We start from the raw sequence: 57,473 nt of genomic DNA, 5'->3' as shown, positions 1-57,473 counted from the left end.
ACAAGGACGCCCTGCAGGCCGAAATCAACCCACTGGCCGTCGTCGGGAACGGCGCCGACAAACTGATGGTGTTGGACGCCAAATTCAGCTTCGACGACAACGCTCTCTATCGCCAGAAAGCCATTACCGAAATGCGCGACCTGGTCGAGGAAGATCCGAAAGAAGTCGAAGCCTCCGGCCACGGCCTCAACTACATCGCGCTCGACGGCAACATCGGCTGCATCGTCAACGGCGCCGGCCTCGCCATGGCCTCCCTGGACGCCATTACCCTGCACGGCGGACGCCCGGCCAACTTCCTCGACGTCGGCGGCGGCGCCTCTCCCGAAAAAGTCACCAACGCCTGCCGCATCGTGCTGGAAGATCCCAACGTCAAGTGCATCCTGGTCAACATTTTCGCCGGCATCAACCGCTGCGACTGGATCGCCAAGGGCTTGATCCAGGCCTGCAACAGCCTGCAAATCAAGGTTCCGCTGATCGTGCGACTGGCCGGCACCAACGTCGAAGAAGGCCGCAAGATTTTGGCGGAGTCGGGCCTCTCCTTCATTACCGCCGAAAATCTGGACGACGCCGCCGCCAAAGCGGTCGCAACGGTAAAAGGGTAAGCATCCATGAGCGTATTCGTTAACAAGAACTCCAGGGTCATCTTCCAAGGCTTCACCGGCGAGCACGCCACCTTTCACGCCGAGGACGCGATCAGAATCGGGACCAACGTGGTCGGCGGCGTCACGCCCGGCAAGGGCGGCACCACCCATCTGGGACTGCCGGTGTTCGACACCGTGGCCGAGGCCGTGGCCGCCACCGGCGCCGACGTTTCCGCCGTGTTCGTGCCTCCGCCGTTCAGCGCCGACGCCTTGATGGAAGCCATCGACGCCGGAATCAAAGTGGCGGTGACCATCGCCGACGGCGTTCCGGTACACGACATGATCCGCCTGCAGCGCTTCCGCACGGGCAAGAATACGATCCTCGTCGGCCCCAACACCCCCGGCATCATCACGCCGGGCGAATGCAAAGTCGGCATCATGCCCTCGCACATCTACAAAAAAGGCAACGTCGGCATCGTTTCCCGCTCGGGCACGCTCAACTACGAGGCCACCGAGCAGATGTCGGCCTTAGGGTTAGGCATCAGCACTTCGGTGGGCATCGGCGGCGATCCCATCAACGGTACCGACTTCATGACCGTATTGCGCGCCTTCGAAGCCGACCCCGAAACCGAAATCGTGGTCATGATCGGCGAGATCGGCGGCCCCCAGGAAGTGGCGGCGGCGCGCTGGGCCAAGGAAAACATGAAAAAACCGGTCGTCGGCTTCGTGGCCGGCATCTCGGCTCCGGCGGGGCGCCGCATGGGTCACGCCGGCGCCATCATCTCCAACGAAGACGACACGGCCGGCGCCAAGATGAACGCCATGGAAGCCCTGGGCCTTTACGTCTCCCGAAACCCGGCCCACATCGGCCAAACCGTACTGCGGGCGATGAAGGAAAATGGCATCGCCGTCAAGTAACCGGATTACGGCATAGCGGATCGGCAAGGGATTGCCGGCCCGCGAACCGCACCGATCGGCTTTTTTCAGACGAGTGGAAACCATGCGCGATATCTCGCCCTCGGAACTTCGAAACCACCTCGAGACCGCCAATCCAAAACCTGTGTTGGTCGACGTGCGCGAACCGCAGGAATACGCCTATTGTCACATCGAGGGCAGCGTGCACATGCCCATGAACGAGATTCCCGCCCGGCTTGCCGAACTCGATCCGCAACGGGAAATCGTGGTCATTTGCCATCACGGCATGCGCAGCCGCATGGTGGGCGATTATCTGGACCGCCAAGGGTTCGGCCATATCCTCAACCTGCGTGGCGGCGTCGATGCCTGGGCCCGAGAGGTCGACCCCGGAATGCCGAGGTATTGATCGTGATCGCCGTCATTCAGCGGGTGACGCGAGCGGAGGTGGCCGTGGCGGGCGAAAGCGTCGGCAAGATCGGCCGAGGGATACTCGCCCTGGTCGCGGTCGAACGGGGCGACACCGAAGTTCAAGCGGACCGCTTGGCGGAGCGTATCCTGGGTTACCGGATTTTCGGAGATGCCGAGGACAAAATGAATCTCAACGTCATGGACGTGAACGGCGGCGTCCTGCTGGTCTCCCAGTTCACTTTGGCCGCCGACACAAAAAAGGGGATGCGTCCGAGCTTCACCCCCACCGCCGATCCCGAGACCGGAAAACGGCTGTTCGATTATTTTGCTGAAAAGGTACGGGCCAGGCATTCGCCGGTAGAAACCGGCCGGTTCGGCGCCAACATGCAGATCGAGCTCATCAATGACGGACCTGTGACGTTCATCCTGAACGCGCCGCCGGCCACAACCGAGTAACGGCGGCTTCGTAACTTCGTAGAGCGGGTTAGACGCGCACCACTCACTCCACGCTTGACGCGCGTCGTAATCCACCGAGCCGATCGCGAATCGGCCGGTTACGCTGCGCCAACCCACCAGGCCAGGTCTGCAAAAAGGCCATAGCAATCTCGCCGGAACCGAGCCGATTCAACCCCGGTCCTACTTTCTTTGCGGACTGGTTTTATGACCGTTCGGTCGGACAACAAATCGGTCGCAAACCGGAGAGAAGCCTTCCGGCAAATGGAACAGGTGAAGACGAAGGTAACGAAATAGACTTGGCAAGGAATACAGGAGGTTCATCATGAACGCGATTCAGGAAATGCTCAGAGCGCATCCGCACCCGGCCGTAATGGGGCGTGGCGTGGACATGGGATTGTTGTCTCAAACCGCAAGCGAACTGTTCGATTGCGCGCAAGCGTGTACCGCATGCGCCGACGCCTGCATCGGGGAAGATCAGGTGCAGAATCTCAAGCGATGTATTCGGATGTGCCTGGACTGCTCGGACATCTGCGCGGCAACGGGCCGCCTCGTCTCGCGCGAGACCGAATCCGATTTGAAGATGATGCGCAGCCAGTTGCAAGCCTGCGCGGTGGCCTGCGGCATGTGTGCCGAGGAGTGCGAGCGGCATGCCTCTCACCATGAACATTGCCGCATTTGCGGTGAGTCGTGTCGCCGCTGCGAGCGAGCTTGCAATCAGCTCGCGGGAGCGATTGTGGTATAGCCTCAGGGGGTTCGGATGAGAAACGGGCAGTTCGGCTTCTTCAACCCGCACGAACTGCCCGTTTCTCGAACGTAGGAATTTGTCCTAATTTAGAGCGGCTGGAGCACTCTTTCCGCCAAATGTCCTCCGGTACGAAAACAAGTCTATTCCGGAGCCGGAATCCGCCATTAACTGCCCTCCTGCTCACCGGCTTGGCGGCCGGAACGAGCACACAAGGGCGCCGCCATGAGACACGAAACTCACCACGAGACGCCGGCCGCCCTATCGCCACGAAGTCCATCGGGCGGAACATCACGATCGTACGGCGATGGTGGCGGGTTTTCGCCGCCGCTTTCGGGTATCGCCGATCCTGACCCTCCCCATTCTGCGCTCTCGCCCATGATTCAGGAACGGCTCGGCCTCGAAGAGCGGCCGGCCTTTCCGGGGCCGGCGTATATCCTCTTCGGCCTCTCCACGGCTGTCTATGCCTGGAGCTGGCGCCCCTGATCGGCGTCATGTTGCTCAGCCATTGGATCGCGATGAAACCGGTCATGGCGCCTCGGCCGTCCCTGGTGCGGCTGATACCCGCCGAAGCGGCATCGCCGTACCATTTGGCGGGCTACGGCGCACATCCGAATGCTCCTCATGCGCGCCAACCCACCCGGTCTTCTACGATTCGATCAATACCCGCGCTCCCACGTCCACTCGCTCGAATAAATCGACTACATCCGAACTCGTCATGCGGATGCAGCCGTGGGAGGCCGGGGTTCCGTTAATGCCCGCATCGGGGCTGCCGTGGATATAGATATAGCGCCAGGTGGTATCGACTTGGCCATAGCGGTTGAAGCCGGGTTCGAGGCCGCCGAGCCAGAGGATGCGGGTCAAGATCCAGTCCCGCTCCGGAAACCGGGCGGCAAGCTCCGCATCGAAGATCTCGCCGGTCGGGCGGCGCCCGACGAATACGGTGCCGAACGGCAAGCCCTTTCCGATCTTGGCCCGGATGCGATGCCAGCCGCGCGGGGTACAGCCGCTGCCCGTGCGCTCGCCGGGGCCGTTCCTGGCGGTGGAGACGGGCCAAGTGCGAACCGTTTCGCCGTTCTCGACGAGATCGAGTGCCTGGCGCGGGATACTGACCCGGAGATAGAGCGGCGGTTCGGGATGATCGGTACGCACCGAGCCCTACCCTTTCTCGAACAGCGCGATGGATTCGACGTGCGCCGTCTGCGGGAACATGTCCATGACGCCCGCGCGCATCAGACGATAACCGTGCCGGTGAATCAGGATGCCGGCATCCCGCGCCAGGGTCGACGGATTGCAGGAAACGTAGACGATGCGGCTCGCGGCCCAGCGCGGCACATGGGACAAAATCTCCTCGGCACCGGCACGGGAGGGATCGAGCAATATCTTGTCGTAACGCCGGTCTGCCCAATCCGCACCGTTCAAGGCTTGACTCAGATCGGCGACATGGAACTCGACGTTGTCCAGGCCGTTGGCCTCCGCATTCTGGCGGGCGCGTTCGACCGATACCGGACTGCCTTCGACACCGACAACACTCTGTGCGCGTTTCGCGATCGGCAGAGTGAAATTGCCGATGCCGCAAAACAGATCAAGCACCGCTTCGGCCGGCGCGGGATCGAGCACCTCCATCACCCGGTCCACCATCTTGCGGTTGATGTCGACGTTGACCTGGGTGAACTCGGTGGGCTTGAACCGGAACTCGATGCCCTGGTTCAAAAGCGCATAGCTCAGCATCGGCGGGTTCTCGGGATGAAGCGGGAGGATCGAATCGGGGCCCTGCCGCTGCACATAGATATCGAACCCGAAGCGCACGCCGAGCGCCTTCAGCCGATCCAGATCGTCCGGCGATGCGTCCTCGAGGATACGGAATACCAATGCGGTACGCCCATCGCCGACGGCAACTTCGATCTGCGGCAGCCGATCCTTGATACTGAGCGAACCGATCCATTCGGACAAATCATGAAGCCGCTCGCCCACTTTCGGATGCAGCACGGGGCAGAATTCCAAGTCAGCAATGAAGGGACTGGAGCGCTCGCGAAACCCGACCAGCACCCGCCCTTTCTTCGGCACCCATTTCACGCCGAGACGAGCTTTATGACGATACCCCCAATGAGGACCGGTCAAGGGCGGCCACAGCGGCACCTCGTCGATTTTGCCGATGCGCCGGAACTGATCCACCAAAAGCTTTTGCTTTTCTTCGATTTGCGCCGCATCGGTCAAATGCTGGAAGCTGCAACCGCCGCAGACGCCGAAACTCGGGCAACGGGGCTGAACCCGTCCGGGCGCCGGGGCCACGACCTCTTCGACTTTACCCTCGGCATAATCGCGGCGAACGGACGTGTAGACGAAGGTCACGTCTTCGCCCGGCAGCGCGCCGTCGATGAAGACGGCCTTGCCTTCGACGCGGGCGACGCCGCGCCCGTCGTGAGCGAAGGATTCGATGTGCGCCGGGAAAGCCTCTTGCGGAAGCGGTTTCTTGCGTGCTCGTGCGGCCATGCTCACTCCGGAAATACGCCGGTGGACAGATAGCGGTCGCCGCGGTCGCAGACGATGACGACGATTACCGCGTTCTCGACCTCCTCGGACAGGCGCAAGGCCGCCGACACCGCGCCGCCGGACGAGATGCCGGCGAAGATGCCCTCCTGCGCCGCGAGCCGGCGGGTGGTATCTTCCGCCTCTTCTTGCGTCACGTCCATGATGCGGTCGATGCGGCTGAAATCGCAGATTTTCGGCAAATACTCCTTGGGCCAGCGGCGGATGCCGGGAATCTTGGCTTCGTCCCCGGGCTGCACGCCGATAATCTGCACCGCGGGATTCTTCTCTTTCAAAAACCGGGACGTGCCCATGATGGTGCCGGTGGTTCCCATCGAGCTGACGAAGTGGGTCACCAAGCCTTGGGTGTCGCGCCAGATTTCGGGGCCGGTGCCTTCGTAATGGGCGCGCGGATTATCGGGATTGGAGAACTGATCGAGGATCCGGCCCTCGCCATTTCGCTCCATGTCCCGCGCCAGATCGATGGCCGCCTCCATGCTACCTTCGGCGGGGGTCAGGATGATTTCGGCGCCGAACGCCTTCATCACGGCGCGCCGTTCCACGCTCATGTTTTCCGGCATGATCAGGGTCATCCGGTAGCCCTTGATGGCCGCCGCCATCGCCAGCGCGATTCCGGTATTGCCGCTAGTGGCTTCGATCAGCCTGTCGCCCGGCTTGATCTCGCCGCGCTCCTCGGCGCGCGCGATCATGCCGAGCGCCGGCCGGTCCTTCACCGATCCCGCGGGATTGTCGCCCTCCAGCTTGGCCAGGATGATGTTGCTCGTCTCGCCCGGAAGACGCTGTAATCGGACTAGCGGCGTATTTCCGACAAAGGATTCGATGGTGGGAAAAATCATGGCCGTTCTCGACGAGTTGATATTCCTGAGCGATACGCTCAACTATGGGATAATAAGGCAAGTTCCAAATTTTACCATTTCACGTTTTGTGCCATGCAAAAAGTCGAATTGCTGTCTCCGGCAGGCACCCTCAAGAACATGCGCTACGCCTTCGCCTACGGCGCCGACGCGGTCTACGCCGGCCTGCCGCGCTATAGCCTCCGCGTTCGGAACAACGATTTTCTCGAGAAAAATCTCGCGGCCGGCATCGCGGAAGCCCATAGCCTCGGGAAATTGTTCTATCTGGCGACCAACGTGCTGCCGCACAACGCCAAGATCAAGACCTTCATCAAGGATTTGACGCCGATCGTCGCCATGCAGCCCGACGCCCTGATCATGGCCGATCCCGGACTGATCATGCTGGCCCGCGAAGCCTGGCCGGACATGCCAATCCATCTTTCGGTCCAGGCCAACACGCTGAATTATGCGGCGGTGCGCTTCTGGCAGTCGGTCGGGATCGAGCGGATCATCCTGTCGCGCGAACTTTCCCTGGATGAAATCGGAGATATCCGGCAACAGTGCCCGGACACGGAACTGGAAGTCTTCGTGCACGGCGCCTTGTGCATCGCCTACTCGGGACGCTGCCTGCTGTCCGGCTATTTCAATCACCGCGACCCGAATCAGGGTACCTGCACCAACGCCTGCCGCTGGAAGTACGATCTGGCGCCCGCCGAAGAAAACGCCGAAGGCGATTACGTTCCGGGACAACTTCGCCTGTCGCTGTCCGATCTCAACCAAAATCTCTCCGCCTGCGGCGATCAGCCCCGGCACCCCCTGGCCGACCAGGTCTATTTTCTCGAAGAAGAAACGCGGCCGGGCGAACTGATGCCGGTCATGGAGGACGAGCACGGCACCTATATCCTGAACTCCAAGGATCTCCGCGCCGTGGAGCACGTGCAACGCCTGGTGGAATTGGGCGTCGACAGCCTCAAGATCGAAGGACGCACCAAATCCCATTATTACGTGGCGCGCACCGCCCAGGTTTACCGGCAGGCGATCGACGACGCCCTGGCCGGACGAAAATTCGACCCCGCATTGCTGGGCATCCTGGAAAACCTCGCCCAGCGCGGATACACCGACGGCTTTTACGTGCGCCATCACTCGCAGGATTACCAAAACTACATGCGCGGCCACTCGGAGAGCCATCGCCAGCAGTTCGTGGGAGAAATCGCCGATTTCGACGCGAACTCGGGACTCGCGGCCGTCCTGGTGAAAAACAAGTTCGCCGTGGGCGACCGGCTCGAACTGATTCTGCCGCAAGGCAACCGGGACATCGTGCTGCAGCACATGGAGGACCCGCACGGCAATCCGATGCAGGAAGCGCCGGGCGGCGGCTACAACGTCAGGATACCGGTACCGGTCGGCGATTGCCGCAACGGATTGATCGCGCGGTATCTATAGCCCGGAAAGCGCGGCAATGCGCCGAACCGCGCACTCGCCGCGCCGGGTCGGTTATCATAACGCCTCCCACCATTCACAGCCCGGAGACAGCCCATGACGTTCACCACCCCCGATCTTTGCGATCGATACTCCGGCACTCACCACCTGCAAATCGCCGAACCGATCTTTCGCCCTTTCGGCGGCAACAGCGCGTTCAGCGGCCGCATCACGACCCTCAAGACATTCGAGGACAATGTCCTGCTGCGGACGGTGCTCGAAGAGAAGGTCGAAGACCGGGTTCTCGTCGTCGACGGCGGCGGCTCCCATCGTTGCGCCCTGCTCGGCGACAATCTGGCCAGGCTCGCCTGCGGCAATGGCTGGCAAGGGATCATCGTCTACGGCTGTATCCGCGATTCGGTGGAAGTCAACCGGCTGCCCATCGGCATACGGGCGCTGCACACCCACCCCTTGAAAAGTCATAAAAAAGGCGGCGGCGACCGGGACATTCTGGTCACCTTCGCCGGAATCAATTTCAGAACCGGCTACTACGTCTACGCCGACGAAGACGGCATCGTCGTGGCCGAAGACAAGCTGGCCTGACTATGGGACACCGGCTCACCAAAATCTATACGCGAACCGGAGACAAGGGCACCACGGGGCTCGGCGATGGCACTCGCGTCGACAAAGATGCCCCGCGCATCGAGGCCTATGGCGCGCTGGACGAACTCAACAGCCACATCGGGCTGATCCTGGCCTACGCCACGCCGCCGAAGGTGGCGCAGTGCCTGACCGAAATCCAGCAAATGCTGTTCGACCTCGGCGGAGACCTGTGCATCCCCGGACGCCGCACCATCAACCAGAGCCACATCGACTGGCTGGAACAATGGCTGGATCATTTCAACGCTCAACTGCCCTGGCTGCAGAATTTCATATTGCCTGGCGGAAATCCGCCCGCCGCCCACTGCCATGTGGCGCGCGCCGTATGCCGCCGGGCCGAGCGGGCGCTGGTTTCGCTGGGAAAAACGGAACCACTGGATCCCTTCGCCCTCGCCTATCTCAACCGCCTGTCGGATCTCCTGTTCGTGACCGCGCGCGTGCTGGCCCGGCAAAACGACGGCATGGAAACGCTGTGGCAGTCGCGCCGCCCTGCGCCTCGGCCGCCACGTTGATTCGGCTCAGCTAAAATGTAAGAATCTCCCACCTTCTCAGTCAGAAATCACCCATACACCCATGGAAATCATCCTCGCCAATCCCCGTGGTTTTTGCGCCGGCGTCGACCGCGCCATCGAGATCGTCGACCGAGCCATCGAGGTATTCGGAGCGCCGATTTACGTAAGACACGAAGTCGTCCATAACCGCTATGTCGTCGACGGCCTGCGCGAACGGGGAGCCGTCTTCGTGGAAGAACTGTCGGAAGTGCCGGAAAACTCCACCGTAATTTTCAGCGCGCACGGGGTCTCCAAAGCCATCCAAGCAAAAGCCCAGGAACGCGGTCTTCAGGTATTCGACGCCACCTGCCCCTTGGTCACCAAGGTGCACATCGAAGTACACCAGCACGCGAACGAAGGGCGGGAAATCATATTCATCGGCCATGCCGGCCACCCCGAGGTCGAAGGCACCATGGGACAGTACGTCAACCCGAACGGCGGGATTTATCTGGTGGAGTCCCCGGAAGACGTGGAAACTCTCGAAGTCAAAAATCCGGATAACCTGGCTTATGTCACTCAAACCACCCTCTCCATCGACGACACTCAAGCGGTCGTGGATGCCCTGAAAAAGCGCTTCCCGAACATCATCGGTCCAAGAAAAGACGATATCTGCTACGCGACGCAAAATCGCCAGGATGCGGTAAAAAAGCTCGCCTCTCATTGCGACGTCATTCTGGTGGTCGGCTCCCCGAACAGCTCCAATTCCAACCGGCTCAGAGAAATCGCCGAGAAGCTCGGGCGTTCGGCCTACTTGATCGATAACGCCGATCAGCTTCAGCGGAACTGGATAGAGGGCGCGCAAAAAATCGGCGTGACGGCGGGCGCCTCGGCCCCGGAAATCCTGGTAACCCAGGTAATCGCCAAACTCAAGGAGTGGGGCGGGCAAACGGTAATGGAAAACCAGGGCATCGAAGAAAAAGTAGTCTTTTCCCTGCCGAAAGACCTCCGGCGCACGGCCTGAGCTGCGGCCCGCCGGGATCGCCGGCCAGTGCCCGCCACTTCCCCTCGCCTTCCGATCCGGCCGGGACCGGAAGGCGAAAACGCTTCGTCGCGCCCTGCGAGAAACTGCCCGGCATCCGTTCGGCGGCCCGGTCCGAGTCGCTTGCCGAAACCGGCGGACTCCGAAACCCGGAGTCGGAAGCACATGCTTACGCACCAGCCCCTCCACCGCAAATCGAGCGACGCCCTCGCGCAAACATGGCCCTACCGAACGATTCCGATCGCTCGGTCAGTCGTTTATCTTTATCGATCCGTTCGAATACGCCGCGATTCAATACAGGAAGGCTAGACTTACGTCATCGGAATCCTTCAAACCACGCCAAACCAGGATCAAGCGTCAGACATGCCAAGCGCTGAGGTCAATCATTTCGAGGAACTGAAAGCCACGGGAAAGCTGCCTTCGCCTTTCGGCGTCGCGCTCGAAATCATGCGTCTGACTCAAAAGAAAGATGCCACCGCTCAGGAATTGATCAAGCTCGTACAGATGGACCCGGCGTTGACGGGGCGAGTGATCCAATTCGCCAATTCGGCGCATGTCGGCGCGCGCCGGCCGATCGTGGCCGTCAGCGATGCCGTCGGACTCCTGGGCATGGCTACGATACGCCAGTTCGCGCTCGGCCTTTCGGTGATCCAGGGGAATCTGAGGGGAGCCTGCCGGTCGTTCGATTACCGGGCTTTCTGGTCCGATTCGCTGGTACGGGCCTTGTCCGTTCAGGCCATGACCGAACGGGACCGCGTCTTCGCTCCGGAGGAAGCCTTCACTTGCGCTCTTTTGTCCGAAATCGGGCAACTGGCATTGGCCAGCGTATACCCGGATGAATACGCGCAATGCCTGGCCGCGTGTAATCCCGAGGACGACGATGCGCTGATCGAGTCCGAACGGGAACGATTTTCCATCGACCATCGGCAACTTACGCTCGGACTGCTAAAAGAATGGGGGTTTCCCGCGGTCATGCTGGAGGCGCTGATGCTCAGGCATGCGGCGGCAAGTCCGCCCGCGAACGAAAGCACCAGAGCCGAGCGCTTCGCCGCGCAACTGCGGCTGGCGGCCCTGCTCGGCCGCTGCTGCAACGCGTCCGCGGGCGCCAGAGACACGCTGCTCCCGCAGATCATTGCCGCGGCGCAGACGCTCGGCCTGAACGAGACCGACCTGGACGCGCTTTGGTGTCAAGCCGCCCAGCAATGGCAGGCTTCCAGCCGATTCCTGAGCATTCCCGTCGGCGAAATGTCCCCGTTGAAACCGTCCGACCCGGCAGAAAGCCCGATCGACGCCGCGCCGGAACTCGCCGGCCTCAAAATCCTGCTGTTATCCACCGACTTCCGGCACCCGGCCGACCTTGAAAAGCTGCTGAACTCCGAAGGCCATCGAGTGTTCACGGCGAACCACGCGGACAAAGGCATGGAACTCGCCATCATGGAAAAGCCGCAGCTCATCATCGCCGCATCCGATCGCTGCCCGATGGACGGCATACAATTCTGCAAGGCGCTTCGCGTTTCCGAGATCGGGCGTCAAATCTATCTGATCGTTCTGACCTCCGCAGCGGACAAAGAACTCCTGGTGCAAGCGTTCGACGCCGGAGCCGACGATTTCATCGTGACGCCGGTTCACGATCGGGTATTGATCGCCCGGGTGCGCGGCGGACAGCGCATCGTGCAACTCCAGGAGGAAATGGCCCGCGAGCGGCAGGAAATCGGCCGGTATGCCCGCGAGTTGGCCATCGCCAATCGGAAAATGGAAGCCATGGCCATGACCGACTCGCTGACCCGGGTTCCGAATCGCCGCTACGCATTCGCCCGGCTCACCGAAGAATGGTCCGTCTGGCGCCGCACCGGCAAGCCTCTGGCCATCATGCTCCTGGACTTGGATCATTTTAAGCAGATCAACGATACCTTCGGGCACCAGGCGGGCGATCAGGTACTGGTGCACACCGCCCAAATCATCCGTTCCATGCTGCGCGTCAACGATGTCGTGTGCCGATTGGGCGGGGAGGAGTTCATCGTCATCGCGCCGAATACCGATATGGCCGTCGCCAACACCTTGGGCGAACGATTGCGCAGCCATGTCGAGCGGCATCAGCTTCAGGCGCCGAGGCTGGCCAGACCGTTGACCATAAGCATCGGCATCGCGATTTCGACGGTCCACACGGTCAACGAAAACGACTTGCTTCACCGCGCGGATCAGGCTCTCTACCGGGCGAAACGCGCCGGACGAAACACCGTCCGTTTCTTTTCGCAGCCGCGAGCCGTTTGAGAAACGCCCGGCCGCCGCCGAACCGAGGCCACATGGATCAGGCCGGCGGCCGGTTCATGGCATCCGTTCTCGAACGGGCGCCTCGTCCGGCGCGGGAGAAGCGAACGATTTGATCGGCGCCGGCTCTTACGACGATTTCGTGAACAGCCGGCGGCCGGAACAGGGAATATTCTGCGCCTGGATCTCGCCGGAATAATTCAACAGCGCCTTGAGCGCCGTATGGTTCAAGGGCTTGAAAAGATGATGATCGAACCTCGCTTCGCGCATCCAGCGGGATTCGCCGGCCTGGCCCAACTCGGTGATGGCGATGAGCTTGGGGCACTGGCGGCCGTATTCCTGACGAAGACACCGGGCCAGCGCGTAGCCGTCCATCTCGGACGGACCGATGATCAGGAGCACCACTTGGGGCCGCTGCTCGCGGACGGTCGGCAACACCCGCTGATTCTCATGCACGGCGCACGCCTGATAACCCCATAATTTTAACAGTTCGACCGTGCTCCTGGCCGAGTCGGCATCGGCATCCGCAATCAGTATCGGATAGTACGAGGCTGCGCCTTCGGACACGTGCGGAGGCCCCCATTCGGACGATTCCATGTCGAGCAGCGGCAATCTCACCACGAATTCGCTGCCCGAGCCGATACCGGCGCTGTAGGCATCCACTTCGCCGCCGTGCATCTCGACCAGCCGCTTGACCAGGTTCAAACCGATACCCAAACCGCCTTGCGCCCGGTCGAGGGCTCGCGGCCCCTGGGTGAACAAATCGAAGATGTGCGGAAGATTCAAAGGCGAAATGCCCATTCCATTGTCCTGCACCCGTATCACCGCTTTTCCGTCCTCCATTGCGACCGACAGCCGGATCAGTCCCGCCTCCTCCGTGTATTTCGCGGCATTGTCCAAAAGATTGGAAAATACCTGCGTCAATCGAGCGAAATCGGCGTCGACCCAAAGAGGAACGGACGGCAACTGAAGGTGCAGTTCGTGCCGGTTGGCCTCGATCAGCGGCCGGCTCGCTTCGACGGCTTGCAAAATAGGGGTCGTGAGTTCCAGGGATTCGCGCTGTAGCGTTACCTTGCCGCAAGTGAGGCGCGATATACCGAGGAGATCGTCGACCAGGCGCGTGAGCTGGGTCAACTGGCGATCGATGATGCCCCGCGCCCAGTCCACGTGAAACGGAGTCACGTTCGGCTGCTTCAAGACCTCGACCGCGTTGCGGATGGGCGCCAGCGGGTTGCGCAGTTCATGGGACAGCATGGCGAGAAATTCGTCCTTGCGCCGGTCGGCTTCTTTCAGCGCCTCCTCGATACGCTTGCGCTCTATGGCATAGCGGATGGACCGGATCAGCAGATTGCCCTGGAACTGCCCTTTGATGACGTAATCCTGAGCCCCTTCCTGAATCAGCCGGAAGCCGACGGCCTCGTTGTCCAGACCGGTAAACACGACTATGGGAACGTAACCCGCGAGATCGCGGATTTTCAGCAGGGTCTCGATGCCCTCGCTATCGGGCAAATTGAGATCCAGCAGAATGACATCGAACCGCTGCCGCTCCAAAATGCTTTTGGCTTCGCTGAGCAGCGCCACCCGCTCCAAGTCGAAACGCACCACGCCGACCTGAATCAAGGCTTCTTCGACCAGGAAAGCGTCGCTCGGGCTGTCCTCCACCAGGAGAACATGGTAGTGCTGCTGCATAAGCTGAACTATCGGGGCGGAAGGCTCACCACCGTGAACCAGAAACTCTCGATGGCCTGAACCACTTTGACAAAACTCTCGAAGTGGACCGGCTTGGTGATGTAGCAGTTGGCGTGCAATCCGTACGCGCGCAAAATGTCCTCCTCCGCCCTTGAAACCGTCATCACCACCACCGGAATCATCTTCAGGCCGGCATCGCTCTTGATCTCGAAAAGAACTTCGCGGCCGTCCTTCTTGGGCAAATTCAGATCCAGGAGAATGAGATCCGGCCGTGGCGCACCGGCGTATTTGCCTTCCTGCCGGAGAAACGAGATGGCTTCGACGCCGTCTTCCACGATAAAAAGCTCGGTGAGCAGCTTTGCGGATTCGAGCGCTTCCTGGGTGAGCAGTACGTCGGTGGGGCTATCTTCGACCAGCAGGATATTGACGGGTTTCATCGGGGCGCTCCGGATTCGGTCGGATGAGTGGGAAAAGTGAAGAAAAAGGTGGCGCCCCGGCCGAGTTCGGATTCCACCCAGATGCGCCCGCCGTGCCGCTCCACGACGCGTTTGCATATGGCAAGGCCGATTCCGGTGCCGGGATAGTCGTTCCGCGCGTGCAGTCTTTGGAAAATCCGGAATATGCGCTCGAAATAAAGGGGATCTATGCCGATCCCGTTGTCGCGGGCCGAAAAAACCCATTCGCCGTTTTGCTTCTTCGCGCCGATATGGATCGACGGCGGTCGGTCGCCGCGGAATTTGACGGCATTGCTGATCAGGTTTTGGAACAATTGGAGAAGCTGACCGGAATCCGCAAGGATCGTGGGTAGGTCGTCATGCGTCACCGTGGCTCCGCTCTCGCCGATGGGGACTGCGAGATTGGCCAGGGCGGCGTTCAAGATCTCCCGGCAGTCGGTCGGCTCGAAAGGATGATCCCGGGAGCCGATACGCGAATACGCCAAAAGGTCGTTGATGAGGTTCTGCATGCGCGCCGCGCCTTCCACCGTGTGGGTGATCACTTGATCTGCGCGCGCATCCAGCTTTCCCTGGTATCGCCGCCGAATGATTTCCACGCAGCCCGCCACCGCCCGCAAAGGCTCCTGAAGATCATGGGAAGCGACATAGGCGAATTCCTGCAACTCCGCATTGGAGCGCGCCAATTCCTGCGCCTGCGCGGCGAGTTGCTCCTCCGCCGTCTTGCGCTCGGTCACGTCGAGCATGATGCCGATCATGCGAACCGGGCGACCGTAGCGGCCGTACAAAATCTGGCCGCGATCGTTGACCCAGCGAACGCTGCCGTCGGCGTGCAGCACGCGATATTCCAGGTTGAACGCATCCTGCTTCCGTTGCGCCATGAATCGCTTGATCACCGAATCCACGGCCTCCTTGACGTCGGCCCGGTCATCCGGATGCACCCTGTCGAGCCAGTTTTTGGCGGACGCTTCGCACTCCCCCGGGCGCAGGCCGAGCAGCAGGTAAGAGCCGTCCGACCACATCACTTTGTCCCTCAGGATATCCCAGTCCCAGGTTCCCGCCCTTGCGGCGCTCAAAGCCAGATTCAGACGGGCTTCGCTTTGCCGCAGAACCTCTTCGGCATGCTTGCGCTGGCTGATGTCCGCTATCGCTGCCAACGTATAGAGGTCGCCATCGATCCGCATGGGGCTCAGGGCGATTTCGACGGGAATCTCTTCGCCGTTCTTGCGCAAACAGTAAAGATCCCGCCCCATGCCCATGGGTTTTTGCTCGGGATGCTTGTGATAGCTTTGCCGGTACGCCTCGTGTCCGACTCGAAACCGCTCGGGAATGAAGATGTCGATCGAACGTCCGAGGAGTTCTTCGCGCGAATAGTCGAACAATCGCTCCAGATATGCATTGACCAAAACGATATTGCCGAGCTGATCGACCAGCACCAGCGCGTAAGGCGTATTTTCCGTCATCATGCGGAAAATCGATTCGGTTCTGTTGCCTGCTTCGTCCATGAGGAGAAACGCTGAGAGTGTAAAAAATAGCCGCTTTGTCGACGAATGACGTCTCGATGCGAATACGGGCTATCGGTCTTCAATCACAAGAGGTCTGCTAGGGAATCAAATTTTTATCAAAAGGTCAACAGAATGTTACGGGCAGCAAAACGGTGGGCGGCGGGTGCCGAAGAGAGTCTTGAGTTGCCGGTCCAATCCGGGCGGCGAAGCGCGTTTACCTTCGCGGATCGTTGATGCTGACCGCGGAATGCCGTCGGCCTTCCGGCGGACTAGGGCGTTTTCAATACGGACGTGGGGCGACTTCGGTCGCCCCACGTACGGCAAGCGTTCCACGCGGAATGCCGTCAACGCGAGATGAAAACGCTCTAGTACTCTGTCAGCCCTCAATTGTCGGGTAGAGCTTGCGGAGTTTGATCCGGGCGTCGGCGGTGGTGAACTGCCAGTTCGCTGTCACCTGGACTTGGTTGCGGCGCTGGGTCCAAGCGGCGACGTGCCGGACCAGATCGGCCCGCTCGCCGACCCGCCCCGGGAGGTCGCGGGCCAGGGCGCTCAGTTCAATTTCGGCCATGTCCAGCCAACTGCCGTGCTTCGGCGTGTGGTGAATTTCCAGCCGCTCGGCCAACTGCCGCGCCTCGTCCGGGGGAAAGGCCTCATACAAGCTCGCCGTCGAGTGGGTGTTGAGCTGATCCATCACCAGCACCACCTTCTCGGCGTCCCGGTACCGCCCCTCGACCAGGTCGCGCACGACGTGGGCAAAGTCCTTTCGGGTCCGGCCGTCGGTCACCTGGACTTCGCGCCACCCGGCCAGCGGCTCGAAGACCAGGAACACGCTCGCTACTCCGTGGCGGACATAGACGCTGTCGTAGCGTTCCACCCGGCCCGGCGCCCCCGGCAGCGGTTCCCGCACCTCGCCGATCAGTTGAGTGAAGGTCTCGTCCAAACAGACCACCGGTCGCTCGGCCTGGTACGGCCGTTGATAAACCTCCAGGACATCCTCCATGGCCGCGACAAACTCGGCCGAGGCCTTCGGCGGAATCACCCACATCTTCCGAAGATGCGGCTTGAGTTCGTTTTTTTAAGCACGCGCCGGACCGTCTCATAGGAGACGGCGTCGACATGATCGAGTTCGACCATCCGCTCGGCCAACAGCCGCAAAGTCCAGCGCGGCTTGCCTTCGGGCGGGGCCGAACAGGCCAGGGCGATCAGGTGCGCCTCCTGAGCCCCGTCCAGCGCCCGTGGGTACACGCGCGGGCTCGGCCTCGGCAACAACGCGGCGGCCAAGCCCTCTTCCACGAGCCGTTGCCGCACCCGCTCGATCGTGCGGAGACTCAGATTCAAGGCCGAGGCCACGTCGGTATCGATGCGGCCGGGGCCCCCTGCTGATTCGTCCACTTGAAGCAAAACCCGCGCGTGGGCCAACTTGCGGGCATCCGCCTTACCTTTGCCAATCAGTCCTTCCAACTCGCCCCGCTCCTCGTCTGTCAACGTCACCCGGTACTTCTTGGCCATCCGATCCTCCCGGCCGCTCAGCCTCGCCATGCTCATCTAAAGCATGCTCCATTAGACTCGCCAGAGGACGGGTGATACTGCACTAGAGTGTTTTCAATACGGACGTAGGGGCGATTTCAGTCGCCCCACGACATATGACACCAGCGTTCCGCACGGAATGCCGCTGACGCGAGATGAAAATGCTCTAGCACTACCGTCGGGAGGGAAATCGGACCGAGCCCCCGTTTTGGACGCCATGACTCGCGCCGGCGGGGACGACTCGATCGAAACCGGCAGAGATCGTCTATCGAAATCACTCGTCTTGCCGCGTCGCAGTTCCGTAATTCACCGTCACTTCGGCCGGAAATTCGCCGATCACGGCCTGGTCCGCGGTAAACGTATCGACCGGCTTTCCGTTGACGGCGACCGCCCGAATGGGCCGGTCGGCGGGCGCCTTGAGAACGATCTTGCCGGGCGGCAGGACGAGGTCGCCGGAAAGCGCGAGCCGCAATTCATCGGGTCCTTCCTGGCGCAGCGTGTAGCTCAGGGTTCCGTACCAGGTGGGTAAGCGTCTTACGCCCACGCCGGCGCCGCCCTCCAGCCAGCTTTTCGGAATCCCGGCCGCCAGAACCAGGGCCTGGTCGCTTTCGCGCTCGTAGGCGAAGAAAGCCCGCATCGCGTGCACGAATTCTGCGCCGATCCAGGCATGGGGCATATCGCCGATGAATTTGGGATTTCCGGGATCGCGCCAGACGACTTCCGCCCAATGGTTCCAGCCGGCGGGGCGTTGATCCTCGAGCAGATAGTTCAAAAGCTCCAGCGCCTGATCACGCCGCCCCATCCGGATCAGCGCTTCGACGGTACGCACCTCGTAAGGCGTATACGCGGCCCATTCCAACTGATTGTCGCGCCGCTTTTTGAAGTAGTCGTAGAAATCGTCGAAGGTTTTGTTCAATGCATCCGCCGGAAGATTGGCCTGCTCGCCGCCGACTGCGACGGCCATGGCCGTGGCGGTGGCATCGAAATCGCCCAACTCGGCGGAACCCGGCATGAAGCCGATCTTGTGCTTGGCCATCGTACGCTTGATGGATTGATACAGGTCGCTGCGAAAACCGTCGCGCAGCGCGGCGAAACGTGCGGCACGGTTCTCGTCCGTCACCAGCACGGCCAGTTCGGCGGCATCCTTGAGGCCCCGCAGGGTCCAAAAGCCGTCCCAGTAGGAGTGCACCGGACGGGAGCTGTATCCCTCGTGGCTGATCGATTCCGGCATCATACCGAAGAACATGATTTTGTCGGCCGACTTGTAGTCTTCGCTTTTGCGCTGATTGCGCAAATACTCGATGTATTGCACCGTTTTCACGATCGTCGGCCACATCTCGTATACGAAACCGATATCGCGCGTGTAACGGTAGTATTCGGCGACGGCGTAGATGAATTCGCCGTGGCTGTCGTTCTCGGGCACGCTGTCGGGGCCCCTGTGGTCGACGCAACAGGGAATCTTGCCGTTGGCAAATTGAAACCCGGCGTACCACTCGATGAAATGCCGCACCTCCTCGGTATACCCCATGCCGAGCAAGGCGGTCGACATCAAGGCCGCATCGCGAATCCAGGAGCGCGCGTAAGAACGCGACCCCGGATAAAGCGCGGCGCCGTCCCGGTTGATGAAGATATAAGCCAGATTGCTCCTCGCCGTATCGCGAAGCTTCTGCGCCCCGGCCGGCACGATCAGGTCGGCGCGAACCACCTTGGCCTCCCAGTAGTCGACGGCTTCGCGGAAGCGGGCGCGACCGAAAGCGCGGCCGTTGCCTTCCGTGAGATTCGCGGCCTGCCGGATGCCGTCCGGATTCCGATAGGGTATCGCCAAATAGAACTCGCGCGAGGCGCCGGGAGGCAAATCCAGTCTGTATTCCAGGGCGCCGGATGCATAGCCGAAGGCGTCGCGGGCTTTGGTCCGCTGCGGCACTCGCCCTTCCGCCAGATAGTCGGTGATCGAACCTTGATCGAAGACCGTCGCGCCGAAGTGGTCGGGCGGCGTCAAGGGAATGACCGAGCGGTTCCCGTCGATCCGGATCATGTCCCCGTTCTGCGCGATGTCGTGAATTTGAGCCACGCCGCCCACCATGTTCAAAGCCTGCCACGGCGGATTGACCTGAAACGGGCGGATCGCGAGCAACAGGCTCAACTGCTCGCGCTCGCTGCCGCCGTTCTCCACCCGATAGCGCGCATAAAGCGCCTGCTCCGGCTGGCTGGCGGCGAAAGCCGTGGTCTTCAGCTCGATCGCCCCGGAACGCCACGTCACCGAAGGCACCGGCAGATAGCCGCGCTCGAGTTCCTGTACCGGAGAAACATCGTTCCAGGTCACCAGCTTGCCGCCCATGTACAGGAAAGGCTCGATGGAAAACGCGCCTTTATCCACTTCCAGCGCGCCCTCCTCGTTCAATAATCCTTCCTTGTCGCTGCCGTCGGCGCCGACGACCGTAAAATAACTCTGTTCTCCGTAAAAATATTTCGGATAGGTTCCGCGCGGCGCTTCGCGGGCGATGGTTTCGAAGAAGGCATTCGGCGAGGCGGAGAACTCGAACGGTTCTACGCTCAGCGTACTGATGCCGTAGCCGCGGCCGCGGCTGCTTTTCTGAAGCTCCAGCCGCAGATAGCGGGACTCGGCGTCGGGCATATAAATGTAATCGCGGCGTCCGTTGCCCAGGCTGACCGTATACACCGGCTGCCATTGCTTGCCGTCCTGAGAAATCTGAACCTGGTAAGCCGTGGCGTAATCGTCGCGATCCCATTCGATGATCAGGCCGCCGTATTCGCGACGTTTCAGAAAGTCGACCTGAAGCCACTGGCCTTCGGCCAATGCGCCGCTGCGCCACGAAGTTTCGGGATCGGCGTCCAGCACCGATTCCGGGCCGTGGCCTTCGGCGGCGGTCGAAGCCGTTACTTTGGGCGCGAGGTCGTACGCGGCGACCGGTTCGCGCTTCTCGAAACGGAAATCGTCGATCCAGACCGATCCCTTGCCGCCCGTGCTTGACGTAATCGAGAACTCGATGAATCCCACCTGCTTGAGCGGCGCGTCGGACCGCCCCCAGGCATAATCGAACATGCGCTTTTTCACGCGATACTGTTGCCAGTCGACAGGCAACTCGAAATCGAAGCGCCGACGCCACCAGACGTTGTCGCCGGAGGAATCGATGATCTTGAACTCGACATTGTTGGCCGGCGCTTCCGCCCGAGTGTGAAACGTGAATGCGTAGTTTTCGGGCAGCGGGATGGAGAACTTCTTGCGCACGGTGACATAGCCCGTACCGCCCCGGAAGTCGAAGTCGAGCCGCATTCCCATGCCGGTTCGGCCGGTATCCTGGGCCAGCTCCACATGAGTGCCTTCCGAAGCTATGGCGGTCCAACCGCTCAGAGTCTCGAAATCGTCCAGAACCATCACCCCGGAGTCGGCCGCCCGCGGCGAACCGAACCCCGCCAGCCATGCCAAGCCCCACAAGAGCCTGAGGCATTTTCGTCTATTCATGATGAGGCGTAGACAAACCTTGAAATCATCTCGAAGAGAGGGTAAACCCCGCCTATCGAGCAAGCAAGCATGGAACTCCCCGCCGGAGCCCCGCTCCAAACGGCGCAGCCCTCCCCTCGGATCGAAAAATCGGGTTTAATCCTCAGGCTTTGCCCAACTCGACACACCGCAACCCGATGCACATCGTCCGCCACTGGCTGCCCTCGCCTTTTCTCCGCTATTCCGCTGCTTTTCAGATGATCGGCGGAGCCGCCGCGCTGCTTGCGCCCGAAGGATCGCGTCTGCTGGTCGAGGCTCTCCTGGCGAATCACGTGATCGTGACGGCCGCAAGCCTTTGGCCCACCAGCCCGCTGCTCGGCCCGAATCTCGCCAGGCTTCCGGACGGACGGGCGGAACGCAACGAAATCGCGCTGACGTTCGATGACGGCCCGGACGTCGACACGACGCCGCGGGTGCTCGACTTGCTGGACCTTTACCGGGTCAAAGCCAGCTTCTTCTGTATCGCCGCCCGAGCCGAAAGGCATCCGGACTTGGTTCGCGAGATCGTATCCCGGGGCCATCGCATCGAAAATCACACCTATCGCCACGCCCACACGTTCGCCTTGAACGGTATCGGCGGATTCGAAAAGGAAATCCGCCGTGCACAGAACGTGTTGACCGGCCTGGCCGGCGCTCCGCCACGTTACTTTCGGGCGCCCGTCGGCATGCGCAACCCGTGGCTGCAACCGGTTCTGAGCAGTCTGGATCTGACCCTGGTATCGTGGACGCGTCGGGGCTACGACGCCGTGTTCGGCGATCCCGAAAAGATCGTGCGGCGGCTGTCGAAAAACCTCCGCGGCGGAGACATTCTGCTGCTGCACGACGGTTCTTCCGCGCCGGACCGCAACGGCCGCCCGGCCGTGCTGGAAGCCCTACCGCGGCTGCTGGACGAAGCCGCCCGGCTGCGCCTCGACCCGGTTCCGCTATGACCGATCCGGCGCGATGAATTCGGCGCCCCGCACCGGCGCCGAATCAATGCGTGTAATATTGCCCTGAAAGCGGTTTCTCCGGACAATCGATGATGCAAGGGGGGGATGGATAAAGGCCGTCGGAACGACGATCCGCCGTCAGCGTCCTCCTGAAATTTCTGTCCATTCATAAAATAAAGAGAAAAACCAATGAAGTTCAAACCGACACTCATCGCCCTGGTCGCTGCCGCCTTGGTCTTACTGGCCGGCTGCCGAACCTCGCCGGTATATAACGTCTACGATGCCCCGGTCTTGGTGACGGGCGCCAAGCCTTATACGGCCGATGACGTGGAGAAGGCCATCGTCCGGGCCGGCGCTTCGCTGGGCTGGCAGGTCAGAAAAGTGAAGCCGGGACAACTCGTCGGGACGCTGTTCATCCGCTCCCACATGGCCGAAGTGGACATTACCTATAGCAAGGACAAATACAATATCCGCTACAAAAACAGTAACAATCTGAACTACGACGGCACCAAGATTCACAGCAATTACAACGGCTGGATTCAGAACCTCGACAACGCCATCAAGCGCGAGCTGTTGAGCGTATGAAAAGCGACGTACGAGTCAGCGCCGCGTCCGGTTTCGGACATAAAAACGGCACGATTTACGCTTAACCGTGATTCACCCGTTCGACCGCCTGGTCGAAAACACCGCCCGCCGCTATCGCGCGGCGGGCCGCTTTAGCGAAGGCTTCGTGCGCGGCAAGTTGCGGCACGATCCGGTTTACGCCCATCTGCTTTCCAACCCCGACTGGATTCCCCGAGCTGGATCGGTTCTCGATCTCGGCTGCGGACGGGGCATTCTCATGAGCTTGTTGTCGGAAGCCCGAAAGCTCGCCCTGATTCCAGCGGTCGATAGGCGCCTCAAAGGAATCGAGCTCCGCCCGCAAGATGCCGCTGCGGCGCGCCTGTCTTTGGACGGTGAAGCCGAAATCGCCGTCGCCGACGTGCGCACCGCACCGCTGCCCGACTGCGGCGCGGTCGTATTGCTGGATGTTTTGCTCTATCTCGCGGCGGAGGAACAGGAAGCGTTGCTCCAACGGGTAGCGGACGCGCTGCCTGCCGGCGGCATGCTGATCATGCGGGAAGCGGATGCCGGTTCAGGTCTGCGCTTCCGGGCCACCCGCGCGGCGGAGCGACTGCGCGCGCTGGCGCGGGGCCATTTTCGGCAGCGTTATCACTACCGCGGCGAGACGGAATGGCGAAGCCTGCTCGAAGCTCTGGGGTTTTCCGTGGAAACCGTTCCGATGAGCCAGGGCACGCCGTTCGCCAACGTGCTCTTCGTTGCCCGGCGCAACCCGCCGGCTACGGCAGATTGACCGGCCGCGGCGCTTCCCAGGCGGGCTCGCGCTGCTCGGCGACGACCGTGGTGTAGATGCCGCCGCGGACATTGAAGCGGGCGGTGACGCGCATGAAATTGGGCGCACAGGCTCTGACCAGATCGTCGAGAATCCGGTTGGTCACCGCTTCGTGGAAGGCGCCCTCCTCGCGGAAAGACCAGATATAAAGCTTGAGCGACTTGAGCTCCACGCACAGCTTGTTCGGCACATATTCGATCAGAATGGTGGCGAAATCCGGCTGACCGGTCTTGGGACACAAGCAGGTAAACTCCGGAATCTCGATGCGGATCGTGTAATTGCGGCCCGGTTGCGGATTGTCGAAGGTTTCGAGGTCTTTGCTGGGTGCTGATGGCATAGGCGAACGGTAAAGGATTTTTCAGGAATGCGCGGCGCGCGGAAATCGGCCGAACATAAAACAGGACGTAAACAAGTCCGGAATGACGCCGTGACTTAGTCCGCTATAATAGCGCCCGGTTCCATTACAAACCAGACTAACGGATTTGCCCGCCATCGCGCCCACCACCCCTTTCCCGCTGCCGTTCCACTCGGCGCAACTCGACCTCACCCTCTGATGCGGCTGGACAAGATCAAACTCGCGGGCTTCAAGTCCTTCGTCGATCCCACGCCGATTCCGCTTCCCGGCAATCTGGTGGGCATCGTCGGACCGAACGGCTGCGGCAAATCCAACATCATCGACGCGGTGCGCTGGGTGATGGGCGAAAGCTCGGCCAAGCACCTGCGCGGCGACACCATGGCCGACGTGATCTTCAACGGCTCCAGCACGCGCAAGCCGGTAGGGCTAGCCTCGGTGGAGCTGATCTTCGACAACAGCGAAGGCAAGGCGCCGGGCGAATTCGCCAAATACCGGGAAATCTCCATCAAGCGCCAGGTCACCCGGGACGGACAGTCGACCTACCTCTTGAACGGCGCCCGCTGCCGCCGCAAGGACATCACCGACCTGTTCCTCGGCACCGGGCTCGGCTCCCGCAGTTACGCCATCATCGAACAAGGCACCATTTCCCGGCTGATCGAAGCCAAGCCCGGCGAGCTGCGCGAAATCATCGAGGAAGCCGCGGGCATTTCGAAGTACAAGGAAAGGCGCCACGAAACCGAACTGCGCATGGACCACACCCGGGAAAACCTCGACCGGCTCCAGGATCTGCGCGACGAGGTGGCGAAACAACTGGGCAATCTGCAACGGCAGGCGAAAAAGGCGGAAAAATACACCGCACTCAAGCAGGAGGAGCGGCGCTACAAGGAACAACTGCTCGCCATCCGCTGGCGCAAGTACGACGAACTCCTGCAAGGCCATCAGAAGTCCCTGGCCACCTCCGAACAGTTGTTCAAGCAACTGGTCAGCGAAGGCAACCGCCTGAACGAAACCCTGGAACAGCATCGAGACCGGCACGAAACCCTGCAACACCAACTCGGCGAGCATCAGGGCCGCTATTACGAATTGGGCGCCGAAATCAGCCGGCTCGACCAGTCGATCAAGCACGCGCAAAAGACGCGCGAAACCCTGCGCCAGGAACGAACCCGGCTCCACGACGAAAAAGAACGGGCGCTGCGCGACCTTGAAAACGACCGGCACCAGCTCGAAGCCGTGCAGGAAGAACTCGCGTCCGTCGAAATCGGCCTCGAACAAGCCTTGGCCGCCGAAACCGAGGCGGCCGCACGCCGCGACGAAGCGGACCGGACGCTCAAGAACCTGCGCCAGGCGTTCGAATCGCTGAACGGAGAGATCAACCGCTGCAAAGGCCAGGCGGAAATCCAGAGAGCCCGGCTCAAACAACTGGAACAACAGGAGCGCCAGTTTCAGTCCCGGCGGGAGCGGCTGGAAAGCGAGCGCGACGAACTCGAAGACACGCTGCAAACCGAAGGACTCGAAGCGCTGCAACAGGATCTGGCGGAACTGGAAGCCGAACGCGCGGCGCTGCACGAGCAACTGCAAAGTCTGATCGACCGGATTCAGCAGGAGCGCCGGCGGGCCAAAGCCTGCCAGGACGAACTGAACGCCAACCGCGCCGAAGCGCACGCCATACAGGGCAAGATCAGCTCGCTGGAAACGCTGCAACAACACGCCTTGGGCAAGGACCGCGCGACGGTCAAAAAATGGCTGGCCGATCGCGGCCTCGACCACACCGGCCGCCTGGCCGAACACCTGGACGTCCGCCCCGGCTGGGAGACGGCGGTCGAAAGCGTCCTCGGCAACCATCTGGAAGCTCTTTGCGTCGAAGGCTCGGCCGTTTATTGGCCGCATTTGGACGGGCTGCCCGGCGAGTCGCTGAGCTTTTTCGAGGCCCGCCCGTCGAATGCCCCCGATGCGCCGACCGCGGAAAAACTCATCGGCCAGGTACGCTCGCCCTGGAATCTCGGCCCGCTGCTCGGCTCGGTGTACTGCGCGGAAAATCTCGAGACGGCGAAAACCCTGAGCGAACGTCTGGCGGATCACGAATCGGTGGTGACGCCGGACGGCATCCACCTCGGCCAGGGCTGGCTGGCCGTTCGAAAGCCGGAAGACGGCAAGGCCGGCATGATCAAGCGGGAGCGCGAATTACGGGAACTCAAGACCCGGCGCGACAGCCTGCTGGAAAAAAGCCGGGCGCTGGAGCAAGACCTCGCTCAGGCCGATCAATCGGTGAAGGACGCCGAGCACGAACGGGAGCGTCTGCAATCGACGGAGCGTAGCCTGAACGCCGATCAAACCCGCCTCAAGGCCGAATTGAGCGCCGCCGCGGCGCGTTGCGAACAAGCCGCGAAACGTCTCCGACAGCTCGAATACGAGTTGGACGATCTGGAAGAAAATCAGTCCCAAATCGTCGAGGAGACCGCCGAAGCCAAGACCGTTTTACTGGAGACGGAAGAACGGCTTGCCGAACTGGAGCCGAAAGTGGACGACCACGCCGCCCGGCGGGACGAACTGGAGCATCTCCTGAGCGCGGCCGAGGCGTCCTTGAAAGCGACGCGCGGCCGGGTCCACGAACTCGAAACCCGCCTCGAAACCCTGAAATCCGCCGAAGGCTTGACCCGGAAACATCTGGAACGGGCACAACATCAATACGATCAGTCCCTGGGACGGCTGGAAACCGTCAGCGCGCAGATGAGCGAAGCGGAGACGCCGACCGAGGACGAGCAGGCCCGGCTGGACGAACGGCTGGAACAACGCCTCCAGGCCGAACGGACCCTGTCGGATTTGCGCAAGCGCGCCGGCGATCTGGAAGCCGAAATGCGCCGCATCGACGAAGCCCGCATCCGCAACCAGCACGACCTGGACCACCTCAAACAGCGTCTCGAACAGACCAAACTGGAACTCCAGGCCAACGAGGTGCGCCGGCAGACGGTGCAGGAGCAATTCGAGGAATTGGGTGCGGCGCCGGAAGCCGTTTTAGCCGAATTGCCGGAAGATGCGGATGAAAAGATTTGGCAGAAGCGAGTCGCCGAACTCGGAGAAGACATCATCAGGCTGGGCGCGGTCAACCTGACGGCGATGGAAGAATACCTGGCCCAGGAAGAACGCATGAAGTTTCTGGACCGGCAGCACCAGGATCTGACCGAGTCGCTGGCCACGCTACGGGAAGCCATCGAGAAAATCGACCGGGAGTGCCGAACCCGGTTCAAGGAAACCTTCGACAAGGTGAACGCCGGCCTGCAACGCATGTTCCCCAAGCTGTTCGGCGGAGGCCAGGCGTCCCTGGACCTCACCGAGCGCGACTTGCTGGAAGCCGGCGTCAGCATCATGGCGCGGCCGCCCGGCAAGCGGAACAGTTCGATCCATCTGCTGTCGGGCGGCGAAAAGGCGCTCACCGCGGTGGCGCTGGTGTTCGCCATCTTCGAACTCAATCCGGCGCCGTTCTGCCTGCTCGACGAAGTGGACGCTCCGCTGGACGACGCCAACGTCGGCCGTTTCAGCCAGTTGGTCAAAGAAATGTCCGAAAAGGTACAATTCCTGTTTATTTCGCATAACAAAGCGACGATGGAAATCGCCCAGCATTTGGCCGGCGTTACCATGAAAGAGCCCGGCGTATCCCGCATTGTCGCGGTAGACATCGACGCGGCGGTGGAAATGTCGGCGGTTTGAAATCCCCGTACCGCGCGCGGGACGCTTCGCCCGCACGAGAATGACTTCGCCGCCGCTGGCGGCTTCCTTATTTGTAGGCCGGTGAGAGCCTTTGAGGAAAAAGGATGGATAGAGATACCGTACGTTTAATCCTGCTGGTGATCGGCATCATGGTCGTCGCCGGCATCTATGTCTGGGGACGCTACAAGCAGCAGATCCTGGATTTTCTGCACCGGCGCGGCGAGTTCGACGAGCTGGATTTCGATCCTTCGATAGACAGGGAATCGCCCGATTACGATGAGAACGACGAGTTCGAGAGCGTTCGCGTCCTGCATCGAAACGAGCGGCGTTTTGCCGATGACGAACTCGATCTCGGGGAAGAGACGGAAGATGCGGTCGTGCCGCCGCAGCCGCCGCGAACGGCCCCGAGCGCAGCACCGAAAGCGGCCGCCCTGGGCGCGCCGTTTCTCATACAGCTCAGCGTGGTCGCGGAAGACGAATTCGTCTTTGCCGGCGACGAACTGAAGAACGCTCTCTTGGACCTCGACCTGGTTCATGGCGACATGGGCATCTTTCACCGCTATGACCGTGCATCCCGCAAGCCCCTGTTCAGCGTGGCCAGCCTGGTAAAACCCGGCACCTTTCCCATCGACGACATGACATCGTTCGAGTGCCCCGGCATCGTCCTGTTCTTCCAGCCCGCCACGGTCGACGATCCGTTGCGCGTGTTCGACGATTTGGTCAATACCAGCCATGAACTGGCTGTGCGCCTGAGCGGGATCGAATGGGACGATTCCCGCCGCCCGCTGACCGATGAAAAAATCACCGAAATGCGCAGCCGCCTGGAAGAGGCTTACCAGTAACCGTGAACGCGCCGGAAGAGATTAAACGTCGCGCAGACGAGTTGCGCAAGGAAATCGAATTTCACAATCGGCGCTACTATCAGCTCGATTCGCCGCTGATTTCGGACGCCGAATACGACCGCCTGATGCAGGAACTGCTGGCGATCGAGCGCCAATACCCGGATCTCGTCACGCCCGATTCCCCGACGCAACGGGTCGGCGCGCCGCCGGTCAAGGTGTTCGCCACGGTACGCCACGAAATCCCCATGCTGTCGCTGGACAACGCCTTCAGCGACGAAGATGCCGAGGATTTCCATCGCCGCGTGAGTCAGCGGCTGGGACGCAGCGACGTCGATTATCTGGTGGAGCCCAAGCTCGACGGGCTCGCGGTCAGCCTCGTCTACGAACAGGGCCTCCTAGTTTGCGGCGCAACCCGCGGCGACGGTCAGACCGGCGAGGACATCACGCGCAACGTCCGCACGATCCGCGACATCCCCTTGAGACTCGCGGGCAGCGGCTGGCCGGAACGCCTGGAGGTGCGCGGCGAAGTATTCATGCCGAAAAAGGGTTTTCTCGCCCTGAACGAGCGGGCGCGGCAAAACGGCGACAAGGTCTTCGTCAACCCGAGAAACGCCGCCGCCGGAAGCCTCCGCCAACTCGACCCGAAAATCACCGCCTCGCGCCCACTCTGTTTCTATGCCTACGGCTACGGCATCTTTCCCGGCGACCGGCTGCCGGAGACCCAAAGCATGTTGATGGACCGTTTCAAGTCCTGGGGCATCCCGGTCAATCCGGAACTACACGTGGTCCAGGGCATAGGCGGCTGTCTCGCCTATTACCGGGATCTTCTGGCTCGGCGGCACGACCTCCCCTATGAAATCGACGGCGTGGTTTACAAGGTGGACCGTCTGGCGGACCGGAGCGCATTAGGCTTCGTCGCCCGCGCGCCGCGCTGGGCCGCCGCCCATAAATTCCCGGCGGAGGAAGCCACGACCAAGGTCGTCGCCATCGAGATTCAGGTGGGGCGCACCGGCGCCTTGACACCGGTGGCGCGGCTCGAACCGGTTTTCGTCGGCGGCGTCACCGTGGCCAATGCGACCCTGCACAACGCCGACGAAGTGCACCGGCGGGACATCCGGGCCGGCGACACCGTCGTCGTCAGGCGCGCCGGCGACGTCATCCCGGAAGTGGTGAAAAGCCTGCCGGAACTTCGCCCGGCCGACGCCCCGGTCTTCCGGATGCCGAGCCACTGCCCTGTGTGCGGCGCGGAGGTGGAACTGGAGCCGGGCGAGGCCATCGCCCGTTGCAGCGGCGGCCTCTTTTGCGCCGCGCAGCACAAGGAATCGATCAAGCATTTCGCCTCGCGCCGCGCCATGGACATCGACGGCCTGGGCGACAAGCTGGTCGACCAGATTCTCGAAAACAAGCTGATCGAGACGGTCGCCGATCTCTACAGGCTGACCGTGGAACAACTCGCGGCACTGGAGCGCATGGGGCGAAAATCGGCGGAGAATCTGGTCAACGCGCTGGAAAGGAGCAAGCGGACCACCCTGCCCCGCTTCCTTTATGCCCTGGGCATCCGGGAAGTGGGCGAAGCCACCGCGCACACGCTGGCCGATCACTTCCGCACCCTCGACAACATCATGGCCGCGGACGAGGAGGAATTGCAGAAAGTTCAGGACGTCGGCCCGTCGGTAGCCCATCACATCTATACCTTCTTCCGGCAGCCGCATAACGTCGAGGTTGTCCGGGCGCTGCTCGGCGCCGGGGTGCATTGGGAAGAAATCGCGGAGGCGAAGGCCGAGCAACCGCTCCGGGGGCAGACCTTCGTCATCACCGGCACATTGTCCTCCATGCCCCGCGACGAAGCGAAAGCCAGGCTTCAGGCCCTCGGCGGCAAGGTCACCGGTAGCGTGTCCAAAAGCACCCGCTACGTGATCGCCGGAGCCGATCCGGGCTCGAAGCTGGTCAAGGCCCGGGAGCTCGGCGTCGAGGTGTTGGACGAAACGGAATTTTTGCGGCTGATCGAAAATCGGAGCGGCGGCATTTAGCCCATCCGCGAAGCGCCGGCTTTCGCCCGATCATGCCGGGCATCGCCGGATTAGAATTGAAGGTAAAGCACAAAAAATACGGCGGTCAAAAGGCTGGCATATATCGCCAGTTTCCGCCGGTCCGGCACTGCCGGTTGATATCTATTCAAATTGTCCATCCATGACGCGATCCGTTTGCCAAGAGACTTTGCGGCCAGGCGAAAAACGAACCAGCCGAGCACCAGAAATATGAAAAGGCCGGTCCAGGCAGTCATGATTTGTGCGGTGTGCCGAGACACGTGGAACAGGGAATGGATCAGGTGCTCCAAGCCCAGTTCCAGCACTTCGATGACATAGTGCAATATAGTTCCGATCCAACCCAAAACGACGTCGCCATATAGCCATATAACGACCGAGCCGACCGCAAACAGGACCATTCGTTCATCTAATTTGGCTTTTATCAGGAACAGCAAATTATTCAGCTTCACTGAAGCGCGATCGATCATTTCCGATTGCCCTCTATGAACGGATACTCGTTTTGCTGAGATGATAAAGCATCCCGCGGCCCTCCCAGCGACGGAAGAACCAAAGGATTAGTTAAAAGATCGTTTCTCCGGACAAAACCAGGACGGACTCTGCACTAACCCAATCGCCGCTTTAGTCGCCCCCTTCTCCGGAACGCACGACTTCGGTCGGTTTACAAAACGCCCGATTAATTTGCAGCCATGAAAAAAAGGTCGGCTGAGGAGACCCGCGCCGACCTTGTAAGTCTTCCTTCGCTAGTTCGTTAAGTTTTGGATCTAGCTACTGCCTTGCAGGAGGGGGGACACAACGGCAGTGACATCATCGTATAGTTTCGAGTCGATATATTCAAGCTTTTTTTAAAATATATCCTGAAATCAGGCCTTGCCTTTTGTAGCACGCCGGGCGTCGGTTCTTTCGTTCAAGCCGCCAAGCATTCATTCGTCGGGCGCTGTAGTGCAAATATCCCGTAGACTCGGGGGAGGAAATACCGGTCAAGCGCGCGTGCTTGTCCGAAGGTCGGAGATTCGAAGATGTCGGGACGGGAGCCCGCTTTCATGCGGGCCTGGGCGAGGCGGGCCGGATCGGCTCCGGCCCTCGGAATAAGCGTGCTGCCCCGATCATGCCGGGGCATGAGCCGTCTCAGGCCGTGTTGGCCGGCCTCTCTCCATATTTCTTGGCGGCCTGCTTGCAGAAAGCATCGACAAAAGACTCGGCCACTTCCTTGAAAAAACTGCCGAAGGCCATTCCAAGCAGGGCATTGGCAAATTCGAAATCCAAACGGAACGTCGCCTCGCAACCGCCGGTGGTGCTCGGCTCGAAGCGCCAGTGCCCCCGCAAATGCTTGAACGGCCCTTCAACCAGATTCATTCGGATCTGTTTGCTGTCTTCCATCGCGTTTTCCGTGGTGAAGGAAAACTTGATCTTGCCTTTGGACAACGTAATGGTAGCCCTGAGGGCATCAGACGTTTTCGACAGCAGTCTTACATTGCTGCATAAAGGGAGGTAGCTGGGATAGGCTTGAACATCGTTCACCAGATCGTACATCTCTTTAGCCGTGTAATTGACGCAAACACTCGTACAAACAACCGCCATATCAAAACCTTAAATCATTCTTAATCTGTTCAAACGAACGGCGCCCGGCCGAACGATGAGCGTGGCGTTTCGACCGAACGCGGATACTGCCGGGGAAACCGTTGAAAAACCGCCCTGATCCGCGCCGCGGCATCCTTTGCGCGACAGCGGCAGCGGCGCCTCATTTCGTCAATTTCGAAACGCGCTCCAAGCTTTCGCTCAGACGCTTGATCTCTTCTTCAGCGCGCACCTGGCTGGTTACGTCGTACTGAATGCCCAAATAATAAATCAACTTTCCGTCCCGATCGAAGAGCGGCGTGAGCGCGAGATGATTATAAAAGAGCTCGCCGTTCTTTCGATAATTGCGGAGCGTCACTTCGACCGGTTGAAAATTCGCTATGGCCTGGCGGATCAGGACACGCGCCTCTTGATCTCTGTCGGTTCCTTGCAAGAACCTGCAATTTCGCCCCACCACCTCCGCCTGACCGTATCCCGTAATCTCTTCGAAGGCTTTGTTGACATAAACGATGGGCATATCGTCCAAATCCGGGTCGACCAGCGTTACGCCGTTGACGCACGAATCGAGGATCTGCGACAGCACATGCGGGATCAGTCCCGGATCTTTTTCCACAACGAAGGCCATAGCCGGTTCCTCCTAATGCCTCACATCGATTCTTTCCCTTGAGCACATTGCCGATCGAAAATCAGCCAAGTTCCCTTTGTCATCGCGAATAGCCTTCGATCGCGCCTTTTAAATTCCGCACCGTCTGCTCGGCGCCGTCCTGAACGGCGACGCGAATCAATTTCTCGAACGGGCGCATGAAGAGCTCGAGTTCCGACAGCTCGAACGTAAATGCGACCTCTGTGGATGGCGACGGCGCGCTCTTTTGCTCGAGATCATAGATGCAGCGGTAAGGGCTGGATACTCCGCTGAAGCAAAGCCGCTTGTTCGGCTGGTAGTCGGTCACCCTGAACGTGGATTCGGTCCGGTGTCCATGATCGACCCGAACCTGCCGCGCCAGAGTGCCGAGGCGCAACGGCCCTTCCGACAAAGATTTCAATTCGACGACTTCGGGTGACCACTTCGGGTAATTTTCGAAAAACTCATCGCCGATGAAACGGAACACTTCGCCTACGGGCTTGTTGATCACGGTGGTCGCTTTAGCTTTTACAGGCTGGCTTGAGCCAAACATCATCTTCCGCCTCCTGAATTTCCTGACGTCGTCATCGGCTGCGCCGGTTCTTGGGCACCTCGAAAAACCGACCCCGTTCAGGCTTCGACAGGCTCGGCACGAAGAACCGATCGATCCGATGGGAACCGTTCGCACCGCGCGGGTCGAAATGCACGGTTTTTCGAGGTGCACTCTTATGAATCCGGTCGGTCACAACACATAGGTATCGATACCCGCAAGCAATAAATCGTATTGCGCCTCGACGAGTTCTTTCACAACCGTTGCGGGAAATCCTCCCACCACGTTACGTTCCAAAGCCACCCAACCCACGCAATCCTGCGGTCCCAGGCTGATCACGTAACCCAGATCGCGGTGCAGATAAGGCTCCAGCAATTTAACCAGCCCCGAATGCCTGAGAATGTTGCGCGCGACCAGTTTGCCCTTGCGCACGGCGGACTGGGCGGTCATGGCGTTCGACCCCAACGCCCGGTAGTACGAGCAGTCGCCTGCGGTGAAAATCCGATCCAGGGTCTCGCCGCCCAGGACGACCTGGCCGAAAAAATTGGCGTGCAGCCGAACGCCCGCGCTCTTGCCGACGAAAAGCAAAACCAGATGGGAATCGATCTCGGACAATTCGCCCGTCTCCGCCGCTTCGAGTACGATACGGTCTGCCTCCTGCGCGCGGAAAAAATGCCCGGGCACATGCTCTATGCCCAGATCCGCCATGCGCGCCAGCGCATACCGCCCCAGTCTTGCATCGAACTGCGTCAGTACCTCGTGCCCGGCGTCCACCAGGCGCAGCCGACAGGGAATGCGGCGCTCCCGCACGAAATGGGCGATTTCGAACAAATACTGGATGCCGGTCGCACCGCCCCCGACCGCGGTAATCCACGGAGCGGAAGAACCCGCCGCCGCCAGACGTTCTTGCAAAAGCTCCGGCCCCGATTTTTCGATGAAATCGTCGAGACCGATCGCATGGCTGGATTTTTCGAGATTCTTGAAACCGGCTCCCGCGGCGACCAGCAGATAGTCGAATTCCAATTCGTTCTGCCCGAACTGAACGACCCGGTCGCGCTGCCACTGTTTGAGCGCCGCGTCGTCGAACTTGAGTTCCGCCATGACGTGTCGGAAATCGAATCGCTGCTCCAGCAGCGCGAAAGGCACTTTGAAGTCCGCCAGAGGGCGGCGAAAACTTTCGTGAAGATGGGTGATCTTAAGATGATAAGACCGAGGGTCGACCACAACGATTTCGGCATCGGGACGGTGCTCGCGGATCGTAATCAAGGCCGACAATCCGGCATAACCGCCGCCGACGATGACTATCTTGAGCGCTTCTTTAGCGGGGAAATAAAATGGCAAAAACATGGTTATGCTCTTTTTGCGGCTTCTTGTTCCATGAATTCCCCGTCGCTGACGGACCGACGCTCGGAAGCGCGGTTCCCGGACCGTTTCGTCAGGGAAACTTCCGCTTCTCATAAGACTTGCCGTGCCTATAAAGATTCCCCCTGATCCGTCCCCGCGACGAGACAGTTCAAATGAATCCGGACGCCGAATCCGATCTCCGGACAAGGCAGCGAATTCGTCCTAACATTACCGCCATGTCCCGCAACGACTAAAAGGAACTGCCCCATGACCAACACAGGCATCACACCGTCCGGAGAGGATAAAACCAAGCGGATTCTAGTGGTCGACGACAACACCGACGCCGTCGAGAGCCTGGCCTTGCTGCTGGAGCTCGAAGGCCACGAAATCAAAACCGCGCTCGATGGGCCGAGCGCCCTCCAACTGGCATCCGGTTTTCACCCGCAGGCCGTTCTTCTGGACATCGGTCTTCCGGGCATGGACGGCTACGAAGTAGCCCGCAGGCTGCGGGAGCGCCCGGAGACATGCGATGCGCTGATCATCGCCATCACCGGCTACGGTCAGCAAGAGGATCGGGCGCTCACCAAGGCGGCCGGGTTCGATCACCATTTGGTTAAGCCGGTGGACCCGGAAGAGTTGGGCGCCCTGCTGGCCTAGCCGGAACGATTCTGCGCGATTTCACGCAGCCGCGCGTCGTTTGCCGCAGTTTTGCAGACGGCACGGGAGAGAAACGATCGCGCAATCGCGCGCCGCGCAGGCTCTTCAGCATGTCTGGCTCGATTTCTGCTGGATGCCGGATCCGTTTGAGCAGCGCACAAAAAAGCCCCGGATGTTCGCGAAAACCCACTTTCTCCCGGAGCCCGGCGCCTCCGTTCCTATCCCTTCCGACGCTCATACATACCGATATGAAGAAACCATTCACTCTGCTTTGCCTAATCCTGACACTCTTTTCGGCACCGCTACTCGCCGGGAATCAGACGCAGCCCTTCAGGGCCGGCAGCCTCGACGACATTCTGAAAACCCGACAGGGAAAGCCGTTCATTCTCATGTTCTGGTCCCTGGACTGCGCCAGTTGCCTGAAGGACATGGCGGCCCTCGCGGCGTCGATGAAAAAGCATCCCAAGCTGGATCTGGTGATGGTTTCCACCGACGAAGCCGAATTCGCCGGCGAAGTAAGCGAGTTGCTGGCAAAACACGAGCTGAAACAGGTCGAATCGTGGATTTTCGGCGAACCCGACGCCCAGCGGCTGCGCTACGAGGTAGACCCGTCCTGGTACGGCGAACTGCCCCGCAGTTATTTTTACGATGCCGGTCACAACCGTTTACCCGTCAGCGGCGCGATCACGGCCGAACACATCGACGCCTGGGTCGCCGCCGTCCGTCCCTGACGCCGGCATTGGCCGCCTTATTCCTCGGAAACGGCGCGCCGTGAATTTTTGATCGGTTGCCGCCGTCTAAGTAAACGAGTCGTTTTACGCCGATTGTTCCGGCCCGATAAAAATGCACGAGCGGCCGCGAATCAGCTTCGATCCGAATTTCGACGATCGCGGGTTTCCGGACAATCGGGCGCCCAAAACGCGGCTCGACCGGAAATGCACCGAAAAAGCTTTCCGCCTATGTTTTTGTCGGCGGGTTCCACGTATCATCCCTCACACGACCTGTCCTACATAAAACCATCGCGGATGCTGGAGCCAAACGATGAATATCTCGACCGAAGACCGCAACGGCAAAACCATCCTCAGCCTGAAGGAGGAACGCCTGGACGCGCATAACTCCGGCGAACTGAAGGATTACATCCTCAAGCTTCTGGAAGACGGCCACACTCGGCTGGTCGTCGATTTGTCGGGCGTCCGCTTCATCGACAGCTCGGGCCTGGGCGCTCTGCTGTCCGGCTACAAGAATGCCTCTTTGCGCTCCGGCAGCTTCGTGCTGGCGGGGCTACAGCCGCGCGTGCAGTCCATGTTCGAACTCACTCGCTTGCACCGGGTATTCGACATCTATCCCGATCTTCGGGATGTCCCGGGCGGCGGCTAGCCAGGAGACTTCGATGGACGGCGAAACCGAGATCATCAACGTCGAGATCGTGGTTCCTAACCAAACTCGGTATCTGGGTCTGATCGGCAATATCGCCGAACAGGTCGCCAAAACATTGGATGTCTATACCGGCGACCGCGATGCGCTGGCCTATCACCTCAACCTGGTGCTGACCGAAGCGATGGTCAACGCGATCCAGCACGCGGCGCCGGGCGACGCCAACAAAACCGTGCGAGTCTGCATGTACATCCGCGACAAGGATCTCCGAATCTATGTGTACGACCACGGTCAGGGTTTCGACTTGAATACGGTGCCCGTCCCCAATCTCGACACGCTGAGCGAGCGCGGCCGGGGCATTTTCTTCATGCGCACGTTCATGGATTGGGTCAGCTACCGCAAGGCGGACAACGGCAACGTACTGGAGATGTACAAAAAGCTGACTTAGACTTCGTTCCAGCCGCGAATGACCGTCGGCATCCCGATTCGGCAGGAGAAAAATACGATGCCTTGGGAACGCAGCTTCAGAACCTTTCTCGACCAGACTGCCCGCGAATTTCACCAAACCGCTCCCTCGTTCCCCTACGAGCAGGCGTTTTCCGCCGAATACCGCGCGCTCGTTCCGCCGCAACTGGCGACCCGGGACACGTTCAAGGTAGAGCACGTCGTCCGTACCGGCCGGGAGGCCGTCGATCTGTGGGAACCCGACCGGCAACTCGGCGACGCGCATCACCGGCTCCAGCTTTATGGCTTGCGCGAACGGAATCTGGATGAAATCATCCCGATTCTCCAAGACCTGGACCTGCGGGTGGTCGATCAGGTTCAATTCAGGATCGAGGTCGGAACGCAGCGCGTCTTCATCCGCAGCTTCTCGGTCAAACCCGCCGCAGACGGCCTCGACGACCTGATGCCGGTCAAAGAGCCGCTGCTGGATGCTTTCATGGCGTTGCTGACGGGGCGGGCGGAAAACGATGCCTTGAACGGATTGCTGCTGCGGACCGGCCTTTCCTGGAAGGAAATCGACGTCTTCCGGGCCTACCGGAACTATTACTTCCAGCTCGGCAGCCGCTTCGGCCGTTTCCGCTTTCATCAGGCGCTGCTCAACAATCCCAGGACGGCTCTGCTGCTTTTTCATTATTTCGAGAGCCGTTTCAGGCCGGAGAAACGTTGGCTCGACCTGGCCCGGCGCGAGGACGAGGCCATACTGCCGATACGCATGGAGCTGGGCGCGTCGCTGGATGCGGTGGCCGATTCGAACGAAGATCGCATCCTGCGCGACCTGTTCAACCTGATCGATGCCACGCTGCGGACCAACTTCTACCGGCGGGTGGATCAGCCCGATCATTTCATCGCCTTCAAAATCAGCAGCCTCGGGGTCATCAACATGCCGGCGCCGCGGCCGCTGTTCGAGATTTACGTCCATTCGCCGCTGATGGAAGGCATCCATCTGCGCGGTGCCAGAGTGGCCCGCGGCGGTATCCGCTGGTCGGATCGCCCGGACGATTTCCGCAGCGAAATTCTCGACCTGATGCAGACTCAAATGATCAAGAATACCCTGATCGTTCCGCAAGGTGCCAAGGGCGGATTCGTCATCAAGCAGGCCGCTCGGGACGCGGCCGAGCGCGACCGGCTGGTTCAGGAAGCGTATTCCACGCTGATCCGGGGACTGCTGGATCTGACCGACAACGTGCAAGGCGCCGTCGTGACCGGCCCGTCCGATGTCGTGACCCACGACGACGCCGATCCTTATCTGGTGGTCGCCGCGGACAAGGGCACGGCGCGGCTGTCGGACCGCGCCAACGGCATCGCTGCGGAATACGGATTCTGGCTCGGAGACGCCTTCGCCAGCGGCGGCTCGCACGGCTATCACCATAAAAAGCTCGGCATCACCGCCCGCGGCGCCTGGGAATGCGTGAAGCGGCACTTCCGCGAACTGGGACAGGACATCGACACCCAGCCGTTTACGGTGGTCGGCATCGGCAGCATGGACGGCGACGTGTTCGGCAACGGCATGCTGCTGTCGGACAAAATCCGCCTGCGTGCCGCCTTCAGCGCCTATCACATCTTCCTCGATCCGAATCCCGACCCGGCACTGTCCTATCGGGAACGAAAGCGCCTGTTCGATCTGCCCTATTCCACCTGGAACGATTACGATCGCAGCCTGATCTCGGCCGGCGGCGGCGTATTCCGGCGCGATGCGAAAGACATCGCGCTGGCGCCGGACGTCCGCGACTGGCTCGGGGTACACCACGCCACGGTCGACGGCGAAGAACTGATCCGACTACTGCTGACCGCCCCAGTCGATCTGCTCTGGTTCGGCGGTATCGGAACCTACGTCAAAGCCGGCTCGGAAACCAACGAGGACGTCGGCGACAAAGTCAACGACTCGACCCGCGTCGACGCCAACCGAATCAAAGCGAAAGTGGTAGGCGAAGGCGCCAATCTCGGCTTCACCCAACTCGCCCGCGTCGAATACGCCTTGGGTGGAGGGCGCATCGATACCGATGCGGTCAACAACTCGGGCGGCGTCGATTTATCCGATCACGAGGTCAATCTCAAAATCCTCATGGCCCTGCTGGGCCACAAAGGATTGATCGCCGACCGCGAGGAGCGCGACCGGTGGCTGGCCGAAATGACGGACGATGTTTGCCGTTCGGTGCTGGCCAACAATTATTGGCAAAGCCTCTGCCTGTCTCTGGACCACACACGCTGCCTCCAGGATGAGGAACCGTTTCTCGAAGCCGCCGGCCGGCTGATCAATGCGGGATTGCTCGACCCGGAGATCGAATCGTTTCCGTCCCGCCAGGAAATCGCCGCACGCACCCAACAAACGCTGACGCGCCCGGAACTGGCGGTGCTGATGGCTTACGCCAAACTGGCCTTGAAGCAGGCGCTCTTCGATAACCCCGAGTTTCTGTCCGCATCCTGGACCGGCGATTGCCTGGCCGGCTATTTCCCGGCGACGGTACGGGAGCATTTCGCCGAAGCGCTCGGAGAACATTCGCTCGCCCAGGAGATTACCGCCACCGTCGTCTGCAATACGCTCGTCAACCAAGCCGGGGTGAGTTTTCTGGTATGGATCGACGAACTGGAAGCGCCTTTCCTGAATCAAGTCGTCAGAGCGTATTTTCTGTTCGATCGGGTACTCGGCGGACACGCGCTGCGCCACAAAATCTGCGCCCTGGACGGCCGCATCGCGGCTTCTCGGCAACTGGAGCTTCTGCTGCTTCTGGAGAACCTTCTGAACTCTTTCTGCCGATGGGTGCTGCAACGGGGCAAGCCGCTGTATCCGGATGCCGGGACGATAACCCTGTGGCGCACGGACCTGGCACAGCATCTCGATTATCTGGCGAAAAACCTCGCCGCGGCCGAGCTTGCGGATTACGAACAGCGCATTGCCGACTCGGAAGCCTTGGGTTTCGCCGCGGAAGAAGCGCGCCTCATGGCGCTCATGGAACGGCTGCACGACTTTCCGGCCTTGGCCGATCTAGCCGCCCGCACCGGCGAGCCGCTTTCAAAGATCGCCGAGCTGAATGACGCCGTTGCCGATTATCTGAATCTCGGCCGACTGATTCCCCGGATCGAGGACATCAAACCGCGGGATCGATGGGAACGCCGGGTGCAAATCGGATTGCTGGAACGGCTGAGATCCGGATCGGTCCGCTTCAGCCTCGCCATGCTGCGTGCCGGATTCTATGATCCCGCCGCATTCTTCGACGGACAGGCGTTTAAGCCATACCTGGCAAAGCTGCGCCGATTCGAGCGGGAACTTCGTGAATCGACGGAAGCGTCCCTGATTCCCTTCACCGCCCTGGTTGCGGCATTGGACGCCTTGCGGGAAGCCTGCCACGACCCGAGCGATTGAGCCCGCGCTACGAGAACCTGCACCGACGATCGAAATCAACCGGCTAAACCCCTAGCGGTTGGCCCATTTCCGGAGACCCAGAATCGCGGCCTTCCGACACCCGAAAAGGGCTGCATCGCCGCCCCTTGGCGATTCGACGCCGACACCGGGCGACGCGGCTTCAAAAAGCCGCGATTGGGCCAGGAAATTGAATCGAACTCCACCCCGGCCATCGCGCGCTTCCAACCGGCTCATGAGATGCCGCCATTCGAATTCCAATTCTCCGCAAGTTCCCGCAATACGGCCGTTTGCTTGCGAAAGCGGTGAAGTTGCGGGTGATGAATAGCCACATCTTTCCTTCGAGTATGGCCTAGGCACACAGACCCTCCGGTCGTAAAACGATCAGACCGTATGGACTGTGATATTTCGCAATAGGTGGGATATTCGTTTTGCTGGCAAACTATGCCAAATTTCATAGGCGTTGATTCGAGGTGCATTGGACGGCTTGAGAACCGTCTTGCGAGAGGCGGACCCGCTATGCCCAGAAAAATGAATTTCGAAGCTTCAAAAAAAGAATAAGGACGACATCATGCCCAGCATCTACCAACTCAAACCCCTGTTTCAGCAAAGCCTGAGCGGCACCGTCCGAAAGCTGGCGGCTATCGGTGTCACGGCCAACCAGGTCACGCTATCGGCGGCGGCGCTCTCGGTCGCGCTGGGCGCGGCACTGGCGTGGTCGCCGCAGAACTCGGCATTGTGGCTGAGCTTTCCGGTCTTTTTGTTCGTGCGCATGGCGCTCAATGCCATCGACGGCATGCTGGCGCGGCAGTACGGCCAGCAGAGCGCGCTGGGCGGGCTGCTCAACGAAGCGGGCGATTTGGTTTCCGACGCCGCGCTGTATCTGGCCTTCGCGATCTTGCCAGGCGTCCATGCCTGGCTGGTCGTGGCGGTGGTCTTGCTGGCCTGGCTGACCGAGTTCGTGGGCGTGTGCGGCGTCACGGTCGGCGCCTCGCGCCGCTACGACGGTCCCATGGGCAAGAGCGACCGGGCGTTCGTGTTCGGCACCTGCGGGCTGGTCATCGGCCTGGGCTGGCCTGCCGGATCCTGGCTCAACGTCGTGCTGACAGTCGTCGCCCTGTTGTCGCTGGCTACGGTGTTGAACCGCGCCCGCGCGCTCCTAGGGGAGGTTCAAGCATGAATTTGACGCACCTGCCCGATGTGTTGCTGTATGCGCTGGCCGGCATCTTTCTGCTGCTCGCCGTTGCTTCGGTAATCACTGTCCTGCTCCCGAAACGGTATCCCAACAAGGATTACACCGAGCTGCGGCTGCGTGTGCGTACCTGGTGGCTGATCGTCGCCGTGTTCTGCGTGGTGGTGGTATCCAGTCCGTCGACGGCGGTGGTGGTGCTGGGGCTGGTGAGCTTTCTCGCCTTCAAGGAGTATCTCTCGCTGATCCCGACGCGCCGTGCCGATTATCGCGTTCTGTTCTGGGCCTATCTCGCCATTCCGGTTCAGTATTACTGGGTGCACATGGCTTGGTACGGCATGTTCATCATCTTCATTCCGGTGTACATGTTCTTGTTCCTGCCGCTGCGCATGGTGCTGGCCGGCGATACTCAGGGGTTTCTGCGATCGGCCGGCATCATCAGTTGGGGCTTGATGACCACCGTGTTCTGTCTGTCGCACATGGCCTATCCGCTGGTGCTGCCGCAGCCGGTGGGCGCGCATTACAACGGCGCGACCGTGCTGCTGTTTCTGGTGGTGCTGACGCAACTCAACGATGTCGCTCAGTACCTCTGGGGAAAGAACCTGGGCAGGCGCAGGATCGTCCCGAACGTCAGTCCCAACAAGACCTGGGCGGGTTTTTTGGGAGGCGTTGCGACCACGACGCTGCTGGCCTGGCTGATCGCGCCCTGGCTGACGCCGCTGACGACCGCGGAGTCGTTGCTGGCGGGGCTGTTGATCGGGGTTTGCGGTTTCGTCGGCGACGTGGTCATCTCGGCGCTGAAGCGCGACATCGGCGTCAAGGACAGCGGCAGTTTGCTGCCCGGTCACGGCGGCATCCTCGATCGGCTGGACAGTCTCACCTACACCGCGCCGCTGTTCTTCCATTTCATCCGTTACCTGCACTACTGATCATGCAGCGCCTGCTCCGCCTGTTATTCGTCCTCTTGGTGGCGCGCCCGGTCACCCTGTTCGCGCTCGGCCTCAACATCCGCAATCGGGAACGGCTGCCGGCGCGCGGCCCGGCGATCGTCGCCGCCAACCATAACAGCCATCTGGATACCCTGGTTCTGCTGTCGCTGTTTCCGTTGCGCGATATCCATCGGATACATCCCGCCGCAGCGGCCGACTACTTTCTCAGCAAACCCTGGCTTGCCTGGTTTTCGCGCAATTTCATCGGCATCGTGCCGGTCACCAGAGGCGGCGGGAACCGCCTCCACGACCCTTTGAACGAATGTCACGAAATCCTGGCGCGGGACGGCGTGCTCATCATCTTCCCCGAAGGCACCCGGGGCGATCCGGAAACCATGCAAAAATTGAAATCCGGCATTGCCCATCTCGCCATGCGCTGCCCGCAAGCGACGGTCGTTCCCGTCTTCATGCACGGGTTGGGACGGGCCATGCCCAAGGGCGAGTGCCTGCTGGTGCCGTTTTTCTGCGATGTGTTCGTGGGCGAACCGATGTGCTGGAGCGGCGATCGGCTCGGCTTCATGGAATCATTGGAGTCACGGTTCAAGTCCCTGCAATCCCGGCTGATTCCGGCAAATCGCCTGTACGAAGGCGCCACCAATGCCCCCGAGTCGCATTGGAGAGATCGCCGTCCAGCGCCTCGACCAGAAGAGGGTAGTGATTGTCCATCAGGCAATACGCACGAACCAACCCATTGAAATCCTCTAGGATCTCCGAAAAGACCTGCCGAAAAAGTTCCTGTCCTCATCGTCCAGGAAGATAACCTCGCGCCCGTCTCCACGGGAGGTCACATGATACAACGCACCGGCAAACTCGATTCGTAAGGGTCTGGATATGGCGATAAACTGTCCTGATGGATAGCAAAAAACAAGACCTCGTATCTTGATCCCGTTGCTGATTAAATCGGATCTGCAACGCGGCCGGGAGACATCGCCGAGACTTTAGGCCCTGAACCTGTGGGTCAGATAGGTGCCCCGGCCGGCTTTGTTCTAACACGCTGGACGATATCTTAGGCCACCTTCGGTGAGCCTGCATGACGAGGTAAGCGAGAGCAAAGATGAACAAGAAGGCGCTCGGCATCGACATCTCCAAGAAGAAGTTCGACGTTGCACTCCTCCGCGACGGCAAGCTAAAGCACAAGTCATTCAGCAACGATCAAGCCGGCCATGAGGCCCTCCTCGCCTGGCTTGATGACCATGGTGCCATCGATGTCCATGCTTGCATGGCGGCGACAGGTATCTATGGAGAGCCTGCCGCCGAGTTTTTGTACGCGGCCGGCGTCCGCGTGAGCCTGGTCAATCCGGCGCGCATCAAAGGCTTTGCACAGAGCGAGCTGGTCCGCCCCCATACCGACAAGGCCGACGCCGGACTCATCGCCCGCTTCTGCGCCGCGATGGAACCGGAGGCACGGGTCCCCCAACCCAGGCACGTGCGGGAATTGCGCGATTTGGTGCGGCGTTTAGAATCTTTGGTAGACATGCGGCAACAGGAACGTAATCGCCTTGAAGCGGCTTCGGGCGTGATTGTCGAACAGATCAACGAGCACATCACCTACCTTGAAAAAGCGATCAAGGAGACGAAACGGTTGATCAATAACCACAATCGACAACCATCCCGACATGCGAAAAGACAGACGCCTTCTTGAAACGATTCCTGGGATCGGCGAAGCCACCATCCATGTCATCCTCTCCGAGTTCGCTGACATCAACCGATTCAAGAACGCCAAGGCATTGGCGGCCTATCTTGGCGTCGCCCCAAGGATTAGGGCGTCCGGGAGTTCTCTACGCGGAAGAGGCATGATGTCAAAGATAGGGCGGAGCGCATTGCATAAGTCGTTCTTCATGCCCGCCCTGGTCGCGCTTCGGTACAACCCACCCCTGATTGAAATGCAGCAGCGGCTACTCGCCAGCGGCAAACCGAAGATGGCGCTCGTGGGCGCGGCGATGCGCAAGCTCGTCCATATCGTCTATGGCGTTCTCAAGCATCGCGAACCGTTCAATCCGGCGTTCGCCGCGCAAATCGCTTGACACGGCAAGACGGTATCTGACCCCTTGCTGTGGTACTAATCTTCGTCAGGCTCGAAACCGCCAGCATCGTGCGGCGTCGCTTTGGACTTCCGCTTATTGGTGATTGCCTTCTTGCGCTTGACGGAGAGGTCAGGCGGCGTGCCGTGGATCATCGTCCCGTGGGCCATCACGTACTTGATCGGAATCTTCGGGTTGTTGATGTCCTTCCCGCCGTCCGCGTGCCACTTCTGTTCCCACTTGGTGAAGTAGAACTCAAGGTCAGCCGGTTCGAGCAGATATACCGTTTGCAGGGCGATGTCCCGATAGACGGCGAACACCCAAGGCACCTGCCGATACTTGGCGATGATGACCGGGTTCATGTGGTGGTGGGTCGAAAATCCGTGGGTCAGCTCGATGTTGACCGACTTCAACTCATGCTCGCGCCCGGAGGCGTCCACCGCGTCATTCCCTTCGCGGCCCGGAATGATCTTCAAGCCCAGCAGCAGGAGAACCTGCAACAGCTTGCCAACGTTGTCCTGGAATACGTCATCAATCCCGTGCTTCGTGGCAAGGGCCTGATACTCCTGTACGGCGGGCCAGATTTCAAGTAGGCGTTGGTAATCGTCGTGCGGCGACAGTGTCACTTCTTCGGTTCCTCCAGTAGTGAAGCAGGAGGAACCCCGAGTGCCAATGCCAACCGTTCGATGTTGTCGATGGAGATGTTCCGCTCGCCACGCTCCACCGATCCGACGTAGGTTCGATGGAGGCCCGCGGCATCGGCCAGAGCCTCTTGAGAAAGGCCGAGCCCCTCCCGCGCCTTCCTCAGGTTCAAAGCGAAATGCTTTCTTGTAGCTGAGGGCTTTAACTTCTTGTTCATCCGCGAGATAATGCGCAAATGATGACAATGAATCTACAGACTTTAAGTAGCACTGCATGCTGACGAAATCCAAGACCGCCCCTGCCTACTACACATCCAAGGGGGCCACGTTCATTGGCGACTCCCGGGAACTGCTGGAGGAGCTACCGGACGGAAGCGTGAACCTCGTGATCACCAGCCCCCCGTTCGCCCTGCAACGCCAGAAGGAGTACGGGAACCTTGATCAGCACGAGTACATCGACTGGTTCTTGGAGTTCGGGCGCATCGTTCATCGAAAGCTGCGCGATGACGGCAGCTTCGTGGTGGACTTCGGCGGGGCCTACATGAAGAGCGTCCCGGCGCGGAGCCTCTACAACTTCCGTGTCCTGATCCGCATGGTCGATGAGCTGGGCTTCTTCCTCGCGGAGGACTTCTATTGGTTCAACCCGTCGAAGCTGCCGAGCCCGATTGAGTGGGTGAACAAGCGCAAGCTGCGCGTGAAGGACTCGATCAACACCGTGTGGTGGTTCAGCAAGACCGAGTGGCCGAAGTCAGACATCACAAAGGTTCTGGCCCCCTACAGCGACCGGATGAAGAAGCTGATCGAGGACCCGGACAAGTTCTACACGCCCAAGGTCCGCCCCTCCGGGCACGACATCGGCAAGGGCTTCGCCAAGGACAACGGCGGAGCGATCCCGCCGAACCTGCTACAAATCTCCAACTCCGAGTCCAACGGGCAGTACCTGTCCGGCTGCAAGGCGGTAGGCATCAAGGGACACCCCGCGCGCTTCCCGGCGAAGCTGCCTGAGTTCTTCATTCGGATGCTCACGGAGCCGGGCGACCTCGTGGTGGACATCTTCGGAGGCTCGAACACGACCGGACAGGTAGCAGAGGCGGAGGGACGGCGCTGGATGGCCTTCGAGGCGTTGCCGGAGTACGTCGCTGCATCGTCGTTCCGCTTCCTCGACAAGGGCGTGAGCCCGGAGCTGATGCAGGCCTTGTACGACCGGATCGTGGCGGGCGAGTCCGTGAGCATCGAGAAGTTCCGCAAGCAGGCCGAACTCGCATTGTGATCGGAGCCCGGAAGCCGGAAAGAAGAAAGCCGCCTTATGGGCGGCTTTTTCATCGTCTCACAGTACCTTACCCCGTCGCATCCCATCACTTCGGGGAAGGCGGGTTCACTCTGAGAATCATGCGGAGAGCCCATCTAATGCAGCAAAATTGGCGGAGAGAGAGTCCGCCACCTTAGCGTCTTGCGTCATCGCGTAACGTCGCCAGATTTCCAGCAAGTCCTCGTATATACAAGACTTTCTCCGCGCTGATCGTCTCGGATGGTCTCGACTTATCGCGTAAGATCGCGTAATCTTAGGCGGGTGTATAGGCGGGTGCGAGATTATGCCACGAGTTGCGAAAGAGCTATCAGCGTTGGAGGTGAAACGCCTCTCAGAGCCGGGGATGTACGCCGTTGGGGGTGTGCCTGGGCTCCATCTTCAAGTCCTCCCCGGCGGAGGAAAGACCTGGCTGCTGCGGGTCACTATCGGGGCGACCGCGAGCGGCAAGCAGCGCCGCAGCGAGGTCGGCTTGGGCGGGTATCCGGCGGTAACGCTACAGCAGGCCCGCGACAAGGCGCGCGAGGTCCGGGAGAAGATCGCCCAAGGCATCGACCCGATAGCGGAGCGCAAGGCCGCGCGATCCGCGCTGCTGGCGAGCCGGGCGACTGAGATCACCTTCGAGGAAGCCGCCAAGCAGTACATCGCCGCGAAGTCGCATGAATGGAAGAACCCGAAGCATCACCAGCAGTGGAACAACACGCTGGAAACCTACGCCTTCCCCTTCATCGGCAAGCTACACGTCCGCGACATCGACACGCCGCATCTGAAGGAAGTGCTCGAACCGATCTGGACCGTGAAAACGGAGACCGCCTCCCGCGTGCGTGGGCGCATTGAGGCCATCTTGGATTGGGCGACTGTTCGCAAGTACCGCGACGGCACGAACCCGGCGCGCTGGAAAGGCCACCTTCAAATGATCTTGGCCGCGCCGTCGAAGGTGGCGGAGGAAGATAATCACCCTGCTCTGCCTTTTGCTGAAGCCCCAGCATTCATGACGCACCTCCGCAAGATGGAGGGCACCGGAGCCCGCGCCGTTGAGTTCGGCATACTCACCGCCGCTCGGTCGCAAGAGATTCGCGGAGCCAAGTGGAGTGAAATCGACATGGACGCCAAGCTATGGAAGATTCCGGCGGATCGCATGAAGATGCGCAAGGCTCACGAGGTGCCGCTGTCGGATGATGCGGTGGCCTTGTTGAAGGCCCTGCCGAGGTTCGAGGGCAACGACCTTGTATTCCCCGCATCCCGTGGGGGCGAGCTGTCGGACATGACGCTGATCGCCACCCTCAAACGAATGCACGAAAGCGAGACGAAGGCGGGCCGCAAGGGCTACGTCGATCCGAACCAACTGGACGCTGAGCGGAACCCACGACGCATCACCATGCACGGTTTCCGCTCGACCTTCCGCGACTGGTGCGCCGAACAAACGGAATACCCGCGCGAAGTCGCCGAAATGGCGCTGGCGCACGGCATCGACAACAAGGTTGAAGCCGCCTACCGGCGCGGCAATCTTTTCCAGAAACGTCAGGCACTTATGGCGGATTGGGCCGCGTACTGCCACCCGAAAAAGTAAAGTAAGCCGTTGATCTACAAGAAGAATTTAGGAAAAGAGGCTAGACGAGACGCCCTAAAAGTCTTATAGTCTTTCGCATATCCCGCCGGTTCCCCGGCGCGGACGTACAGAAATGGAGAACGAGTTGAGCCACAGGTGGCTCGACCTTCACCCGTTTCTGGTGCGAGTCATCCGAGGGGAAGCGTTCGAGCTGTTGTTATCGGCTCCGCGCTTCCCCTTCTTGTTTTTGGCGGGCAGCGCGGACGTATCGGGACCGCTGCCATGCAAACACAATCAACAAAATCTCTCCGTCCAGCCCAAGCGGCTGAGTTCTTGGGCATCAGCCACGCGACCCTCTGGCGCTGGCTCAAGGAGCGCCCGGACTTCCCCCGCCCGCGCAAGATCGGCGCACGCACCACCATTTGGATCGTTGCCGAACTTGAACAGTGGCGTGATGCTCAAGCGCATCAGTGAGGAGACGGACCCATGAAACCGAGCCTCATTGCGCAAATAGCTGCGCCCACCGAAGCCCGCCGCGCGTCCTACGTCGCTTGGCTGCTCCGTCTCGACCCTCTCCGCGTGTTCCCCGCCGGGCCTGAGAGCAACGCCGAAGCCGATCAACACCTTGTTGATACGGTGATTGCCCAGCTCGAAGAACTGACCGAGCAGGCCGCGCGCTCCTCCGACCGCTCGCCGCGGGCCGTCTGGTTCCGTCGCACCCTCGATCACTGCAACGAGGTCATGGGCGGCAAGGCCGATCCCGCCGACAACGGCTGGTTCGACAACAAGGCCGGGTATCGCCGCGGAATCCACCTGTTTCAGGAGGTCGCAGAATGATTGACCTCAAGCACGATACCTCCGCCGCCATCGACTTCCTGCGCCGCTTCCACCCCGACACCTTTTGGGTTCTCACGGCGATCATTCCAGACGGCAAGACCGAAACCGTGACCTTCACACCGGAGAAGGCCAACGAGGCCGCGCGCTGGATCGAGGGTCATCAGGGCAAGCGCAACCTGTACTTCCACGTGAACCCGGTTCGCCGCCCGCTGGATGTGAAGGCCAGCAAGGAAGATATTGAACGCCTCGCATGGCTTCACGTGGACATCGACCCGAGGCCCAAGGAGCCGGAGGACCCACGCAGCGCCGAACAATTCTGGAATGACGAACGCACGCGCATCCGCGATCTACTGAGCATCAAACGCCCGCCCGCGATCCCGGAACCGTCATTCATCATCGACAGCGGTGGCGGCTTTCAAGGCTTCTGGGCCTTGGAGCCTTCCGACAAGCTGGAAATTGGCGGCGACGTGGCGAAAGCGCAGGAGTTGGAAGCCTACAACGTCCAGCTTGAGAAGGTCTTTCAGGCCGACCACACGCACAACTGCGACCGGCTGATGAGGCTGCCGGGCACAATCAACGTGCCGACCGAGAAGAAGGCCCGGAAAGGCCGCAAGCCCGCGGTGACACGCCTGATCGACTACAACGGCAACACCTACAGCATCGAGGAGTTCACGCCAGCGGTGCGCGTCCAGACCGTGGGCGATGCGCTCCCGGGCGGTCGGCCAAAAGTAAAGATCACCGGCAACGTCCCGGACGTGGGGGTGGATGAGTTGAGGGCGTGGGCCCAAGGGCACGGAAAGAGCATTTCCGATCATTGCCTTGCACTGATTGCTACTGGGCAGGACCCACTCGACCCGACCAAGTACCCGTCACGATCTGAAGCCTTGTTCAAGGTCTGCTGTGATCTTGTCCGTGCCGAAGTGCCGGATGAAATGATCTATGCCGTCATCACCGGCGGCAATGAGATCGCGGCATCAGTACGCGACAAACCGAACTGGGAAGCCTATGCCCTGCGGCAGATCGAACGCGCCCATGAGGAGGCCATCGACCCTTGGCTGCGCAAGCTGAATGAAAAGCACGCCGTCATCAGTAGCATCGGCGGCAAGTGCCGGATCATTGAAGAGGTGACAGACCGTGGACGCCCTGATGGGCGGACGATCTTGACCAAGCAGTCCTTCGAGGACTTCCGCAACCGCTACCGTCACATCAAGGTGACGGTCGGTTTCGACGACAAAGGAAAGCCAATCGAAAAGGCCGCTGGTGCGTTCTGGATCGACCACCCCCAGCGTCGCCAATACGAGACGATTGCCTTTGCGCCGGGCAAGGAGATTGAGGACGCCTACAACCTATGGCGCGGGTTCGCTGTCGATTCGCTACCGGGCGACAAACACGCATCCTTCCTCGCTCACCTGCGGGACAACGTCTGCTCCGGCAACGCTGAACACTTCGCCTACCTGATTGGATGGATGGCCCGCACAGTGCAGCAGCCCGGGAGCCCGGGCGAATCGGCTGTGGTTCTGCGTGGTCGGCGCGGCACGGGCAAATCGTTTTTCGCCAAGAAGTTCGGGCACTTGTTCGGGCGTCATTTCCTGCAAGTTGCCAACTCGCAGCATCTTGTCGGCAACTTCAACGCTCACCTGCGCGATACGGTCCTGTTGTTCGGCGATGAAGCCTTCTACGCTGGAGACAAGAAGCACGAATCAATCCTGAAAACCCTTGTGACGGAAGAAAACATTGTCATCGAGGGCAAGGGCGTCGATGCCGAGGCCGCGCCGAACTACACGCACCTGATCCTTGCATCGAATGAAGACTGGGTGGTGCCTGCTGGGCTTGACGAGCGCCGCTTCTTTGTCATCGAAATGAGCGACGGTCACAAACAAGATCATGCCTATTTTGCCAAGATACAGGCGGACCTCGACGGCGGTGGATATGAAAACCTGCTGCACTTCCTACGCACCTATGACCTGAGCAACTTCGAGGTACGCAGGGTGCCGAACACCCAGGCACTGGAAGAACAGAAGGGGCACTCGTTGCCGCCGGTTCAACTTTTCTTCCGGGCAAGCCTACGCGACGGCAACCCGCCCGCCGGGACCGAGCCGCATTGGTCGGGTTCAGGGTACTTCGTGACTTCCGATGCGCTGATTGCGGCGATGCGGGATCAAGCCCTCTTGGCCCAAGGGACCCGGGGCGCGGCCAGCGCCAAGGATCAGATTGGCAAGTTCTTTTCTGAGCTGGGTTTCCCGCTCATCCGCGAATCCACTGGACGCCGCCGCTACGGCTACCGCTGGGACGTGTTGGAACTCCGGGCTGCGTGGGATCGCTGGCGGGGCTTTCCCGAGGACTGGCCGCCACTGCCTGAGGATGGCTCGCCGTTCTGAAATGACACGGGGCTTGCCGGGCTCCCTGTCGAAAAGCCCGGCGATCAGATTTGATTGATGGAGAACGACCATGCTTGATGCTCATGAAGTGATGAAACAGGCCGGGATGACCGCGCACGACTGGATGCTGGAGGCCGCGCGCTTTGTTGAAGATCGGTTTGCCGACTATCCGCCGCAGGCTCGCGCAACGCTGATCGCCGCCTACACGACTGCGGCGGCGGGCGATGAAATCGCGATGAACCTGCGGGGCCTCATGGAGGCTGCCGAGCCGCTGGCCGAAGCTATCGACGGCCTACGTGAACCACTGCGCAGCGATCACCCTTTGCAGGGCGAGACGCTGGACGGTGTACGTGACGCACTACAGGCGATTGCCGACAACATCGGCGAGGCTGGCGGTGTGATCGTGCGCCGGTCGGTGAGGGCTGAGGTTCAGAGCTGATTTATGACGGGGCTGCCGTCTATCGCCTAGCGTGGTGGAAATCCAGTTAGACGGCGAAAATCCAATAGCGGCTGGGACTTAGGCAATCCGTCTGACGTCTGACGTATCGGCAAGGGTTCCCCGACAAATCGACCGGCGGGCAATCGGCCCAAGGGGGCGTTTGTCGGGTAATTCTTTTACTTCTACCTTAGGAGGTTAGACGAAAGAAGAAAGAATCCAGTAAATACTACAGTTTCTGGGCGTCTGAGGTTCCGTCTGTCCTGTCGTCTAGGGCGGTGGTTTCGAGCACACCTCAGCCGGAACCGCGCCTGCTTGGGCTATTCGCCCCCTTGGGCATGGGGCACCCGCGCATCGCCGCCCTGCGCCCTGATTCAACAATTCCGAAAACGTCCGCGGAACCACACCGCCGGAGCGCCAGCAAATCCACGTCCCTGTCTCCGCGGTTTTCGGTATTCCATTAACGCTCGATTTCGGAATGGTTCGCAGCTATAGTTACTGTACGCATATACAGTAATGAGAATCAGTCCATGAGAGTCGCCCTATACGCTCGCGTCAGCACCAACAAAGACCAGACGGTTGAGACCCAGCTACTTGCCCTGCGCGAGTGGGCCGCGGGTCGTGGTCATGAAGTGGTGGCCGAATTTGTGGATGAGGGCATCAGCGGGACGAAGGGCCGCGACAAGCGCCCCGGGCTGGACGCCCTGATGAAGGCCGCCACACTCGGCAAGTTCGACATGGTCGGAGTAACCGCGCTGGACCGGCTGGGCCGAAGCCTGCCGCATCTGGTCGGTCTGGTGGCCGAACTCGAAGCCCTGAAGGTCGGGCTGTTCGTCCGCAACCTGGCGCTCGACACCTCCACGCCCGCCGGGCAGCTCATGTTCAACGTGATGGGCTCGCTCGCGCAATTCGAGCGGGAGCTGATCCGCGAGCGGACGATGCTTGGCCTTGAGCGCGCCCGCAAGCAGGGCAAGACGCTGGGCCGTCCGAAGGTATCCGCCGGAACCGAGCACCGCATTGTCGACATGCTCCGCGCCAGCGTCCCCGTGAACAAGATCATGCGCCTGACCCGTGTAGGGGCCTCGACCGTGTACCGAATCAAGAAGGAGTTGGAATCATGTCCGACAAGCAATTGACCAAGAAGCAGACCGGGGGCGCGCTGGCGCTGCCCGACCTCGAACCCCGACACCTCGAACTCGTGCGGATGCTCGCCGCGGAGGGGAACCGTGAGCACACGATCCGGCGGGCGCTATCCCTCACCCCGAGCCAGTGGAAGCGCCTCAAGGAGGACAGCGAGGAAGGCGAGCTGTCGCCGCTCGCGCTCGCCCTCGAAGAAGGCCGCGCCGAAGGGGCCGGTGAGATCGTGGCCTTCATGAAAGACAAGATGAAGAACGAGGGCGACATCAGGGCCGCGGAATGGCTCGCGGATCGCATCTACAAGATCAACAAGGGCGACGGCAACAACGAAGACGCCCCGCGCGTGCTCATCCAGATCAACGCCGCGCTGTCGCCGGAGGACTACGGGAGGATCATCAATGTCGAACGTGCCTAACACCATCCGCCCGACTCCGTTTCAGGCAACCGTCCTGAGCATCCCCGAGGATCATTTCATCTTCTTGGGCGGGGGCCGCGGGGGCGGCAAGTCCTTCGGCCTGCAACTGCTCATCCTGCGGCACTGCGACCAGTACAAGAACCGCGCCCGCGTCCTCGTGACCCGCCGCCGGTTGAAGTCGCTGCTTCAGTTCGCGGAGGAGCTGCGCGGGCTCATGCGCTCCGCCTACGGCTCCGGCTTCACTTACAACCAGAATGACAACGTGTTCCGCCTCCCGAACGGGGCAACGGTCGCGCTGACACACTGCGAGTCCAGCGCCGCCCTACAAGACACCGTGCAGGGCATGACCTTCTCGCTGATCGTGGTCGATGAGGCGGGCGAAGGTCCCGAGCTGCCGGTGATTGACGCGCTCGCGCTGACCCTTCGCGCTCCGGGCGTCCCGCTGCGCATGGTCTTGGCAGGGAACCCGGGTGGCGCGAACCATTCCGCCCTCGCGGAGCGGTACGTGACCGGACGCGAGCCTTGGGCACCGTTCGAGTTCGCGGACCAGAAGTGGGTCTATGCGCCTTCGACCGTGGACGACAACCCGCACCTGCCGGACGCCTACAAGCGCAACTTCTCCGTCCTCGCCCACACCGACCCGGCGCTGTACAAGGCGCACCGTCACGGCGACTGGTCGGCCATCGTTGGCGATTACTTCGGGGGCGTCTGGCAGCACGCCCGCGCCGTCTTCGATCATCACGAAGTCCCGCCGCACTTCTTCGGTTCGTTGAAGTTGTCGATTGACTGGGGCAGCGCCGCGCCGTGCGCGTCTGTCTTGGGCGGACAGCTCGCCTATGACGTGCGCTTGCGCGATGACCGGGTGATGCCGCGCGGGGCTTGGGTGATCTATGACGAGCACTTCGAGTGCGACCCGAAGAACATCAACCGCGGGACGGGCCGCACGCCCGGGCAGATTGCGCCCGCGCTTCATGCGGTCGCCGCGCGCTCCGGTGTACGCGCCCGGGGCGTCATCGACTCCGCGGCGGAAGCCCGGACGGCGGGCCGCGCGGAGGCGTCGATTGCCGACCTGTTCCGCGAGGCCGGAGTGAGGGTCACGCCCGCGCGGAAGGGCGCGCGCGTGCCACGCTTCGAGTTGTTGAAGCAACTCATGGCCAATGGGGAGTTCTACGTTGCTTCGCGCTGCCGGTTCTGGCTGGCGACGGTCCCGAGTCTGCCGCGCGATCCGCGCAACCCGGAGGACGTGGATTCATCGGCCAATGACCACATGCTCGATTCGACCTCATATTTGATCGCCGGGGCCGCTCATGGGCATGTCGCCGTGTCCGGCTTCGCTGGGCCTCCGCCGCGCCTACCCGACACCGGCAACCGCATCATCTACGTTTGAGGAGCAACCACTATGCGCAGCCTCGCAATTGCCGCCATCATCCTGCCAATCCTCGCCACCGTAGCGCACGCGGAGGATCGGCCCCTGTATAACGCCCAGGACACGCTCCGGCGGGCGCAGGTCGGCACGCATTCGCCACGGCTCGCGCCGCCGGTTCGGGTCACACCCGCGCCGACACAATCCGGGAAGCCGGAGCCGTCGCGCTATAACCGCATGGATTGTCGACCCGATCCATCCCGCCCACTGGATCGGGCCATTGTTTGCCACCCAATGAAACCCTAAAAAGTAAAGTAGATCAACGAGTTATACAAGATTTAGTCCTTTACTTGCGCCACAGCCGCCCACGAGAATCCCCGAAAGCGCCGGACATTCAGCGTCCGCGCATAGGTTGGGAGTGGCCCCGCCGGTGACGTGTCAAGAGGCCCTCCCGAGTCGTGATGACTTTTCAGAGGAGCCCGAAACATGGCCACCGTAGATTTCAAGAAGGTCCCCACCGATGTTCCGCTGACCGCGGAGAACATCGACCGGCTGACCGCCCGCGCCACCGAACTTGCGACCGCCTTTCAGGCGCGCATCGCCAAGATTCAGCAGCAGGTAGCGGAGGCCCGCGACCGCTTCAGCCGTGAAGCTGAGGAGGTTGTCCGCGAAACCGAACCGGCCAACCGCACTGTTGCCCGCCAGTTCGCCAAGCAGCAGGAAGCCTCCCGCATCGCCAAGTTCCGCCTGACCATCGCGGAATCGTCGCGCGCCCAGCGCGAGGAACTGTTACGCCCGTTCGCCAAGCTCGCCGCTGACGCTGAATTCCTGCTGTCCCTGAACCACTCCCCGGCGCAAGCCCTTGGGCGGATCGCTCTGGGCGACACGAAGCGGACCAACTACCAAGTTCAGCTCGAAGGCGCTGGCCCGGTCGAACTCGAAACCGCCGCTGTGACCGCCATAGCCACCAATGATTTGCCGCTCGCCGCCGCCATCGCAACGGTTGTTGATCGTCGCCCGCGCGACCGCCGCCCGTTCTCCGTGGGCGAGTTCGCGGAACGTGTATGGGGCGCGCAGCACGCGCAGCTTGTCGCCAAGCTCAAGGGCGTGATCCTCGCCTATGAATCGGCCATCGCCGCCGACCGCGAATTTGTCCGCGGACAGGCCGACCCGATCAAAAACCTGTCGCTGGCGCTCGCCGAGAAGGCGATTGCGCAAGCCGCGGGCGATGAAGCCTGAGACCGCCCCGCCCAAGCCCAAGTGTTGGGGTGGGCATGTACCGAGGTGGCTGCGTGACGACGATCCGCGGGTCAAAGTCCGCCGCTGCCTTCGGTGTTCCTCTGACTTCTGGTCAGCGCACGCGGGAAACCGCATCTGTCCGAAGTGTGCAGAGGAAATCCGCAACATCTACTGACTGGAGGAACCGACCATGACCACGAAACCGATGCCCGGCAGCGTGCCGAACGTGAAGAAGGCTGCACGCATCCACGAGGAGCGCGCCGCCGCCCGCAACACCCAGATTGCCGCGATGAAGCGGGACACTGTCGCAACCCAGCTTCAAGGCTTCATCAATCACGCCTACAAGCGCCCGAACGCGAAGCCGCGCGGGCGCTGACCGAGTTCAGCCCCGATCCGGAAGCCGCCCGACCTCACGCAATAGCCTCGCCCCTCACGAGGCGTGGGCGGTCGATGGTTTCGGGGCTGACCTTCTACGAGAAATGGAGCGCACGCCATGAACACGATCCGCGCCACGATGACCCGCCGTCTGCTGGGCGAAACCTCCGGCCCGCTCGCCGGAATCTACGTTGTCACGCACCGCACGACCGGGAAGCGGTACGTGGGTCAGTCCGTGAGCATCGCCACCCGCTGGAAGGATCACCTGTCTGGGCAAGGAAACAGCCCGAAGCTCGCCGCCGCTTTGCGAAAGCACGGCCCGGACGCCTTCAGGTTTGAGATCGTGGAGCTATGCGCCCGCGAGGAGCTGAACGACCGGGAATGCTTCTACATCTGGGGCTTCGACTGCCTGAGCCCGAAGGGATACAACCTCACCTCCGGCGGGGGGCAAGCGCAGTGCTACACGACAGAGGCACGGGCGAAGTTGTCAAGCTCTCTGCGCAGCTCGGACAACTTCAAGGCGGCCATGCGCCGCCTTCGCGCAGACCCGGACGTGCAAGCCCGCCGCCTCGAAGCCTCACGGCGTGCAACCGCAACGCCAGAGTGGAAGAAGGACAACCGGGAGAAAATGGCGCGCCTTCGGGATGATCCCCAGTGGCGGGCAAGAAGCACTGAACAGCTCTCCCGCATCCGCGCAAACCCTGAAACGGAGGCCCGCCGCCTTGCTGGGCTTCGTCGCGTCCACTCCGACCCGAGTTTTCAGGCCCGGCGCATCGCGGCCATACGCAACTCGGAGGCCGTCCGTCGGGCGCACTCTGATCCGACAACCTATGCGATCATCAATATCAAGACCGGCGAGCGAGACACCGGCACACGCCTAGACTTCCACGGGCGGTACGGCATCAGCAGCACTTGCTTCGGGGACCTGCTGCGAGGAAAGCAGAAGAGCGCTCGCGGCTGGCGGCTGGCCTTGCCCGAGGAGCTGTAACGGGCGTCAGACGCCACCGTGCCCGATCCGCTCCCACGCTTCGCGGAACGGGTCCTGCTCATAGTCGCCGGGCTGCAACCAGTACGACACGCGCCCGTCCTTCTCGCCGCGGTGGGCGCGTTCCCGGACCTCCGAGGGCAGGAGGATGAAGGCCGAAGGGGTAGGCGTGGCGACCTTGTTCACGATCACCCAGAAGTCGCCCATAATCTTGTCCAGCGAGGTCCCGAGGGGAACCGGGTTGCGCTTGCTCAGCGCCTTGACCTGAACCCCGACGAAGCGGGAGGCGTCCCGGCTGT

General features: G+C 61.0%; 53 protein-coding genes and 1 pseudogene (2 of these 54 running past the window's edge). 37 read left to right on the top strand and 17 right to left on the bottom strand.

Annotated elements, in window-relative coordinates:
• From sucC to ACWJKU_RS03385, 5 genes are all read left to right on the top strand, one after another.
• Positions 1–602, top strand: the 3' portion of a protein-coding gene (gene sucC / locus ACWJKU_RS03405) for an ADP-forming succinate--CoA ligase subunit beta (protein WP_454145773.1). Its footprint begins 568 nt before the window's first position; 602 of the gene's 1,170 nt are visible here — the last part of the coding sequence; its start codon lies off the left edge, out of view; its stop codon occupies positions 600–602.
• 6 nt (positions 603–608) lie between these two features.
• On the top strand, positions 609–1,499 hold the full coding sequence (gene sucD / locus ACWJKU_RS03400) for a succinate--CoA ligase subunit alpha (RefSeq protein ID WP_454145771.1): 891 nt from the start codon (positions 609–611) through the stop codon (positions 1,497–1,499).
• 82 nt (positions 1,500–1,581) lie between these two features.
• Complete coding sequence (locus ACWJKU_RS03395) at positions 1,582–1,902, top strand: rhodanese-like domain-containing protein (RefSeq protein WP_454145769.1); 321 nt, start codon at positions 1,582–1,584, stop codon at positions 1,900–1,902.
• A 2-nt stretch (positions 1,903–1,904) separates the two neighbouring features.
• Positions 1,905–2,360: a D-aminoacyl-tRNA deacylase gene (dtd, locus tag ACWJKU_RS03390; protein ID WP_454145767.1), complete on the top strand. Its 456-nt coding sequence runs from the start codon at positions 1,905–1,907 to the stop codon at positions 2,358–2,360.
• A 322-nt stretch (positions 2,361–2,682) separates the two neighbouring features.
• Entirely contained in the window at positions 2,683–3,102 is a 420-nt protein-coding gene (locus tag ACWJKU_RS03385; protein WP_454145765.1) for a four-helix bundle copper-binding protein, read from the top strand.
• 648 nt (positions 3,103–3,750) lie between these two features.
• Here the strand turns inward: ACWJKU_RS03385 and ACWJKU_RS03380 are convergent.
• Genes ACWJKU_RS03380 through cysM form a run of 3 tightly spaced genes read right to left on the bottom strand, consistent with a single transcriptional unit; the run spans position 3,751 to position 6,488 of the window.
• A complete protein-coding gene (locus tag ACWJKU_RS03380; protein ID WP_454145763.1) occupies positions 3,751–4,254 on the bottom strand; it encodes a L,D-transpeptidase family protein in 504 nt (167 codons plus the stop codon).
• 6 nt (positions 4,255–4,260) lie between these two features.
• Complete coding sequence (gene rlmD / locus ACWJKU_RS03375; protein ID WP_454145761.1) at positions 4,261–5,595, bottom strand: 23S rRNA (uracil(1939)-C(5))-methyltransferase RlmD; 1,335 nt, start codon at positions 5,593–5,595, stop codon at positions 4,261–4,263.
• 2 nt (positions 5,596–5,597) lie between these two features.
• On the bottom strand, positions 5,598–6,488 hold the full coding sequence (gene cysM, locus ACWJKU_RS03370; protein ID WP_454145759.1) for a cysteine synthase CysM: 891 nt from the start codon (positions 6,486–6,488) through the stop codon (positions 5,598–5,600).
• Positions 6,489–6,581: 93 nt separating this feature from the next.
• Between cysM and trhP the strand changes: the two genes are divergently transcribed.
• The 5 genes from trhP to ACWJKU_RS03345 all read left to right on the top strand — a co-directional run bounded on the left by trhP (position 6,582) and on the right by ACWJKU_RS03345 (position 12,365).
• Positions 6,582–7,928, top strand: a complete 1,347-nt coding sequence (gene trhP / locus ACWJKU_RS03365; RefSeq protein WP_454145757.1) for a prephenate-dependent tRNA uridine(34) hydroxylase TrhP — start codon at positions 6,582–6,584, stop codon at positions 7,926–7,928.
• 93 nt (positions 7,929–8,021) lie between these two features.
• Positions 8,022–8,507, top strand: coding sequence for a ribonuclease E activity regulator RraA (gene rraA / locus ACWJKU_RS03360; protein ID WP_454145755.1), 486 nt, complete (start codon positions 8,022–8,024; stop codon positions 8,505–8,507).
• 2 nt (positions 8,508–8,509) lie between these two features.
• On the top strand, positions 8,510–9,076 hold the full coding sequence (locus ACWJKU_RS03355) for a cob(I)yrinic acid a,c-diamide adenosyltransferase (protein ID WP_454145753.1): 567 nt from the start codon (positions 8,510–8,512) through the stop codon (positions 9,074–9,076).
• A gap of 61 nt (positions 9,077–9,137) precedes the next feature.
• Positions 9,138–10,076, top strand: coding sequence for a 4-hydroxy-3-methylbut-2-enyl diphosphate reductase (gene ispH / locus ACWJKU_RS03350; protein ID WP_454145751.1), 939 nt, complete (start codon positions 9,138–9,140; stop codon positions 10,074–10,076).
• Positions 10,077–10,457: 381 nt separating this feature from the next.
• Positions 10,458–12,365, top strand: coding sequence for a GGDEF domain-containing response regulator (locus ACWJKU_RS03345; RefSeq protein WP_454145749.1), 1,908 nt, complete (start codon positions 10,458–10,460; stop codon positions 12,363–12,365).
• Positions 12,366–12,491: 126 nt separating this feature from the next.
• Here ACWJKU_RS03345 and ACWJKU_RS03340 read toward each other — a convergent pair whose 3' ends face one another.
• From ACWJKU_RS03340 to ACWJKU_RS03320, 5 genes are all read right to left on the bottom strand, one after another.
• The gene (locus ACWJKU_RS03340; protein WP_454145747.1) at positions 12,492–14,051 is read right to left on the bottom strand and encodes an ATP-binding response regulator; all 1,560 of its coding nucleotides are present in this window, start codon (positions 14,049–14,051) and stop codon (positions 12,492–12,494) included.
• 8 nt (positions 14,052–14,059) lie between these two features.
• Complete coding sequence (locus tag ACWJKU_RS03335) at positions 14,060–14,488, bottom strand: response regulator (protein ID WP_454145745.1); 429 nt, start codon at positions 14,486–14,488, stop codon at positions 14,060–14,062.
• Positions 14,485–16,008, bottom strand: coding sequence for a sensor histidine kinase (locus tag ACWJKU_RS03330; protein WP_454145743.1), 1,524 nt, complete (start codon positions 16,006–16,008; stop codon positions 14,485–14,487). The genes ACWJKU_RS03335 and ACWJKU_RS03330 overlap by 4 nt, the downstream gene beginning before the upstream one ends.
• A gap of 376 nt (positions 16,009–16,384) precedes the next feature.
• Positions 16,385–17,517 (bottom strand): IS630 family transposase gene (locus ACWJKU_RS03325; RefSeq protein WP_454148024.1). Its coding sequence is split into 2 segments (ribosomal slippage): positions 16,385–17,085 and positions 17,085–17,517, totalling 1,134 coding nucleotides; the frame shifts between segments, so codons are not numbered across the junction.
• A 292-nt stretch (positions 17,518–17,809) separates the two neighbouring features.
• Entirely contained in the window at positions 17,810–21,019 is a 3,210-nt protein-coding gene (locus ACWJKU_RS03320) for a discoidin domain-containing protein (RefSeq protein ID WP_454145741.1), read from the bottom strand.
• A gap of 176 nt (positions 21,020–21,195) precedes the next feature.
• Between ACWJKU_RS03320 and ACWJKU_RS03315 the strand changes: the two genes are divergently transcribed.
• The 3 genes from ACWJKU_RS03315 (at position 21,196) to ACWJKU_RS03305 (ending at position 23,341) form a co-directional block, all read left to right on the top strand.
• Positions 21,196–21,987 (top strand): polysaccharide deacetylase family protein, encoded by a 792-nt coding sequence (locus ACWJKU_RS03315; RefSeq protein ID WP_454145739.1) that lies wholly within the window; start codon positions 21,196–21,198, stop codon positions 21,985–21,987.
• A 189-nt stretch (positions 21,988–22,176) separates the two neighbouring features.
• Positions 22,177–22,572, top strand: a complete 396-nt coding sequence (locus ACWJKU_RS03310; RefSeq protein ID WP_454145737.1) for a hypothetical protein — start codon at positions 22,177–22,179, stop codon at positions 22,570–22,572.
• Positions 22,573–22,639: 67 nt separating this feature from the next.
• A complete protein-coding gene (locus tag ACWJKU_RS03305; protein WP_454145735.1) occupies positions 22,640–23,341 on the top strand; it encodes a methyltransferase domain-containing protein in 702 nt (233 codons plus the stop codon).
• Here ACWJKU_RS03305 and queF read toward each other — a convergent pair.
• Positions 23,328–23,717, bottom strand: coding sequence for a preQ(1) synthase (gene queF, locus ACWJKU_RS03300; protein ID WP_454145733.1), 390 nt, complete (start codon positions 23,715–23,717; stop codon positions 23,328–23,330). The genes ACWJKU_RS03305 and queF overlap by 14 nt on opposite strands.
• Positions 23,718–23,933: 216 nt before the next feature.
• Here queF and smc point away from each other — a divergent pair, with 216 nt between their 5' ends.
• From smc to ligA, 3 genes are all read left to right on the top strand, one after another.
• Positions 23,934–27,440, top strand: coding sequence for a chromosome segregation protein SMC (smc, locus tag ACWJKU_RS03295; RefSeq protein WP_454145731.1), 3,507 nt, complete (start codon positions 23,934–23,936; stop codon positions 27,438–27,440).
• A 104-nt stretch (positions 27,441–27,544) separates the two neighbouring features.
• Positions 27,545–28,282, top strand: a complete 738-nt coding sequence (locus ACWJKU_RS03290; protein ID WP_454145729.1) for a cell division protein ZipA C-terminal FtsZ-binding domain-containing protein — start codon at positions 27,545–27,547, stop codon at positions 28,280–28,282.
• A 2-nt stretch (positions 28,283–28,284) separates the two neighbouring features.
• Positions 28,285–30,312 carry an NAD-dependent DNA ligase LigA gene (gene ligA, locus ACWJKU_RS03285; protein ID WP_454145727.1) on the top strand — a complete coding sequence of 676 codons (2,028 nt, stop codon included), beginning with the start codon at positions 28,285–28,287 and terminating at the stop codon, positions 30,310–30,312.
• Positions 30,313–30,362: 50 nt separating this feature from the next.
• Here ligA and ACWJKU_RS03280 read toward each other — a convergent pair whose 3' ends face one another.
• The 5 genes from ACWJKU_RS03280 to ACWJKU_RS03260 form a co-directional block, all read right to left on the bottom strand.
• Positions 30,363–30,779, bottom strand: a complete 417-nt coding sequence (locus tag ACWJKU_RS03280) for a hypothetical protein (RefSeq protein ID WP_454145725.1) — start codon at positions 30,777–30,779, stop codon at positions 30,363–30,365.
• A gap of 676 nt (positions 30,780–31,455) precedes the next feature.
• Positions 31,456–31,908, bottom strand: a complete 453-nt coding sequence (locus ACWJKU_RS03275; protein ID WP_454145723.1) for a type II toxin-antitoxin system RatA family toxin — start codon at positions 31,906–31,908, stop codon at positions 31,456–31,458.
• Positions 31,909–32,068: 160 nt separating this feature from the next.
• A complete protein-coding gene (locus ACWJKU_RS03270; RefSeq protein ID WP_454145721.1) occupies positions 32,069–32,530 on the bottom strand; it encodes a PAS domain-containing protein in 462 nt (153 codons plus the stop codon).
• Positions 32,531–32,609: 79 nt separating this feature from the next.
• Positions 32,610–33,083, bottom strand: a complete 474-nt coding sequence (locus ACWJKU_RS03265; RefSeq protein ID WP_454145719.1) for an SRPBCC family protein — start codon at positions 33,081–33,083, stop codon at positions 32,610–32,612.
• A 186-nt stretch (positions 33,084–33,269) separates the two neighbouring features.
• Positions 33,270–34,424, bottom strand: a complete 1,155-nt coding sequence (locus ACWJKU_RS03260; RefSeq protein WP_454145717.1) for an NAD(P)/FAD-dependent oxidoreductase — start codon at positions 34,422–34,424, stop codon at positions 33,270–33,272.
• A 264-nt stretch (positions 34,425–34,688) separates the two neighbouring features.
• On the opposite strand from ACWJKU_RS03260, the gene ACWJKU_RS03255 reads away from it, so the two are divergent.
• The 9 genes and pseudogenes from ACWJKU_RS03255 to ACWJKU_RS03215 all read left to right on the top strand — a co-directional run bounded on the left by ACWJKU_RS03255 (position 34,689) and on the right by ACWJKU_RS03215 (position 44,516).
• Positions 34,689–35,078, top strand: a complete 390-nt coding sequence (locus tag ACWJKU_RS03255) for a response regulator (RefSeq protein WP_454145715.1) — start codon at positions 34,689–34,691, stop codon at positions 35,076–35,078.
• A gap of 248 nt (positions 35,079–35,326) precedes the next feature.
• On the top strand, positions 35,327–35,809 hold the full coding sequence (locus ACWJKU_RS03250) for a TlpA family protein disulfide reductase (RefSeq protein WP_454145713.1): 483 nt from the start codon (positions 35,327–35,329) through the stop codon (positions 35,807–35,809).
• A gap of 310 nt (positions 35,810–36,119) precedes the next feature.
• On the top strand, positions 36,120–36,455 hold the full coding sequence (locus ACWJKU_RS03245; protein WP_454145711.1) for an STAS domain-containing protein: 336 nt from the start codon (positions 36,120–36,122) through the stop codon (positions 36,453–36,455).
• A gap of 13 nt (positions 36,456–36,468) precedes the next feature.
• On the top strand, positions 36,469–36,900 hold the full coding sequence (locus tag ACWJKU_RS03240) for an ATP-binding protein (RefSeq protein WP_454145709.1): 432 nt from the start codon (positions 36,469–36,471) through the stop codon (positions 36,898–36,900).
• Between the two features lie 57 nt (positions 36,901–36,957).
• Entirely contained in the window at positions 36,958–40,317 is a 3,360-nt protein-coding gene (locus ACWJKU_RS03235) for an NAD-glutamate dehydrogenase domain-containing protein (protein ID WP_454145707.1), read from the top strand.
• A 568-nt stretch (positions 40,318–40,885) separates the two neighbouring features.
• Positions 40,886–41,494 (top strand): CDP-alcohol phosphatidyltransferase family protein, encoded by a 609-nt coding sequence (locus ACWJKU_RS03230; protein WP_454145705.1) that lies wholly within the window; start codon positions 40,886–40,888, stop codon positions 41,492–41,494.
• Complete coding sequence (locus tag ACWJKU_RS03225; RefSeq protein ID WP_454145703.1) at positions 41,491–42,432, top strand: phosphatidate cytidylyltransferase; 942 nt, start codon at positions 41,491–41,493, stop codon at positions 42,430–42,432. The genes ACWJKU_RS03230 and ACWJKU_RS03225 overlap by 4 nt, the downstream gene beginning before the upstream one ends.
• Positions 42,433–42,434: 2 nt before the next feature.
• Positions 42,435–43,187: a lysophospholipid acyltransferase family protein gene (locus ACWJKU_RS03220; RefSeq protein WP_454145701.1), complete on the top strand. Its 753-nt coding sequence runs from the start codon at positions 42,435–42,437 to the stop codon at positions 43,185–43,187.
• Between the two features lie 359 nt (positions 43,188–43,546).
• Positions 43,547–44,516, top strand: a pseudogene (locus tag ACWJKU_RS03215) (IS110 family transposase).
• 35 nt (positions 44,517–44,551) lie between these two features.
• Here the strand turns inward: ACWJKU_RS03215 and ACWJKU_RS03210 are convergent.
• Both ACWJKU_RS03210 and ACWJKU_RS03205 read right to left on the bottom strand, forming a co-directional pair.
• Positions 44,552–45,139, bottom strand: coding sequence for a hypothetical protein (locus ACWJKU_RS03210; RefSeq protein WP_454145699.1), 588 nt, complete (start codon positions 45,137–45,139; stop codon positions 44,552–44,554).
• Positions 45,136–45,372, bottom strand: coding sequence for a helix-turn-helix domain-containing protein (locus tag ACWJKU_RS03205; RefSeq protein WP_110019198.1), 237 nt, complete (start codon positions 45,370–45,372; stop codon positions 45,136–45,138). Before ACWJKU_RS03205 ends, ACWJKU_RS03210 begins: the two co-directional genes overlap by 4 nt.
• Positions 45,373–45,428: 56 nt before the next feature.
• Here ACWJKU_RS03205 and ACWJKU_RS03200 point away from each other — a divergent pair, with 56 nt between their 5' ends.
• The 12 genes from ACWJKU_RS03200 (at position 45,429) to ACWJKU_RS03145 (ending at position 57,177) form a co-directional block, all read left to right on the top strand.
• On the top strand, positions 45,429–46,424 hold the full coding sequence (locus ACWJKU_RS03200) for a DNA-methyltransferase (protein WP_454145697.1): 996 nt from the start codon (positions 45,429–45,431) through the stop codon (positions 46,422–46,424).
• Positions 46,425–46,806: 382 nt separating this feature from the next.
• Entirely contained in the window at positions 46,807–48,030 is a 1,224-nt protein-coding gene (locus ACWJKU_RS03195) for a tyrosine-type recombinase/integrase (RefSeq protein WP_454145695.1), read from the top strand.
• A 261-nt stretch (positions 48,031–48,291) separates the two neighbouring features.
• Entirely contained in the window at positions 48,292–48,483 is a 192-nt protein-coding gene (locus ACWJKU_RS03190) for a helix-turn-helix transcriptional regulator (protein WP_081609350.1), read from the top strand.
• Between the two features lie 12 nt (positions 48,484–48,495).
• The gene (locus ACWJKU_RS03185) at positions 48,496–48,846 is read left to right on the top strand and encodes a hypothetical protein (RefSeq protein ID WP_454145693.1); all 351 of its coding nucleotides are present in this window, start codon (positions 48,496–48,498) and stop codon (positions 48,844–48,846) included.
• Positions 48,843–51,224, top strand: a complete 2,382-nt coding sequence (locus tag ACWJKU_RS03180; RefSeq protein WP_454145691.1) for a primase-helicase family protein — start codon at positions 48,843–48,845, stop codon at positions 51,222–51,224. The genes ACWJKU_RS03185 and ACWJKU_RS03180 overlap by 4 nt, the downstream gene beginning before the upstream one ends.
• A gap of 70 nt (positions 51,225–51,294) precedes the next feature.
• A complete protein-coding gene (locus tag ACWJKU_RS03175; RefSeq protein ID WP_454145689.1) occupies positions 51,295–51,663 on the top strand; it encodes a hypothetical protein in 369 nt (122 codons plus the stop codon).
• Between the two features lie 527 nt (positions 51,664–52,190).
• Positions 52,191–52,796, top strand: coding sequence for a recombinase family protein (locus ACWJKU_RS03170; RefSeq protein ID WP_454145687.1), 606 nt, complete (start codon positions 52,191–52,193; stop codon positions 52,794–52,796).
• Positions 52,778–53,212 carry a hypothetical protein gene (locus ACWJKU_RS03165; RefSeq protein WP_454145685.1) on the top strand — a complete coding sequence of 145 codons (435 nt, stop codon included), beginning with the start codon at positions 52,778–52,780 and terminating at the stop codon, positions 53,210–53,212. The genes ACWJKU_RS03170 and ACWJKU_RS03165 overlap by 19 nt, the downstream gene beginning before the upstream one ends.
• The gene (locus tag ACWJKU_RS03160; protein WP_454145683.1) at positions 53,196–54,599 is read left to right on the top strand and encodes a PBSX family phage terminase large subunit; all 1,404 of its coding nucleotides are present in this window, start codon (positions 53,196–53,198) and stop codon (positions 54,597–54,599) included. Before ACWJKU_RS03165 ends, ACWJKU_RS03160 begins: the two co-directional genes overlap by 17 nt.
• A 462-nt stretch (positions 54,600–55,061) precedes the next feature.
• Complete coding sequence (locus ACWJKU_RS03155; RefSeq protein WP_454145681.1) at positions 55,062–55,814, top strand: hypothetical protein; 753 nt, start codon at positions 55,062–55,064, stop codon at positions 55,812–55,814.
• Positions 55,815–56,004: 190 nt separating this feature from the next.
• On the top strand, positions 56,005–56,190 hold the full coding sequence (locus ACWJKU_RS03150; protein WP_454145679.1) for a hypothetical protein: 186 nt from the start codon (positions 56,005–56,007) through the stop codon (positions 56,188–56,190).
• 117 nt (positions 56,191–56,307) lie between these two features.
• Positions 56,308–57,177 (top strand): GIY-YIG nuclease family protein, encoded by an 870-nt coding sequence (locus ACWJKU_RS03145; protein WP_454145677.1) that lies wholly within the window; start codon positions 56,308–56,310, stop codon positions 57,175–57,177.
• A 6-nt stretch (positions 57,178–57,183) separates the two neighbouring features.
• On the opposite strand, the gene ACWJKU_RS03140 is transcribed toward ACWJKU_RS03145, so the two are convergent.
• A protein-coding gene (locus ACWJKU_RS03140; RefSeq protein WP_454145675.1) for a hypothetical protein crosses the window boundary here: on the bottom strand, positions 57,184–57,473 show its 3' portion. It continues 139 nt past the right edge of the window; the window shows 290 of its 429 coding nt (coding positions 140–429); its start codon lies beyond the right edge, outside the window; the stop codon is at positions 57,184–57,186.

The sequence above is a fragment of the Methylocaldum sp. MU1018 genome, from assembly GCF_053646775.1.
The sequence above is the reverse complement of the archived record's forward strand: the minus strand, read 5'-3'. Positions and strand labels throughout refer to the sequence as shown.

What these genes read in the sequence shown, in the direction of transcription:
- sucD (WP_454145771.1), top strand. Translation starts at nt 609, where the DNA reads ATGAGCGTATTCGTTAACAAGAACTCCAGGGTCATCTTCCAAGGCTTC.
- ACWJKU_RS03395 (WP_454145769.1), top strand. Translation starts at nt 1,582, where the DNA reads ATGCGCGATATCTCGCCCTCGGAACTTCGAAACCACCTCGAGACCGCC.
- ACWJKU_RS03385 (WP_454145765.1), top strand. Translation starts at nt 2,683, where the DNA reads ATGAACGCGATTCAGGAAATGCTCAGAGCGCATCCGCACCCGGCCGTA.
- rlmD (WP_454145761.1), bottom strand. Translation starts at nt 5,595, where the DNA reads ATGGCCGCACGAGCACGCAAGAAACCGCTTCCGCAAGAGGCTTTCCCG.
- cysM (WP_454145759.1), bottom strand. Translation starts at nt 6,488, where the DNA reads ATGATTTTTCCCACCATCGAATCCTTTGTCGGAAATACGCCGCTAGTC.
- trhP (WP_454145757.1), top strand. Translation starts at nt 6,582, where the DNA reads ATGCAAAAAGTCGAATTGCTGTCTCCGGCAGGCACCCTCAAGAACATG.
- rraA (WP_454145755.1), top strand. Translation starts at nt 8,022, where the DNA reads ATGACGTTCACCACCCCCGATCTTTGCGATCGATACTCCGGCACTCAC.
- ACWJKU_RS03355 (WP_454145753.1), top strand. Translation starts at nt 8,510, where the DNA reads ATGGGACACCGGCTCACCAAAATCTATACGCGAACCGGAGACAAGGGC.
- ispH (WP_454145751.1), top strand. Translation starts at nt 9,138, where the DNA reads ATGGAAATCATCCTCGCCAATCCCCGTGGTTTTTGCGCCGGCGTCGAC.
- ACWJKU_RS03345 (WP_454145749.1), top strand. Translation starts at nt 10,458, where the DNA reads ATGCCAAGCGCTGAGGTCAATCATTTCGAGGAACTGAAAGCCACGGGA.
- ACWJKU_RS03340 (WP_454145747.1), bottom strand. Translation starts at nt 14,051, where the DNA reads ATGCAGCAGCACTACCATGTTCTCCTGGTGGAGGACAGCCCGAGCGAC.
- ACWJKU_RS03335 (WP_454145745.1), bottom strand. Translation starts at nt 14,488, where the DNA reads ATGAAACCCGTCAATATCCTGCTGGTCGAAGATAGCCCCACCGACGTA.
- ACWJKU_RS03330 (WP_454145743.1), bottom strand. Translation starts at nt 16,008, where the DNA reads ATGGACGAAGCAGGCAACAGAACCGAATCGATTTTCCGCATGATGACG.
- ACWJKU_RS03320 (WP_454145741.1), bottom strand. Translation starts at nt 21,019, where the DNA reads ATGAATAGACGAAAATGCCTCAGGCTCTTGTGGGGCTTGGCATGGCTG.
- ACWJKU_RS03315 (WP_454145739.1), top strand. Translation starts at nt 21,196, where the DNA reads ATGCACATCGTCCGCCACTGGCTGCCCTCGCCTTTTCTCCGCTATTCC.
- ACWJKU_RS03310 (WP_454145737.1), top strand. Translation starts at nt 22,177, where the DNA reads ATGAAGTTCAAACCGACACTCATCGCCCTGGTCGCTGCCGCCTTGGTC.
- queF (WP_454145733.1), bottom strand. Translation starts at nt 23,717, where the DNA reads ATGCCATCAGCACCCAGCAAAGACCTCGAAACCTTCGACAATCCGCAA.
- smc (WP_454145731.1), top strand. Translation starts at nt 23,934, where the DNA reads ATGCGGCTGGACAAGATCAAACTCGCGGGCTTCAAGTCCTTCGTCGAT.
- ACWJKU_RS03290 (WP_454145729.1), top strand. Translation starts at nt 27,545, where the DNA reads ATGGATAGAGATACCGTACGTTTAATCCTGCTGGTGATCGGCATCATG.
- ACWJKU_RS03275 (WP_454145723.1), bottom strand. Translation starts at nt 31,908, where the DNA reads ATGGCGGTTGTTTGTACGAGTGTTTGCGTCAATTACACGGCTAAAGAG.
- ACWJKU_RS03270 (WP_454145721.1), bottom strand. Translation starts at nt 32,530, where the DNA reads ATGGCCTTCGTTGTGGAAAAAGATCCGGGACTGATCCCGCATGTGCTG.
- ACWJKU_RS03265 (WP_454145719.1), bottom strand. Translation starts at nt 33,083, where the DNA reads ATGATGTTTGGCTCAAGCCAGCCTGTAAAAGCTAAAGCGACCACCGTG.
- ACWJKU_RS03260 (WP_454145717.1), bottom strand. Translation starts at nt 34,424, where the DNA reads ATGTTTTTGCCATTTTATTTCCCCGCTAAAGAAGCGCTCAAGATAGTC.
- ACWJKU_RS03255 (WP_454145715.1), top strand. Translation starts at nt 34,689, where the DNA reads ATGACCAACACAGGCATCACACCGTCCGGAGAGGATAAAACCAAGCGG.
- ACWJKU_RS03250 (WP_454145713.1), top strand. Translation starts at nt 35,327, where the DNA reads ATGAAGAAACCATTCACTCTGCTTTGCCTAATCCTGACACTCTTTTCG.
- ACWJKU_RS03245 (WP_454145711.1), top strand. Translation starts at nt 36,120, where the DNA reads ATGAATATCTCGACCGAAGACCGCAACGGCAAAACCATCCTCAGCCTG.
- ACWJKU_RS03240 (WP_454145709.1), top strand. Translation starts at nt 36,469, where the DNA reads ATGGACGGCGAAACCGAGATCATCAACGTCGAGATCGTGGTTCCTAAC.
- ACWJKU_RS03235 (WP_454145707.1), top strand. Translation starts at nt 36,958, where the DNA reads ATGCCTTGGGAACGCAGCTTCAGAACCTTTCTCGACCAGACTGCCCGC.
- ACWJKU_RS03230 (WP_454145705.1), top strand. Translation starts at nt 40,886, where the DNA reads ATGCCCAGCATCTACCAACTCAAACCCCTGTTTCAGCAAAGCCTGAGC.
- ACWJKU_RS03225 (WP_454145703.1), top strand. Translation starts at nt 41,491, where the DNA reads ATGAATTTGACGCACCTGCCCGATGTGTTGCTGTATGCGCTGGCCGGC.
- ACWJKU_RS03220 (WP_454145701.1), top strand. Translation starts at nt 42,435, where the DNA reads ATGCAGCGCCTGCTCCGCCTGTTATTCGTCCTCTTGGTGGCGCGCCCG.
- ACWJKU_RS03205 (WP_110019198.1), bottom strand. Translation starts at nt 45,372, where the DNA reads ATGAACAAGAAGTTAAAGCCCTCAGCTACAAGAAAGCATTTCGCTTTG.
- ACWJKU_RS03200 (WP_454145697.1), top strand. Translation starts at nt 45,429, where the DNA reads ATGCTGACGAAATCCAAGACCGCCCCTGCCTACTACACATCCAAGGGG.
- ACWJKU_RS03195 (WP_454145695.1), top strand. Translation starts at nt 46,807, where the DNA reads ATGTACGCCGTTGGGGGTGTGCCTGGGCTCCATCTTCAAGTCCTCCCC.
- ACWJKU_RS03190 (WP_081609350.1), top strand. Translation starts at nt 48,292, where the DNA reads ATGCAAACACAATCAACAAAATCTCTCCGTCCAGCCCAAGCGGCTGAG.
- ACWJKU_RS03185 (WP_454145693.1), top strand. Translation starts at nt 48,496, where the DNA reads ATGAAACCGAGCCTCATTGCGCAAATAGCTGCGCCCACCGAAGCCCGC.
- ACWJKU_RS03180 (WP_454145691.1), top strand. Translation starts at nt 48,843, where the DNA reads ATGATTGACCTCAAGCACGATACCTCCGCCGCCATCGACTTCCTGCGC.
- ACWJKU_RS03175 (WP_454145689.1), top strand. Translation starts at nt 51,295, where the DNA reads ATGCTTGATGCTCATGAAGTGATGAAACAGGCCGGGATGACCGCGCAC.
- ACWJKU_RS03170 (WP_454145687.1), top strand. Translation starts at nt 52,191, where the DNA reads ATGAGAGTCGCCCTATACGCTCGCGTCAGCACCAACAAAGACCAGACG.
- ACWJKU_RS03165 (WP_454145685.1), top strand. Translation starts at nt 52,778, where the DNA reads ATGTCCGACAAGCAATTGACCAAGAAGCAGACCGGGGGCGCGCTGGCG.
- ACWJKU_RS03160 (WP_454145683.1), top strand. Translation starts at nt 53,196, where the DNA reads ATGTCGAACGTGCCTAACACCATCCGCCCGACTCCGTTTCAGGCAACC.
- ACWJKU_RS03155 (WP_454145681.1), top strand. Translation starts at nt 55,062, where the DNA reads ATGGCCACCGTAGATTTCAAGAAGGTCCCCACCGATGTTCCGCTGACC.
- ACWJKU_RS03150 (WP_454145679.1), top strand. Translation starts at nt 56,005, where the DNA reads ATGACCACGAAACCGATGCCCGGCAGCGTGCCGAACGTGAAGAAGGCT.
- ACWJKU_RS03145 (WP_454145677.1), top strand. Translation starts at nt 56,308, where the DNA reads ATGAACACGATCCGCGCCACGATGACCCGCCGTCTGCTGGGCGAAACC.